56 protein-coding genes and 2 riboswitches (1 of these 58 running past the window's edge) are annotated in these 57,671 nt (G+C 48.4%); of the genes, 30 read left to right on the top strand and 26 right to left on the bottom strand.

Annotated features, from left to right (window positions below):
* Positions 1–988, top strand: partial view of a DUF5924 family protein gene (locus B2Q61_RS11375; RefSeq protein ID WP_290616090.1) — the 3' portion only. Its footprint begins 71 nt before the window's first position; the window shows 988 of its 1,059 coding nt (coding positions 72–1,059); the start codon falls outside the window, past its left edge; the stop codon is at positions 986–988.
* A 126-nt stretch (positions 989–1,114) separates the two neighbouring features.
* Here the strand turns inward: B2Q61_RS11375 and B2Q61_RS11370 are convergent, their stop codons facing one another.
* From B2Q61_RS11370 to dapA, 15 genes are all read right to left on the bottom strand, one after another.
* Positions 1,115–1,306 carry a CsbD family protein gene (locus B2Q61_RS11370; RefSeq protein WP_290616092.1) on the bottom strand — a complete coding sequence of 64 codons (192 nt, stop codon included), beginning with the start codon at positions 1,304–1,306 and terminating at the stop codon, positions 1,115–1,117.
* Positions 1,307–1,551: 245 nt separating this feature from the next.
* Positions 1,552–2,796, bottom strand: a complete 1,245-nt coding sequence (locus B2Q61_RS11365) for an SAM-dependent methyltransferase (protein ID WP_290616093.1) — start codon at positions 2,794–2,796, stop codon at positions 1,552–1,554.
* 2 nt (positions 2,797–2,798) lie between these two features.
* The gene (locus B2Q61_RS11360; RefSeq protein WP_290616095.1) at positions 2,799–3,551 is read right to left on the bottom strand and encodes a DUF1365 domain-containing protein; all 753 of its coding nucleotides are present in this window, start codon (positions 3,549–3,551) and stop codon (positions 2,799–2,801) included.
* A complete protein-coding gene (locus B2Q61_RS11355) occupies positions 3,551–4,807 on the bottom strand; it encodes an NAD(P)/FAD-dependent oxidoreductase (protein ID WP_290616097.1) in 1,257 nt (418 codons plus the stop codon). Before B2Q61_RS11355 ends, B2Q61_RS11360 begins: the two co-directional genes overlap by 1 nt.
* Before the next feature lie 14 nt (positions 4,808–4,821).
* Positions 4,822–5,262, bottom strand: coding sequence for a nuclear transport factor 2 family protein (locus B2Q61_RS11350; RefSeq protein ID WP_290616099.1), 441 nt, complete (start codon positions 5,260–5,262; stop codon positions 4,822–4,824).
* Positions 5,255–6,703, bottom strand: a complete 1,449-nt coding sequence (gene phrB / locus B2Q61_RS11345) for a deoxyribodipyrimidine photo-lyase (protein ID WP_290616101.1) — start codon at positions 6,701–6,703, stop codon at positions 5,255–5,257. Before phrB ends, B2Q61_RS11350 begins: the two co-directional genes overlap by 8 nt.
* A 1-nt stretch (position 6,704) precedes the next feature.
* Positions 6,705–7,646 carry a YbgA family protein gene (locus B2Q61_RS11340; RefSeq protein ID WP_290616103.1) on the bottom strand — a complete coding sequence of 314 codons (942 nt, stop codon included), beginning with the start codon at positions 7,644–7,646 and terminating at the stop codon, positions 6,705–6,707.
* A gap of 267 nt (positions 7,647–7,913) precedes the next feature.
* Positions 7,914–8,210: an integration host factor subunit alpha gene (gene ihfA / locus B2Q61_RS11335; RefSeq protein ID WP_290616105.1), complete on the bottom strand. Its 297-nt coding sequence runs from the start codon at positions 8,208–8,210 to the stop codon at positions 7,914–7,916.
* Positions 8,211–8,212: 2 nt separating this feature from the next.
* Entirely contained in the window at positions 8,213–10,600 is a 2,388-nt protein-coding gene (pheT, locus tag B2Q61_RS11330) for a phenylalanine--tRNA ligase subunit beta (protein ID WP_290616107.1), read from the bottom strand.
* Between the two features lie 16 nt (positions 10,601–10,616).
* Entirely contained in the window at positions 10,617–11,597 is a 981-nt protein-coding gene (gene pheS / locus B2Q61_RS11325; protein ID WP_290616109.1) for a phenylalanine--tRNA ligase subunit alpha, read from the bottom strand.
* A gap of 119 nt (positions 11,598–11,716) precedes the next feature.
* On the bottom strand, positions 11,717–12,412 hold the full coding sequence (gene hda, locus B2Q61_RS11320) for a DnaA regulatory inactivator Hda (protein ID WP_290616111.1): 696 nt from the start codon (positions 12,410–12,412) through the stop codon (positions 11,717–11,719).
* A complete protein-coding gene (locus B2Q61_RS11315; RefSeq protein ID WP_290616113.1) occupies positions 12,413–13,528 on the bottom strand; it encodes a DUF2066 domain-containing protein in 1,116 nt (371 codons plus the stop codon).
* Between the two features lie 83 nt (positions 13,529–13,611).
* Entirely contained in the window at positions 13,612–14,328 is a 717-nt protein-coding gene (gene purC / locus B2Q61_RS11310; RefSeq protein WP_349678787.1) for a phosphoribosylaminoimidazolesuccinocarboxamide synthase, read from the bottom strand.
* Between the two features lie 86 nt (positions 14,329–14,414).
* Positions 14,415–15,479, bottom strand: a complete 1,065-nt coding sequence (gene bamC, locus B2Q61_RS11305) for an outer membrane protein assembly factor BamC (RefSeq protein WP_290616115.1) — start codon at positions 15,477–15,479, stop codon at positions 14,415–14,417.
* Between the two features lie 82 nt (positions 15,480–15,561).
* Positions 15,562–16,443: a 4-hydroxy-tetrahydrodipicolinate synthase gene (gene dapA / locus B2Q61_RS11300; RefSeq protein WP_290616203.1), complete on the bottom strand. Its 882-nt coding sequence runs from the start codon at positions 16,441–16,443 to the stop codon at positions 15,562–15,564.
* A 170-nt stretch (positions 16,444–16,613) separates the two neighbouring features.
* Between dapA and B2Q61_RS11295 the strand changes: the two genes are divergently transcribed.
* The 4 genes from B2Q61_RS11295 to B2Q61_RS11280 all read left to right on the top strand — a co-directional run bounded on the left by B2Q61_RS11295 (position 16,614) and on the right by B2Q61_RS11280 (position 20,936).
* Positions 16,614–17,135, top strand: a complete 522-nt coding sequence (locus B2Q61_RS11295; protein ID WP_290616117.1) for a glycine cleavage system protein R — start codon at positions 16,614–16,616, stop codon at positions 17,133–17,135.
* A 57-nt stretch (positions 17,136–17,192) separates the two neighbouring features.
* Positions 17,193–17,666: a thioredoxin-dependent thiol peroxidase gene (gene bcp, locus B2Q61_RS11290; RefSeq protein WP_290616119.1), complete on the top strand. Its 474-nt coding sequence runs from the start codon at positions 17,193–17,195 to the stop codon at positions 17,664–17,666.
* 116 nt (positions 17,667–17,782) lie between these two features.
* The gene (locus tag B2Q61_RS11285; RefSeq protein WP_290616121.1) at positions 17,783–18,904 is read left to right on the top strand and encodes a PQQ-dependent sugar dehydrogenase; all 1,122 of its coding nucleotides are present in this window, start codon (positions 17,783–17,785) and stop codon (positions 18,902–18,904) included.
* 13 nt (positions 18,905–18,917) lie between these two features.
* Positions 18,918–20,936, top strand: coding sequence for a TonB-dependent receptor family protein (locus tag B2Q61_RS11280; protein WP_290616123.1), 2,019 nt, complete (start codon positions 18,918–18,920; stop codon positions 20,934–20,936).
* A gap of 95 nt (positions 20,937–21,031) precedes the next feature.
* On the opposite strand, the gene B2Q61_RS11275 is transcribed toward B2Q61_RS11280, so the two are convergent.
* Entirely contained in the window at positions 21,032–21,565 is a 534-nt protein-coding gene (locus B2Q61_RS11275) for a DUF421 domain-containing protein (protein ID WP_290616125.1), read from the bottom strand.
* A gap of 27 nt (positions 21,566–21,592) precedes the next feature.
* On the bottom strand, positions 21,593–22,678 hold the full coding sequence (locus tag B2Q61_RS11270; protein WP_290616127.1) for an AI-2E family transporter: 1,086 nt from the start codon (positions 22,676–22,678) through the stop codon (positions 21,593–21,595).
* A 242-nt stretch (positions 22,679–22,920) separates the two neighbouring features.
* On the opposite strand from B2Q61_RS11270, the gene B2Q61_RS11265 reads away from it, so the two are divergent.
* From B2Q61_RS11265 to B2Q61_RS11250, 4 genes are read left to right on the top strand one after another with little or no spacing between them, the layout of a single operon-like run.
* Positions 22,921–24,369, top strand: a complete 1,449-nt coding sequence (locus B2Q61_RS11265) for a M48 family metalloprotease (RefSeq protein ID WP_290616129.1) — start codon at positions 22,921–22,923, stop codon at positions 24,367–24,369.
* 60 nt (positions 24,370–24,429) lie between these two features.
* Positions 24,430–24,774, top strand: coding sequence for an arsenate reductase (glutaredoxin) (gene arsC / locus B2Q61_RS11260; protein ID WP_290616131.1), 345 nt, complete (start codon positions 24,430–24,432; stop codon positions 24,772–24,774).
* The gene (wrbA, locus tag B2Q61_RS11255; RefSeq protein ID WP_290616133.1) at positions 24,774–25,358 is read left to right on the top strand and encodes an NAD(P)H:quinone oxidoreductase; all 585 of its coding nucleotides are present in this window, start codon (positions 24,774–24,776) and stop codon (positions 25,356–25,358) included. The genes arsC and wrbA overlap by 1 nt, the downstream gene beginning before the upstream one ends.
* Positions 25,358–25,798: a DUF2069 domain-containing protein gene (locus B2Q61_RS11250; RefSeq protein WP_290616135.1), complete on the top strand. Its 441-nt coding sequence runs from the start codon at positions 25,358–25,360 to the stop codon at positions 25,796–25,798. The genes wrbA and B2Q61_RS11250 overlap by 1 nt, the downstream gene beginning before the upstream one ends.
* A gap of 12 nt (positions 25,799–25,810) precedes the next feature.
* Here B2Q61_RS11250 and B2Q61_RS11245 read toward each other — a convergent pair whose 3' ends face one another.
* Positions 25,811–26,575 (bottom strand): substrate-binding periplasmic protein, encoded by a 765-nt coding sequence (locus B2Q61_RS11245; RefSeq protein ID WP_290616136.1) that lies wholly within the window; start codon positions 26,573–26,575, stop codon positions 25,811–25,813.
* A gap of 169 nt (positions 26,576–26,744) precedes the next feature.
* Between B2Q61_RS11245 and B2Q61_RS11240 the strand changes: the two genes are divergently transcribed.
* The gene (locus B2Q61_RS11240) at positions 26,745–27,326 is read left to right on the top strand and encodes an LON peptidase substrate-binding domain-containing protein (protein WP_290616138.1); all 582 of its coding nucleotides are present in this window, start codon (positions 26,745–26,747) and stop codon (positions 27,324–27,326) included.
* Positions 27,327–27,366: 40 nt separating this feature from the next.
* Here the strand turns inward: B2Q61_RS11240 and queE are convergent, their stop codons facing one another.
* On the bottom strand, positions 27,367–28,035 hold the full coding sequence (gene queE, locus B2Q61_RS11235; RefSeq protein ID WP_290616140.1) for a 7-carboxy-7-deazaguanine synthase QueE: 669 nt from the start codon (positions 28,033–28,035) through the stop codon (positions 27,367–27,369).
* Between the two features lie 96 nt (positions 28,036–28,131).
* On the opposite strand from queE, the gene queC reads away from it, so the two are divergent.
* A complete protein-coding gene (gene queC, locus B2Q61_RS11230) occupies positions 28,132–28,788 on the top strand; it encodes a 7-cyano-7-deazaguanine synthase QueC (RefSeq protein WP_290616142.1) in 657 nt (218 codons plus the stop codon).
* Between the two features lie 54 nt (positions 28,789–28,842).
* Here queC and lysC read toward each other — a convergent pair whose 3' ends face one another.
* The gene (gene lysC, locus B2Q61_RS11225) at positions 28,843–30,192 is read right to left on the bottom strand and encodes a lysine-sensitive aspartokinase 3 (RefSeq protein WP_290616144.1); all 1,350 of its coding nucleotides are present in this window, start codon (positions 30,190–30,192) and stop codon (positions 28,843–28,845) included.
* Positions 30,193–30,285: 93 nt separating this feature from the next.
* A riboswitch (Lysine riboswitch) is annotated at positions 30,286–30,459 on the bottom strand.
* Positions 30,460–30,623: 164 nt separating this feature from the next.
* A complete protein-coding gene (locus B2Q61_RS11220) occupies positions 30,624–30,896 on the bottom strand; it encodes a DUF3081 family protein (RefSeq protein WP_290616146.1) in 273 nt (90 codons plus the stop codon).
* 118 nt (positions 30,897–31,014) lie between these two features.
* Here B2Q61_RS11220 and B2Q61_RS11215 point away from each other — a divergent pair, with 118 nt between their 5' ends.
* From B2Q61_RS11215 to B2Q61_RS11175, 9 genes are all read left to right on the top strand, one after another.
* On the top strand, positions 31,015–31,611 hold the full coding sequence (locus B2Q61_RS11215) for a hypothetical protein (RefSeq protein ID WP_290616148.1): 597 nt from the start codon (positions 31,015–31,017) through the stop codon (positions 31,609–31,611).
* 49 nt (positions 31,612–31,660) lie between these two features.
* Positions 31,661–33,358, top strand: coding sequence for a M28 family metallopeptidase (locus B2Q61_RS11210; protein WP_290616150.1), 1,698 nt, complete (start codon positions 31,661–31,663; stop codon positions 33,356–33,358).
* Between the two features lie 179 nt (positions 33,359–33,537).
* A complete protein-coding gene (locus B2Q61_RS11205) occupies positions 33,538–36,195 on the top strand; it encodes a YdbH domain-containing protein (protein WP_290616152.1) in 2,658 nt (885 codons plus the stop codon).
* Positions 36,192–36,380: a YnbE family lipoprotein gene (locus tag B2Q61_RS11200; RefSeq protein ID WP_290616154.1), complete on the top strand. Its 189-nt coding sequence runs from the start codon at positions 36,192–36,194 to the stop codon at positions 36,378–36,380. The genes B2Q61_RS11205 and B2Q61_RS11200 overlap by 4 nt, the downstream gene beginning before the upstream one ends.
* A 10-nt stretch (positions 36,381–36,390) precedes the next feature.
* Entirely contained in the window at positions 36,391–36,768 is a 378-nt protein-coding gene (locus tag B2Q61_RS11195; RefSeq protein ID WP_290616156.1) for a YdbL family protein, read from the top strand.
* Positions 36,769–36,892: 124 nt separating this feature from the next.
* A complete protein-coding gene (locus B2Q61_RS11190; protein ID WP_290616158.1) occupies positions 36,893–38,578 on the top strand; it encodes a carbon starvation CstA family protein in 1,686 nt (561 codons plus the stop codon).
* Positions 38,575–38,847: a cory-CC-star protein gene (locus tag B2Q61_RS11185; protein WP_290616160.1), complete on the top strand. Its 273-nt coding sequence runs from the start codon at positions 38,575–38,577 to the stop codon at positions 38,845–38,847. The genes B2Q61_RS11190 and B2Q61_RS11185 overlap by 4 nt, the downstream gene beginning before the upstream one ends.
* Positions 38,838–39,842 carry an ArsA family ATPase gene (locus tag B2Q61_RS11180; protein ID WP_290616162.1) on the top strand — a complete coding sequence of 335 codons (1,005 nt, stop codon included), beginning with the start codon at positions 38,838–38,840 and terminating at the stop codon, positions 39,840–39,842. The genes B2Q61_RS11185 and B2Q61_RS11180 overlap by 10 nt, the downstream gene beginning before the upstream one ends.
* Before the next feature lie 56 nt (positions 39,843–39,898).
* Positions 39,899–40,243, top strand: coding sequence for a hypothetical protein (locus B2Q61_RS11175; protein ID WP_290616164.1), 345 nt, complete (start codon positions 39,899–39,901; stop codon positions 40,241–40,243).
* Positions 40,244–40,247: 4 nt separating this feature from the next.
* On the opposite strand, the gene B2Q61_RS11170 is transcribed toward B2Q61_RS11175, so the two are convergent.
* On the bottom strand, positions 40,248–41,204 hold the full coding sequence (locus tag B2Q61_RS11170) for a DUF3667 domain-containing protein (protein ID WP_290616166.1): 957 nt from the start codon (positions 41,202–41,204) through the stop codon (positions 40,248–40,250).
* A 213-nt stretch (positions 41,205–41,417) separates the two neighbouring features.
* Here B2Q61_RS11170 and B2Q61_RS11165 point away from each other — a divergent pair, with 213 nt between their 5' ends.
* Genes B2Q61_RS11165 through B2Q61_RS11140 form a run of 6 tightly spaced genes read left to right on the top strand, consistent with a single transcriptional unit; the run spans position 41,418 to position 48,722 of the window.
* On the top strand, positions 41,418–42,689 hold the full coding sequence (locus B2Q61_RS11165) for an efflux RND transporter periplasmic adaptor subunit (protein WP_290616168.1): 1,272 nt from the start codon (positions 41,418–41,420) through the stop codon (positions 42,687–42,689).
* 59 nt (positions 42,690–42,748) lie between these two features.
* Positions 42,749–43,474: an ABC transporter ATP-binding protein gene (locus B2Q61_RS11160; protein ID WP_290616170.1), complete on the top strand. Its 726-nt coding sequence runs from the start codon at positions 42,749–42,751 to the stop codon at positions 43,472–43,474.
* Between the two features lies 1 nt (position 43,475).
* The gene (locus B2Q61_RS11155; RefSeq protein WP_290616172.1) at positions 43,476–44,783 is read left to right on the top strand and encodes an ABC transporter permease; all 1,308 of its coding nucleotides are present in this window, start codon (positions 43,476–43,478) and stop codon (positions 44,781–44,783) included.
* An 11-nt stretch (positions 44,784–44,794) separates the two neighbouring features.
* Positions 44,795–45,979: an FtsX-like permease family protein gene (locus B2Q61_RS11150; RefSeq protein ID WP_290616174.1), complete on the top strand. Its 1,185-nt coding sequence runs from the start codon at positions 44,795–44,797 to the stop codon at positions 45,977–45,979.
* 3 nt (positions 45,980–45,982) lie between these two features.
* Positions 45,983–47,308, top strand: a complete 1,326-nt coding sequence (locus B2Q61_RS11145; RefSeq protein WP_290616176.1) for a sigma-54-dependent transcriptional regulator — start codon at positions 45,983–45,985, stop codon at positions 47,306–47,308.
* Entirely contained in the window at positions 47,289–48,722 is a 1,434-nt protein-coding gene (locus tag B2Q61_RS11140; protein WP_290616178.1) for a sensor histidine kinase, read from the top strand. Before B2Q61_RS11145 ends, B2Q61_RS11140 begins: the two co-directional genes overlap by 20 nt.
* On the opposite strand, the gene B2Q61_RS11135 is transcribed toward B2Q61_RS11140, so the two are convergent.
* Positions 48,697–49,023, bottom strand: a complete 327-nt coding sequence (locus B2Q61_RS11135) for a DUF1840 domain-containing protein (protein ID WP_290616180.1) — start codon at positions 49,021–49,023, stop codon at positions 48,697–48,699. The two genes, B2Q61_RS11140 and B2Q61_RS11135, sit on opposite strands and share 26 nt — an antisense overlap.
* A gap of 114 nt (positions 49,024–49,137) precedes the next feature.
* Here B2Q61_RS11135 and glpK point away from each other — a divergent pair, with 114 nt between their 5' ends.
* The 3 genes from glpK (at position 49,138) to B2Q61_RS11120 (ending at position 51,990) form a co-directional block, all read left to right on the top strand.
* Positions 49,138–50,640, top strand: coding sequence for a glycerol kinase GlpK (gene glpK / locus B2Q61_RS11130; protein ID WP_290616182.1), 1,503 nt, complete (start codon positions 49,138–49,140; stop codon positions 50,638–50,640).
* Positions 50,641–50,694: 54 nt separating this feature from the next.
* Complete coding sequence (gene pcp, locus B2Q61_RS11125; RefSeq protein WP_290616184.1) at positions 50,695–51,330, top strand: pyroglutamyl-peptidase I; 636 nt, start codon at positions 50,695–50,697, stop codon at positions 51,328–51,330.
* A gap of 89 nt (positions 51,331–51,419) precedes the next feature.
* Positions 51,420–51,505, top strand: a riboswitch (cyclic di-GMP riboswitch).
* Positions 51,506–51,618: 113 nt separating this feature from the next.
* Entirely contained in the window at positions 51,619–51,990 is a 372-nt protein-coding gene (locus B2Q61_RS11120; protein ID WP_290616186.1) for a DUF3718 domain-containing protein, read from the top strand.
* A gap of 61 nt (positions 51,991–52,051) precedes the next feature.
* Here B2Q61_RS11120 and B2Q61_RS11115 read toward each other — a convergent pair whose 3' ends face one another.
* Together B2Q61_RS11115 and B2Q61_RS11110 are read right to left on the bottom strand one after the other, a co-directional pair.
* The gene (locus B2Q61_RS11115) at positions 52,052–53,602 is read right to left on the bottom strand and encodes a cation:proton antiporter (protein WP_290616188.1); all 1,551 of its coding nucleotides are present in this window, start codon (positions 53,600–53,602) and stop codon (positions 52,052–52,054) included.
* A gap of 185 nt (positions 53,603–53,787) precedes the next feature.
* A complete protein-coding gene (locus B2Q61_RS11110) occupies positions 53,788–54,048 on the bottom strand; it encodes a DUF1289 domain-containing protein (RefSeq protein WP_290616190.1) in 261 nt (86 codons plus the stop codon).
* 123 nt (positions 54,049–54,171) lie between these two features.
* On the opposite strand from B2Q61_RS11110, the gene B2Q61_RS11105 reads away from it, so the two are divergent.
* Positions 54,172–57,345 carry an amidohydrolase family protein gene (locus B2Q61_RS11105; RefSeq protein WP_290616192.1) on the top strand — a complete coding sequence of 1,058 codons (3,174 nt, stop codon included), beginning with the start codon at positions 54,172–54,174 and terminating at the stop codon, positions 57,343–57,345.
* Positions 57,346–57,486: 141 nt separating this feature from the next.
* On the opposite strand, the gene B2Q61_RS11100 is transcribed toward B2Q61_RS11105, so the two are convergent.
* Positions 57,487–57,671: hypothetical protein (locus B2Q61_RS11100; RefSeq protein WP_290616195.1), on the bottom strand; the 185-nt coding region annotated here is incomplete at its 5' end.

Genomic DNA, 57,671 nt, shown 5'->3' with positions numbered 1-57,671 from the left:
GTTCCAGCGCCACTCGGGATTAATGGCAGTATTAGCCTTTGTTTCGGGGATAGCCAGCTATGTACTGATAGATCGCAAAGAGTCGGTAGCCCAGTTTATTGCAGCATTTATGCTGGTGAGCTGGCTGGTGCTGGTTGCAGATAGTTGGCTAAGAACTACCTTAAAACAGCGTTTTGGCTGGAGCTTGTCACCGATATTGGTGCGCTTTCTAACCCAGTTAGTGCATCAGGAAAGCTTATTTTTTGCATTACCTTTCTTTTTGGCAGTAACCAACTGGGATCATGGTCAGGCGGTATTTACCAGCGTCCTGTTGTTGTGTGCATTAATATCGATTATCGACCCGCTGTATTACAAACACTTAGCCACCCGATATGCTTTATTTGTCGCTTATCACACCTTGGCATTATTTGTGGTTTTGCTGGTGGTTCTCCCTTTATTGCTGCAACTGACTACCCAGCAGAGCCTGATTGCTGCAATTATAGCAGCATTGGTGTTCAGCTTACCCAGTCTGGACCGGATTTTACCTCCCGCTCGCTGGTGGCGCTTACCACTATTGCTGTTGATGCTGGCTGTGATGGCCATCGTATTATGGCAGATACGAAGCTGGATCCCTCCAGCTGGCATGCGCCTGTCTGACATTACAATTTCGCATCATGTTGACACCGCACAACGCAGCGCAGGAATAAATATTTCAACCCTTGACGTGACAGAACTGGACCGGGGATTATTCGCGTGGACAGCGGTCAGTGCACCACGTGGGCTAAGAGAGAAAATACATCATGTCTGGTTACTAAACGGAAAAGAAGTTGACCGTATTGTACTTGATATAAGAGGCGGCCGGGAAGCAGGCTACCGTGCCTGGAGCCATAAAATGGTGTTTCCGCCCTATCCTGCTGGAAAGTGGCAGGTTCAGGTGGTAACAGAATCCGATAGATTAATTGGTCTGACCCGTTTTACCGTAACCGACACGAGTTACGAAGATAAGTAGTAAGATGGCCAGCCAGTAACATGAAAAGTCCGCTGGCGGTGCCTAAAAACAGCTCGGCAACATATTGAAACGATTAGCGTAAAAAAAGGGCCTTACGGCCCTTATCATTAATCTGCGTCGTCGATGCTAATCTTTAAGTCTGTTAAATTCTTGCTCAGCCTGATCCCGGCTCATACCGTAACGCTCTTGCATTTTACCGCAAAACTTTTCAAAATTACCTTCGACTTGATCAACATCATCATCAGTCAACTTGCCCCATTTCTCTTGAACAGAGCCTTTCATCTGACGCCATTTACCTTCTGCAATATCACTATTCATAATCGGTCTCCATTGGATCATTAAATAAAAAGCCTTGCCGCAGGGGTTCAGTGTAATCTCATACTACGGCAACAACATTCTTAATGTTGCAACGGTCATACCAACTAGATAAAAAAATTATCATGCTGAAATTAATGGATATATTGATAAACAGAAATTCAAAATTAACTTAAAATTAAAATATAAAGAACAATTTACCGGTCAGTCTGAAAAAATTGCAGGCTGACCGGGCAATATCCTGTACCTTACCAACTACTACGATTATCTGGTTTTGACAACACCATATGGACGGCGCTGGTAGCGCGCTCCAAAAATCCGCCTTCGCAATAGCACAGATAAAAATGCCATAATCTGATAAAGTTATCGTCGTAGCCTAATTGGTGCACCGCATCACGATGATGCATAAAATTATCGCACCACAACTTCAGTGTTTTAGCGTAATCAAAGCCAATATCCTGAACCTGACGGATCACTAAATCTGTTTTGCTGCTGACTGCAGTGGCCATTCTGCCAATAGAAGGTAAACATCCCCCGGGAAATACATAGCGTTTTATAAAATCAACTTCACGAACATACTGTTTATAGCGTTGATCAACGATTGTAATTGCCTGCAATACCATTAAGCCATCTGGCTTAAGGAGACTGGCACATTTCTGAAAATATTCATCCAGATAATCGTCACCCACTGCTTCAATCATTTCAATTGACACTAATTTATCGTAGTGCCCGGACAAATCACGATAATCTTCAAACAGCAGAGTTATTTTATCTTCTAGTCCCAGGGCTGCTACTTTTTCTTTAGCGTAAGCCAGTTGTTCGGCGGAAATGGTGGTAGTGGTTACTTTACACCCATAGTGTTGAGCGGCATAAATTGCCATACCGCCCCAACCAGTACCAATTTCAATTAAATGATCAGTGGGTTTTAACTGTAACTTATCACAAATCTGTTTCAGCTTATGTTGCTGAGCATCAGCTAAATCTGCCATTTCTGTCGGAAATACCGCACTCGAATACATCATGCTGTCATCGAGGAACAGCTGATACATTTCATTGCCAAGGTCATAATGTGCCGCAATATTCTTTTTTGCCTGCTGTTTTGAATTGCTATTCTGCCAGTTTAACGCTTTTAAAAATGGCCGGCTTAATCTTGCCCAGGTTGAGTCCATTTTATCCAGCAGAACTAAGTTTCTTCCGAAAATTCGTACTAATGCCGTCAGATTGTCACAGCGCCAATATCCCTGAATATATGCTTCGCCACCACCAACAGAGCCTGCCAGTACTAACTTCTGATAGAAGGCAGGATCCAATACGGTAAGGGTCACTTTCAAATCACTGCCAATCTCACCGAGCTGGAATCGTTGCTCGCCCTCAACAAGGGTAATATCCCCGTGCTTCAACTGTCCTAAAAATGATAAGGTGAATTTCCGGCAAAGCCGGTCAAACCAGCCCAAATTTGTAAAAACCGCCTGGTCGGTAAGCGATAGACTCATAACTACTTTTCCCTGGATTTTGGATGTTGATGCAGCGGTACCCGCTTCAAATAAAGTTTTAATGCCTGCCAATATATGCGCCACACAACCTGTACGTTTTGCCACGGATGGCGGATCAAGATCCGACGACGGTTAGCCTTAGTCAGGCTGAAGCGCTTTAGTTTGACCCAGGCACTGAACACTGACTGCTGCTCTCTAACGTTAGTGATACTACAATATAACTCGCTGGCAGGTGCCGGTATTTGCCAGCGGTATTGCATATCCATAGGGTTAAAAGGCGATACATGAAATGCTTTATCATGCTGATAAAAACCAGGATTACTATTTTCGCCGATAATCGTTTGCAAATAATAATGCCGTTCATTCCAGGGGGTATTGCTCACCTCGGCCAATAAATAGCAAAACGCCCCGTCGCTATCGTAACAATAGTACAGTGTTATCGGACTAAAATAATAACCCCAGTTGGCCAGTGGGGTCAGTAAATAAACGTTAGCTATTGGCTTTTCACCGCCCAACTCACGTACTTTATGCTGGACAGCGAGCGACAACTGATTATCACCCGACAAATAGTCACGACGCCGATAACTGATAGCACCGAAAGCTTCATAGTTGATACCAATAGGTGATAAACCTTCTGGCGATAATCCATCACAATCAAGCCAATAAGCGTTATAAGAATAACTGAAACCATGAGGTTTCGGAATAAAGCGTTTATGGCCGACCGTACCGCAGTACACCGCATGCCCCGCTTGCATTAGTAACTGACTCCAAACATTTCAGCAACATCAACCGCGCTTCTGGCACCGTCTTCATGAAAACCGTTATACCAGTAGGCGCCACAATAAAAACTATGGTTTTGCCCATTGATCACGTTGCGCTGTAACTGCGCTGCCATGGTCATCATGTTGTATACCGGATGAGCGTAATGAAACGTTCTAAGGATCTTATCTTTATCAATAGCAGCAGAATTATTAAGCGTAACGCAAAAGGTGACTGGCGCATCCAGACGCTGCAATATGTTCATATTGTACGTCAAGGTAGCGCGTTCACGCTCTGGCGCATCTAAATTGTAATTCCATGAAGCCCAGGCGCTACGTCGTTTTGGCAATAAAGTTGTGTCTGTATGCAGTACCACTTCATTTTGCTGATAAGCGATAGCCCCCAGAATTGCCTGCTCATCCGAAGTGGCTGCCTGTCCAAGCAGAGCCAATGCCTGATCACTATGACAAGCAAAAACGACCTTGTCGAACTGTTCCTGCTGACCGTTGGCGAAATTCAGAGTAACACCTTGCTCATTCCGGCCAACGGACAAAATGTGTTGTGATAATCTCAGGTTAGCAGTACCGAGCCTGGCAAGCAGCGCCTCGACATAGCGCTTCGAGCCACCCTTGATCACCGCCCACTGTGGCCTGTCAGTGATATTCAGTAAGCCATGATTATTAAAAAAACGCAGAAAGAATCTAACCGGGAAGGATGGCATTTCAGTTAAACCAGCAGACCAGATAGCTGCCCCCATCGGTAATAAATAGTTGTCCCGCATACCACTGCCAAACTTATACTTGAGTAAAAACTCACCCAGTTTTAAATCAAGATCAGGATGATTTTCAGCAACCAATTGCTTGCCCAACTTATTAAAACGGACGATATCACGGAGCATTCGCCAGAACGAGGGGCGAAAAATATTACGTTTCTGGGCGAACATACTGCTGATTGTGTTACCGTTGTACTCTAGATTCTGTTGCGAATTCTTTACCGAAAAGCTCATTTCAGTATCAAGCTTCTCTACCGCTAAGTCTCTAATAAACTTATTAAATACCGGATAAGTCCAATTGTTAAATACTATAAAACCGGTATCAATAGCATAAGACTTACCTGCCACTTCTACATCAACAGTAGCAGTGTGGCCCCCCAGATAATCATTTGCCTCAAACAGGGTGACATCGTGTTTTTGCTTTAATAAATACCAGCTGAGCATACCAGAAATGCCCCCGCCAATTACTGCTATACGCATTCACGCTTCCTTAATCAGGCTTTTGCCATTTTTTGTTTTACTACAGAAGTTGCCCAACCAAGTATAGGTAGATGTTGGTAAACAAGTTCGGTCAGATCATAATAATCGCGGTGATACCAAATGTGCTGCCCCCGCCAGCGAAGCTCAGTACAGCCATGAACCTTAACAGGTTTACCTTTACCGATCGCCGGATGAGACAACGTCATAATCCAGCTTAGAAAACTCAATTGCTCACCCTCAGTCTGACTTATTGCATCGAATTTACAATAGGTTAGCCGCTGATACGCGTGAGAAAAATACTCGGTTAGCTGCTGACGCCCCTCTAGCTGATGAACCGGATCAATAAAAGTCACATCCTGTGCATACAGTTCGTCAAGCTGGTTTAAACCATCATGCGATAACCCATTATAAAAATTTAAAAAACGTGCCAATTTACTTTCAGTACATTCATTCATCTGATTTTTTAACCTCAGTAAACAGGGCAAGGGTTATTTTTCGGGCTTCGCTATGATCAACTATCGCTGGCCAGTAACTACCAGGGGTCGCTTTTTTATGCGGCCAGTGAATTTCTTTATTATTGAGGTGTGCCAGCTCTGGCATAAAATGGCGGATAAACTCGCCTTGCGGGTCAAAACGTTCGCTTTGCGTAACTGGATTAAAAATCCGGAAATAAGGCGCGGCATCAGTACCGGTTGACGCTGCCCATTGCCAGCCACCGTTATTTGCTGCAAATTCGCCATCAATTAATGTCGACATAAAATATTGCTCACCCCAGCGCCAGTCTATCTGCAAATCTTTGACCAGGAAGCTGGCGGTGATCATTCGCAGTCGGTTGTGCATCCATCCGGTTTGATTAAGCTGCCGCATCGCTGCATCGACCAGGGGGTACCCGGTTTTACCATCACACCAGGCGTTGAACAATTTTTTGCTATTACGCCACTTGATGTTCGCAGTATCGGTTTGAAATGGTTTATGCTTGATCAGATCTGGATACGCAACCAGAATATGTTTATAAAAATCACGCCAGACAAGCTCCGATAACCAGACACTGGCACCGCTTTTCTCCTGTTCAAGTACTTGCCCAGCTTCCATTTGTAGACGATTAACGCATTGCTGGGCCGAGACCACACCACACGCCAGATAAGCAGATAATCCTGATGTACCTTTTTCTGCCGGTACATCCCTGGTTTTCTGATAATCATCAACATGCTGCTGACAAAACGAGCGCATATTATCCAGCACTTGTTGCTCAGCCACAGGCCAGTCTGCAGAGCTATCATCTCCGGTAGCCATAGCCGGCAACCCCAACTGCTCAATCAGATCGTCTGTCGCAAATTCTGAAGTACTTTTTACCCTGGGATAACAATGAACGCCCTGCTCCTGCAGCCTGGCAAGCCAATTACGTTTAAACGGTGTGAATACTTTATAAGTATCCCCGCTTTGCGTCAGAATACTACCAGGTGGCATAACACATAGTCGGTCATACCAAGTCACGTCCACACCCACTCCCTGTAATTGCTCCGTTATTTTTTTATCCCGTTGCTGCTCTCTTAGCTCGTATTCGGTCTGACCATACAACGCCACCATACCCGCGCGCGCTATAGTGGCGAAAATTCCTTCACAATCCTGATAAGTATCTGCTTCCAACGCCAGTAACGGTATACCTTGCTGGGCCAACTCACGTTGCATTTGTTTAACCCGGCGCCGGATAAAGTCTTGCTTAATAAGCGCCATATTGTGCTGCTGCCATGTGGAAGCCGTGGCAATATAAATGGCAACTACAGCACTGTTGTCATTTTCAGCTGCATTCTTGCAGGCATGATACAGAGACGCGTTATCAAACGACCTGAGATCGTTGCGTAACCAGACAATATGTAATGAGGTCGATTTAGCCATATCAGGCTCGCAATCCAAGTTGTTCAGGATAAGGGTTAAGATAACGCTGAGCAGCAACATACCGGTTAGGATATTGCCGTAAATGATGACTTAGTAAGGTAAGTGGAGCCATCAAAGGTAAAAATCCCTGGCGATAGCGATGAATTACATCAGTCAGTTCACCTTTCTCAGTGCTACTCAGAGATTTTTTAAAAAAACCTTGCAGGTGTTGCAACACATTAGCGTGCTGTTTACGACTGGCAATATTTTTCAGCGCCTGCATTAAATCATTCAGGTAACGTTCCGCTAAATGCGCCGGATTAAATAAAGTTGCGCTGGCTACCAAACGACCCAGCTCGCGGTAAGCTACCGGACTATGCGCCATCACTAAAAACTTATAACGGCTATGAAAATCCACCAATTTGGCGACATTGAAACCGTCCTGCATTTGTTGCTGATAATCATGGCAGGCAAATATCCGGGTGATAAAATTTTCGCGCAGTGCTGGATCAAGCAAACGGCCATCTTCCTCTACCGGCAACCAAGGATAACGCTGCATAAGTTGCTGAGTAAAAATACCGGTCCCGATTTTACCCAATTGCTGGCCGGCGTCATCGTAAACCCTGACCCGCTCCATACCACAACTTGGTGATTTAGCACACACCACGTAGCCACTTAAAGTGGACAATGTCGGCAGCAGTTTTTCAGTGTAATCCAGCATTTTCGCAGTATGATCAATGGCATTGTCACGGCTTTGTACCAACTTTATTTGCTGTTTTTGATCACGTTGCAAACGGATCGCCGGCCTGGGTATACCTAGCCCTATGGCCGTCTCGGGGCAAATTGCGACAAATTTAACCAGCGTATTCAGTTGCTGCAGGCAAAAACTTGATGCTTTATGCCCGCCATCAAATCGCACAGGTTCGCCCAGCACGCAGGCACTAATACCTATTTTAATAGTCATTGTTATTAACTCTTAACATACAGTTTCAACTCTACATTGTCGCTAAATAAATAAACACGGTAGTGAACTCTTTTCTTTACAAGTAAAGCGGAGAAGCGGATCAGTTTGTAGTATTTTTTTGACAAAAAAAAACGATAACGACCCGGCAGGTAGTTATCGTTTTTTTATCGAGAACAACTCTTAATAGCTTTTACAGGCAATACAATACTACTTAGCCCGCTAACCAGTAACCTGCACCAAGCTTGCTGAACGCTTGTGAGACTGAAATCAGGCTTTGCTGGTACCCGTTTCAACCCTGGCCTTTAGCTTCTGCCCTGGTCGGAATGTGACGACACAACGGGCAGAGATCGGAATATCTTCACCCGTTTTGGGGTTGCGCCCCGGCCGTTCATTTTTCACCCGCAAGTCAAAGTTACCAAAGCCAGATAACTTTACTTGTTCACCCGCTTCCAGCGCGGTACGGATTTCTTCAAAAAAAGCTTCTACGATCAACTTAGCGTCACGTTTGCTAACGCCAAATTTGGTAAACAAACGTTCTGCTAAATCAGCTTTGGTAAGCGCCATTCTTAATCCCTCAACGTTGCGTCGAATTCGTCTTTAAGCACGCCAACTACTTGATTTACAACAACTTGGATATCTCTATCCTCAAGCGTGCGTGTTTTGTCCTGCAAGGTCAGTGCGATAGCAAGTGATTTATAACCGTCTGCTACACCCTGTCCGGTATATACGTCAAACAATTTTAGGTCAACCAATTGATTTACGCCAACTTTTTTTATACTAGCAGTAATATCAGCAAAACGCACATCCGTTTTCACTACCACCGCCAGGTCTCGTCGGTTGGTTGGGTATTTAGATAAGTCTTCTGCTTCAACAATAGCACGTTGCCCAAACGCTGCCAGCTCCAGTTCAAACAGATAGGCTTTACCTTTAATTCCTAGTTTACGTTCAGCTTCCGGATGCAATGCCCCCAGATAACCAACCGTTTTACCAGCCCTGCTGATGTGAGCCGTCTGCCCCGGATGCAAGGCACTGTGCTCACCACTGCCAAATATAAATTCACTTGCAGCTGAGGTCATGCTAAGCAATGCTTCAACATCACCTTTTACATCGTAAAAATCTGCCGGGCGCTCATCAATTGCCCAGTGCTCATTACTCAATGAGCCAACGACAACACCACCAATTACTTCAACCTGACGAACGCCGCCAGCAGCCGCGGCATCGGGTATAAACTTAAGGCCGTACTCAAAGAAACGCAGACGTGTTTGTTGTCGGTTTTGATTATGCTGCACAGCCTGGATTAAGCCGGGCCACAAATTTAGCCGCATCGCCGACATATCGGCAGAGATCGGATTCGGCAACACTAAAGCGTGCTGGCCAGGAAATAAAATATGCTGCACTTTAGGATCCACGAAGCTATAGGTAATCGCCTCCTGATAGCCGCGATCAGCTAACAGCTCTCGCATGCGTTGAATATTCAACTCAGCCTCACTGAACCTGCGCATGCTTAACGCCGCTTGCGGCGCAACATTGGGAATATTGTTGTAGCCGTATACCCGGGCAATCTCTTCAATCAAATCTTCACCGATCTGAATGTCGAACCGGTAACCCGGCACCGTTACATCCCAGCCCATGGCAGTTTCACTGACCGTTAAGCCCAGACGGGTCAGAATATCGCTTACTTCCGTTTTGGCTATTGGATGGCCCAACAGACGAAGCAATTTTGCTTCTGTCAGACTTATCTCAGCAGTTTTTGGTAAGTGCTCTGCAGAAACGGCTTCAACAACCGGACCTGCTTCACCCCCTACTATCTGCAACAGTAAAGTTGTTGCACGCTCGATAGCGGTGCGTTGCAACTGTGGATCGACACCGCGTTCATAGCGGTGGGACGCGTCAGTATGCAATCCATATTGGCGGGCCTTGCCGGCAATTGCCAGCGGTGAGAAAAAGGCACTTTCCAGAAAAATATGGCTGGTTTTCGTGGTAACGCCGCTTTGCAAACCGCCGAAGATACCTGCCATGGCTAAGGCTTTTTCATTATCTGCAATCAGCAGGGTGTTTGCTTTTAGTTCAATTTCAGTTTCATCAAGCAATACTAGCTTCTCGCCATCGCGAGCAAAACGCACCTCAATATCACCCGCCAGCTCATCTAAGTCGAAGGCGTGCATCGGATGGCCTAACTCAAGTAGTACATAGTTAGTCACATCGACTACCGGATCGATACTGCGTACACCACAGCGGCGTAATTTTTCAGTCAACCACAACGGGCTGCGCCGGCTCAGATCAACATTTTTTATAACCCGGCCCAGATAACGCGGACAAGCTCCCGGTGCCGACAGTTTAATGGCTTTTTGCTCGGAAATTGTTGGCTCTACTGCAGCCATCTCAGGCTGACATACTGACAGCTTATTTAGCACTCCAACTTCGCGGGCCAGCCCCTTAATACCCAGACAGTCAGCCCGGTTTGGCGTTAAATCCACTTCTATTGTATGGTCATCCAGTTCCAGATATTGCCGGATATCAATACCTACCGGTGCATCTGCCGGCAATTCCATAATACCGTCAGAATCATCTGCCATACCCAGCTCAGAGAATGAGCACAACATGCCATGTGATGGCTGACCGCGCAGCTTGGCCTTTTTAATCACGAAATCGCCGGGCAATACCGCACCAACCTTTGCTACGGCAACTTTTAAACCTTTGCGGCAGTTTTTCGCACCACAAACGATATCCAGCAATTCTGGCTGGCCGATATTTACCTGCGTGATCTGTAACTTATCAGCATCGGGATGCGGACCACAGGCCACCACTTCACCGACCACCACACCGCTAAATACACCGGCAACCGGCGCTATACCATCCACTTCCAGGCCAGCCATCGACAGTTGTTCAGATAAGGTTGCAGTATCAATCGCCGGATTAACCCACTGCCGTAACCACATTTCACTAAATTTCATACTTGGAATACTCCGCTTATCTGAACTGCTTTAAAAAGCGTAAATCGTTTTCGAAAAAGGATCTGAGATCGGTCACGCCATAACGCAGCATCGTCAGCCGCTCTACACCCATACCAAAGGCGAAGCCACTGTAGATTTCAGGGTCAATGCCTACTGAGCGCAACACATTAGGATGCACCATGCCACAGCCCAATACTTCCAGCCACTTACCATTTTTGCCCATCACATCCACTTCAGCCGATGGCTCGGTAAAAGGAAAGAACGATGGCCTGAACCGTACCTGTAAATCTTCCTCGAAAAAATTCTGCAAAAAGTCATGCAAAATGCCTTTGAGCTCAGTAAAACTGACATTTTTGTCGACCATTAACCCTTCAACCTGGTGAAACATCGGCGTATGAGTTTGATCGTAATCGTTACGATATACCCGCCCTGGCGAAATAATCCGCAGCGGTGGCTGCTGTTGTTCCATAGTGCGGATTTGGACGCCTGAGGTCTGGGTACGCAGCATCAGTTTCGGATTGAAATAAAAGGTATCGTGATCAGCCCGCGCCGGATGGTGCTCAGGAATATTTAACGCATCAAAATTGTGAAAATCATCTTCGATTTCAGGGCCATGTTTAACCGCGAAACCTAACTCAGTAAAAAAGCTTTCAATCCGGACAATAGTGCGGGTAACAGGGTGCAGGCCACCATCATCAAGCTTACGTCCTGGCAGGGTCACATCAATTTGTTCCTGAGCCAGTTTTGCTGCTAACTGCGCCTGTTGCAATTGATCCCGCTTTTGATTCAGCGCATCCTGCACCTGCTGTTTAAGTTCATTGATTTGCTGACCAGCCAGTTTGCGCTGTTCAGGGTCCATTGCACCTAGGGATTTCAGCAGCTCAGTGATACTGCCTTTTTTCCCCATGAAGGTTACCCTAACCTCTTCCAGTGCCGCTATGTCTGGGGCAGCAGCAACAGCTTGCAGTGCATTGTCTAATATTGCAGTCAGATTCATCTTTGTCCTCAAAGCAGCCAAGATCGTCAGTAAGATTAAAACCGCTAATGATACACCAAAATGGCAGCTAACAGGCAGTAGCAAAGCGGCTTTTTTCCGCAAAAATAGGACTTAAGTTGCTAAATGAGAATAGATTTAACGAAGGGGATAGTTAATTTACGCTGATGGACAATAGATGCCTTATCCAGTTGATCCAGGATCGCCACCAATGACCGAATATCCCGCTCATAGCGGTTGAGTAAAAAACGGGCTACATCGTCGCCCAACTCCATACCACGCTGATGGGCTTTCTGTTTTAACAGTTTCTGTTTATCGTCGTCAGTAAGCAATCGTAATTGTAAGCTCTGACAGGCGTGAAGTCGGGAAACCAGATCAGCCAGTTTAAAACCCAGTTCAGAGGGCGTCTGATTTGCCACGATAATTAGCGCTTTGCCTTGTTCAACCATCCGGTTGTATAAATCGAATATTGCGATCTGCCAGCTAAGATCATCAGCAATCGCCTGGATATTGTCCAGACAAACCACATCCAGCTGCTCTAAATTATCGAGCAAACGCGGACTTAACTGCTGATAATCCTGTAACGCCAGCAACTGACTGGTTAAGCCGTGCTCCTGAGCAAAAATACAGGAGGCATAAAGTAAATGAGACTTACCACTACCACTGGCACCAAACAGATACAACGGCGGCTGACCGGCAGGTTGCTGCAAATAGCGCTTTACCACACTTACCGCTTCGGTCTGGCCTGCAGCATAAAAACTATCTAATGTTTCATCATCTGGCAGCGTCACTGCCAGGGTGTATTGCAATGGTTGCATTTAACGTCTGATAAACATGTATCTGGTATCGGCCCGCGATTCCAGGTTTAATTCGACAGCAGGCTGTGACCGTTCAGTCATACCTGTCACCATGCTCTGTGTCGTCGGCGATAATATTAACGCCGGCTCCCATTGCAGAATCCGGGTTAACTGCAAAAGATCAATTTGTAAATTAACCGCGAACCGAGCTTCATTTGCCGAGTATTCGCTTAACGTTACCGATGCGACACCAAGCACGCGGTTTAATAACGTCTCTACCGCCACCACATCAGCCAGGCTTTGCAAGTTAGTGACCGCCAGATGATAAGTGTTCGGCTCAGCCTGCAACACAACAGCCTGCTCTGCCGCCAATTCGCCCGTTAACGTTGCACTGAATTCACGCACCAGATCTGAACGTTCAGCTGCGGTAATTTCATTGCGAACTATCCGGGTCTGATTTGTGCCAGGCACCGGACTTTGCCGCTGCCAGCTCAGCCGCATCAGCTTCTCTCCATCCTCGCTTACATCATCAAGCGCCAGGGTCATTATCATGTCTGGGCGATATCGGTTACTAGCGTGCCCGATAGCTTGCCAGAATCCCGCCCAAACATCGGTTTCAGTCAACACCATCAGATCATCCATATCATAAAGCGGTAATGTGACCGGAATACCATGTTCAACCAGACTTTGCCGCAGCAACTGCACCAATTCATTATCTGGCTGGCGCAAAAAAAATCGGTTACCTGCTTGCTGCTGGACAATCCAGACCAATATTTCAGGACGATGCGCCCCCCAGATAGCAATACCCTGTTGTTGCAATAACACATTAATCAATTTGGCATCAAGCAACACTTTTAAACGGCTGGTGCCATTCGAACGGACAGATTCAAATTGTTTAACATACTTACCGGCATTGTCCAGTTCATTGGCAATCGCCGGGTAGGCTGACAGGTCAGTCATTCCGGTTAAACGGGTGATGACCTGAGTGAGGGCATTACTCTGCCACTGACGCTGGGATTGATCTGCACTGACATCGGCAACATATAAGTTGCTAACTTCAACAGCAGATGCGAGATTACTGCACAGCATAAATAGCGTTGCCAGCAACAACTTAACCGCTTGCGTCCGTAATGCCATCTGAACTCCTCAATTATTGGTTAGCGACCTTATTATGATGGTATAACGCAACAAAGCCACCTTTCGGTGGCTTTGTTGCAGACTTAACCTAAGTTCACACCGAGCCGGTTAGCGACTTCCTCGTATGCCTCAACGACACCACCAAGCCCCTGACGGAACCTGTCTTTATCCAGCTTTTTACGGGTTGCCTTGTCCCACAGACGACAGCCATCTGGCGAAAACTCGTCGCCAAGTACTACCTGGCCGTTAAATATGCCAAACTCTAATTTAAAATCAACTAACAGCATCCCGGCATCGGCAAACAACGTCTGCAGCACATCGTTTGCTTTAAATGTTAAACGTTTCATTTCGGCTAATTGCTCGGCGGTTGCCCAGCCAAACGAAGTTGCCAGAGACTCATTTACCATAGGGTCATGCAATGCATCGTTCTTTAAAAACAACTCAAACGTGGCGGGCGTCAGCGCAATGCCTTCAGTTACGCCTAAACGACGAACCAGCGAGCCAGCGGCATAATTACGGACCACGCATTCAACCGGAATCATCGCCAGTTTTTTCACCAGAACTTCATCATCTGAGAGCAAGGCTTCAACCTGTGTTGGTATACCTGCCTGCTCCAGCTTTTGCATAATAAAAAAGTTAAATTTGTTATTTATCATGCCTTTGCGATCAAGCTGCTCAATACGCTCACCATCAAAAGCTGAGGTATCGTTGCGAAAGTGAAGGATGAGTAAGTTGTCATCAGTCGTGTTGTATACTGTTTTTGCCTTACCGCGGTACAATTCTGTCGTTTTTTGAACCATTATTCACTCCAATCGCCTGGCGAAAAAATCAGGCGAAAGTATAAAGATCTTTATGCTATTGGCAAATGACTTTTTATGCCTGTGCCTTAAAGTTCCACTTTTGCTGCTCTGATTGCAGCAACAAAAGGATCATAGGCTGCAGCGATAGTGTCAGCCGACAATGATTGGCCATCTTTGCTCAGCAGGTTTATCACCGTGCCCGCGTCACTGCGCTGCAATACAATCTGATAATCGTTATCGGCAATAGGTAAAACTGGCGGTGGTTCTCTGCCCATCAAAGATGACCACATACCACGACTCGGCTTTTTGTAACTGACATAGTACGTGTATACCGAGCGATTAATATCATTAATAGTGAAATTAAGCTGTTCAAACACCGGCTCTAACTGCGACCAGGTAACATCAATGGATTGCGTTGTAATAAATGCCGGTTCACCTGCTTTATTTAAGCCAGGCTCAAGCCCCACTTCCTGTACCCGATCCCGGTTTGCAATAGCTGTTTCTATTTCAGCCACTGAAATCTGGTTAATCAGTCCATTTAACAACATCACCTCATTATCACGTGCAGCAGCTTTACTTAACTCCGCCTGCTTATCAAAATACCGGTGTTCCAGCAAGTTAACTGAGACAATTGCAGTTCTGCCATGTGGCTTCGGATCAATGCTTATCGCATACCGTGCTTCATCTAACTGCTTGGCATCTTGCCAAAACCAGAATCCTTCTGTCCGGAAACGCTTGATCCAATCGGTTTCAAAACTGAGATCCTGACTATCCGTTGCCATGAGTTCAATATTTTGGGCCGCAAAATAGTCACGTATTTCGGTTTGTAAAAAGGGTAGCAACTCACCAGTTAAATCGTTGCGTTCGAACATTACCCGGGCCCGCTTTTCAGCTTCATCCGTTATCCTGCTACTGGTAGCGGTTGCTAACACTAATACCGGTGACTTATCGGCTACCTCGCCTGTAGCACCGTTAATTTGCGGAATATCATATTTACCCGGCTGACGCGGCGTTGACAGATCGGCAGGAATATCCAGATTAACGTGTTGCCGTTGCGCACGAGTATCGGGTTCGTCCTTAAATACAGAACAGCCACTTAGCAATACAGCGCTCAGCGACAATGTGATACAACTTTTTTTCCAATAATGCACCTGTACTACTCCTGAAAGGTATTTCCATAAACCCGGTATATTTTGCCAGATTAACTAAATAAACTAATAAAAAAACCAGACATTAAAGCTGCAGGCCAGCCTGTCGCAATGCCTGTTCGATTGTGTCGTGATGAATTGGTTCCAGCTGTGTCAGCGGCAACCGCATAAAATCTGAATCAATTAATGCCATTCGCTGCAATGCCCATTTTGTTGGAATGGGATTAGATTCAATAAATAACTTATGATGCAAACCCTGGAGCATATTGTCCAGTGTCCGAGCCTCTTCAGTTCGTCCTGTCCGGACCAGACTGCATAAACGCGCTAACAACGCAGGAACAACGTTTGCGGTAACCGAAATCACCCCATGGCCTCCGGCCTGCATAAAATCAAGGCTGGTGGCGTCGTCACCACTTAACAACGCAAACCCGGCACCACAGTGTTGCTGTAATTCAGCCAGCCGGGTTAGTGAGCCGGTCGCTTCTTTAATGCCGACTATATTATCGGTCATCGCCAGTTCGGCAACAGTTTCAGGCAGCAGATCTACCCCGGTGCGGCCTGGCACGTTATATAACAACAAGGGTTTAGCCGTCGCTGCTGCCACCTGTTTAAAATGTGCCAGTAAGCCTTTTTGCATGGGTTTATTGTAAAAAGGGGTTACTGTCAAAAAGCCATCAATCGCCAGTTTGTCAAGTTGCCGGGTCCGCAAAACTCCCTCAGCAGTAGCGTTAGTGCCATTACCCGCTAACACCGGAATTTGGCCACTTACCTGACTCGCCACCCTGCCAATTATCTCAAGCTGCTCAGTAAAACTAATGGTAGCGGCTTCTGCTGTGGTGCCCATAATAACCAGGCCATCCGTTCCTTGCTGCAAGTGAAAACTTACCAGCTGTTCCAGCCCTTTATAATCAATTTCACCATCCGGCAGCATAGGGGTTACTAAGGCAACAAAACTTCCACTGAACATCACAGTCACGGGCTCCACAACAGACAAGGGCAAGAACAAGGCGCCCTATGTTAAAGAGTGCGGCAGACAAACACAAGACGCCAACCCGATAATGCTAATAGTTCGTCTAAAGGGCTTATGATAGACTTAACACCTTATTCAGTATCGCTATATGTTCTGAACGGAGTTTTATGTCTCAGCAACTTGTAATTACAGCTATCGGGACTGACCGCACGGGCATTGTCAGTAAACTGGCCCGGCTGGTAACTGACTACAACGCCAATATAATCGACAGCCGAATGGCGGTTTTTGGTAACGAATTTACTTTTATTATGCTGATACAGGGCGACCAGGCTGCGATTAGCAAAATCGAGTATCTGATCCCAGCCCTGGGATTAGAACTTGATCTGACCACAATGACCAAGCGTACTACTGCCCGGCCACGAACACAGGTTGTCGCTCACTATATACTGGATTATTCAGGGCCAGACCGGGTTGGTACACTAGGTGCAATAACCGGGCTGCTTGCCAGCCACAATATTTATATCGGCTCTTTGCAATCGGCTACTGTCGTTGACAGTGACAATACAGTGCAATTACACAGCCAGATAACGGTGGAAATACCTGAGGGTATCAACCCTTCAGATATCGAATCTGAAGTGATGGCATTGTTAGGTCAACTTAATCTCAGTGGCGCTTTCGTGATGAGATAAGCGAACGAGCACCAAAACGTCATCCTCGGGCAATAACATGTTGAATAAGGAGTTATCATGCAAACATTAACCACTGGCCAGCAAGCCCCTGACTTTACCCTGCCAGACCAACGCAACCAACTAGTCAGCCTGAGCAAACTGCTGCAGCAAAGCAAGGTACTTGTTTATTTTTACCCTAAAGCGATGACGCCGGGCTGTACCGTTCAGGCATGTGCGCTGCGAGACAATCAGGCTTCGCTAGCTGAACTTGGTGTGCAAGTCGTCGGTATCAGTACCGACGCCCCTGCCAGGTTGGCAAAGTTCGTTGAGCGCGACCAACTTAACTTCACTCTGCTAGGCGATGAGGATCATCAGGTTGCAGAACAATTTGGTGTTTGGGGTACCAAAAAATTTATGGGTAAAGTGTATGACGGCTTACACCGGTTAAGCTTTCTGATTAATCAGGATGGCACTATCGAACATGTATTTGATAAGTTTAAAACCAAAGACCATCATCAGGTTGTTCTGGACTATCTTAAACACCGGCAATAACACCAGTAATTCAGTCAGAAAGCGACATTAGTCGTATCGGCTGGCTATTCTGACCTGTCTGACTGCCATTTGCTGATACAGCAGGTAGGATTATAACTATTTTAAATGGAGATGCTATGAAAAAGCTGACCAAATTACTGTGCGCAAGCACTGTGCTATTGGCTTTTAACACCTTAGGCCAGACGCAGACGACCGAAATTAAAACCGAAAAGGTCACGCTGCAAGTTGAAACAATAGCCACAGGCCTGGAACATCCCTGGGGACTGGCCTTTTTAGCTGACGGTAAAATGTTGGTTACTGAGCGCGCCGGCCGTTTGCGCTATGTAAACGCCGACGGTAGCCTGAGTGAACCAATCGCCGGACTACCGGATATTACTGTCGCGGGTCAGGGCGGTTTACTTGATGTGGTTCTTCACCCCCAATTTGCAGATAACAACCAGATTTTCTTTAGCTTCAACCAACCTGGTGAAAATGGCAGCAGCACGGCTGTGGCCAGCGCCACCCTCACTGGCAATACTCTTAGCCAGGTGCAGGTAGTTTTCAGTGCTCAACCTAAAATTGAAAGTCGCCATCATTTTGGTGGCCGTTTAGTCTTTGCCGCTAACGGTGACCTGTTTATTACCCTGGGAGATCGAGGCAGCCGCCGCGACGATGCGCAAACATCAGATACTCATCACGGTAAAGTCGTCCGGATTCAAACTGACGGCAGCCCGTCAACTTTGAATCCTTATCTGCAGCAGGAAAATGCCCTTGCTGATATCTGGTCTTATGGCCACCGGAATATTCAGGGTGCAGCCTTGCATCCGCAAACGCAACAGCTCTGGACCCATGAACACGGCCCACAAGGCGGCGATGAAATAAATATCACCCGGGCTGACGTTAATTACGGCTGGCCGGTGATTACCTACGGTGAAGAATATGGCGGTGGTAAGATTGGTAAAACCGAGCAAGCAGAAATGGCGCAGCCGTTGCACTACTGGGTACCTTCAATTGCGCCAAGTGGCATGACATTTTATAGCGCCGATTTGATTAAACCCTGGCAACAAGACCTGCTGGTGGGATCATTGAAGTTCGGTCAGCTTGTCCGGCTGGAATTAACGGGTGAAACGGTTAGTCATGAGGAGCGCATCATGATAGGTCAGCGGATCCGCGATGTAAGGCAAGGGCCTGAGGGTGCTGTTTATTTGTTGACCGATCAGAAAGACGGTCAGATTTTACGTATCACTCCAAAAAAATAACAGGATATCTGCTTTGTATTTTTTTAAACCTTTAACTACCGCCAGTTTACTGGCGGTAGTGCTTAATGCTCCAGTTATTTATGCTAATGAGCCGGTCGAAATTATCGTAGTTACCGCCACCAGTGCCAGCCAGAATTGGCTACAAAGCCCGGCTACAGTCGATATAACCTGGCCAGAACAGTCAGGTTTACTGTTCGACAGTGCTCAGTTATTGCAGGGAATTGCCGGCCTGCAGGCAGATAGCAGAGCTAATTTTGCGCAGGATACCCGGCTGAGTGTTCGGGGCTTCGGTAGCCGAAGTCCTTTTGGGATCAGAGGCATATATCTGCAACAGGATGGCATTCCGCTCAGCGCCCCTGACGGCCAGGGCCAGTTAGCCAGTGTCTTGCTTGATAACGTTCAGAGTATCGAAGTATTGCGTGGTCCGTTGGCGCTGCTTTACGGAAATGGCGCAGGTGCGGTTATTTCGTTAACCAGCCGCCAGCCAGACCAAAACACCCTGGCAACCAGTATTGCCGTCAGTGAACAGCATCAACAACAACAGGTTAACCTCGGCGTTGTAGACGAAAAGCAAAGCCTGCAGCTTGCATTAAAACAATTCAAGACCGATGGTTACCGGCCCCACTCGCGAGCAGCAAAAGATCAGCTGCAATTTAATTGGCACCGGCAATTAGCCAGCACCCTGCAACTCCACGTGCGTTATGACTGGTCATACGATCCTTACCTGCAAGACCCGCTTAGTTTAAGCCCGGACCAGTGGCAGGAGAATCCCAAACAAACCCTTGCTGGTGCAGAGGTTTTTGATACAGAAAAAACAGTAAAACAGCGCCAGGCTAGTGTCAGTTTAACGGACGACGGCAGTAACCCTTTTCAAATCGCGTTATGGCAGGGCCAGCGCGATATCAACCAGCGCCTGCCTTTTCCGGGGTCGGCCATTACATCCTCTGGCGGCGAAGTTCTGTTAAATCGGCAATACCATGGCATAAAGGGTCAGTACCAGTTGATCCTGGCCGATAAAGTTAACGCGGTTATTGGCGGCAGTGCGGTGCAGACTGACGATCGACGCTTTGGATTTATCAACGACTTTGGGCAACGGGGCGATCTGCGCCGGGACGAGGATAATCAGGCCAGAAATATTGACGGCTTTATCCGGTTAAACTATCAACCGAGTGCCGCAGTTAACTGGCACGGCGGCTGGCGCTATACCGATTTGGCATACCAGATCACAGATTACTTTACCGAAGGTGAAAACCCGGATGATAGTGGACATCGCAATTATTATCAGCAAGCCTATGCTATAGGGGTAAACTGGCAGATAAACCAGCAACTGGCCTGGTTTGTCAGTGCAGGTAAAGGTTTTGAAACCCCTACCCTTGCCGAGCTGGCATACAGCCCTGCCGGTGGCATAAATCTGCAACTGGCCGCGAGCACTAATCAGCAATGGGAAACGGGCCTTAAATGGCAAAATAGCCAGCAGCGCGCCAGTTTAAGTCTGTTTACTATTGCAACGGACAATGAAATTATTGCTCAGAATAGCGAAGGGGGACGCACCAGTTTTGCTAACGTCAGTAAAACAAGCAGATTAGGCCTGGAGTGGCAATGGCATTATCAACTTTCAGCGCAGTGGCGCTCTGAGCTGTCTGGTCACATGTTACACGCCGAGTTTGACGAGGGGCTAAGGGCTGATAAGCAGTTACCCGGGGTTGCAGCGGCAGAAGTACATTGGCAATGGCGCTACACTCCCCTGCTCGCGATACCGTTGCAAGTAACCTTGCAAGGCCACTATCGAAGCAAAGTATACACCGACGATTACAACAGCGATGCGGCACCGGCTGCAATTTATTTCAATGCCGGTGTTAACAGTCAGCAGCAATACCAGCAATGGCAGTTTACGCAGTGGCTCAGCCTGAACAATATTACCGACAAACAATATGTTGGTGCGGTAGTCGTTAATCAAGCAAATGGGCGTTCTTTTGAACCCGCCGCAGGCCGTGAATTAGCCGCCGGCATTACCATCAGTTATCGCTGGTAATAATCTGTGCTGTTTTGCGGTCAGGCCGGTTTTTTCCGGTTATAAAAAAGCGAAGCAGCAACAACAAACCTATACTTTGCAGCCGTGTCGCCGGGTTATTTACCCAACCCGGCCGCATTTTTAAGCCCTTGCAAACTTGATTCTCTGGCACCACCGCCTTCGTCCAGCACACTAAAAGAACCATCCGTTTCCAACACTACTGCTTTGACTTTCGTCAAATCATCTAGTCCTGCCGCTCTGACCGCAGCGGTTACTTCATCTTTGGTTACTCTGCTTTGTTTCATTGCAACAGTCAGATAATGCCCATGAAAAAATAATAGCGTTGGCTCACCAGTAACCAGCTTTCTAAACCAAGCTGCGCGAACACTCGACCAGGTTACAGCAAACTGCATCCCGATTAGCAATGCCAATGCCAGTGTTCCTTCAGCAAGGGTAACGTTTTTATTGAGCAGAATAGTAGCCAATGTTGAACCGAGTGACACTGTGACAACAAGATCAAACGCATTCATCTTTGCCAGCGTACGCTGCCCTGAAACTCTTAATAATACCAGTAAACTTAAATAGGCCAGGATCCCAATTACCACGGTTCGCTGTAATGTCTGCCAATTATCAAAAAATAAGGATTCCAAATATTCACTCCTGATAATTTTCACATATCATTGCAGAGACTCAGCGTCAGCCTCCGGCTGCGGATGAACCCTGCTCGACCAGGCTTTAATGGTCGCTTTAACTAATGAGGCCAGCGGAATCGCGAAGAAGATGCCCCAAAAACCAAATAAGCCGCCGAAAAACAGCACGGCGATAATGATGAAAACCGGATTAAGATCAACCACCTCGGAAAACAATAACGGCACCAGCACATTGCCATCTAACGCCTGAATAATGCCGTAGGCCAGCATCAGATAGCCAAATTCGGCAGTCAGCCCCCATTGAAACAAGGCAACCAGGGCAATGGGCAATGTCACTAATGCCGCACCAATATAGGGTACCAGCACCGAGAAGCCAACACACACGGCAAGTAATAAAGCATAGTTCAGACCAAACAATGTGAACACAACAAAGCTGACCGCGCCGACAATCAGTATCTCCAGAATTTTACCCCGGATATAATTCATGATCTGACCGTTCATTTCGTTCCAGACCTGACTAATCAGCTTGCGTTCAGTAGGCAACAGTTCAACAAAGCTTGCGCTTAACGATGCTTTATCTTTAAGCATAAAAAATACCATTACCGGCACCAATACCAGGTAGATGAGCACCGCCACCACATCAAATATCGACGCTAATGACAGTGACAGGATTTCCCGGCTGAAGGTCATTAACCGCTCATCCGCGGTTTGGATCATTAAGTAAATTTGTTCAGCACTGATAATACCCGGAAATAACTCTGGCAGCTCTAGCAGGTAGGTTTTACCGGAAGCTATCATACTGGGCAAGTCTTTAGCCAGATTTCGCCCCTGTGCCCAGGCCGCCGGAATAATTGACATAACAATCAGAGTTATAACCGAAATAAACGTTACCACCACAACGGTTGTACTGATGGTCCGACTGCAACCCAGACGGCTCAAGCGCGCGACCGGCCACTCCAGCAAATAGGCAAACGCAATTGCCACTAATACCGGCCCCAGCATGCCACTTAACCAGTAGATCGCCAGAAACCCTAAAAACAATGTTAAAAACAGCGTCACGACCTGAGGATCTGAAAACTTATTGGCATACCACTTCTTTAACCAATCGAGCATAGTGCCACTCCAACCCTTTGCGTGCAAAAACAACTTATTGGCTCAGTATAACTAACTTAGAACAATTTTTGTGGCTTATCTGTCAGACAGACAGCCGAATATGCTAGATTACCCCGGCTTTCGGGTAAGCATGTCGATTGCGCAATAATACTGCAGTCAGTCGCTTACTATTGAACTAAAACTTCAGTTAACAGACCAATTATGCAGTTAACGCCATCAACTGACACTAAAATCGGGGCAGTATGTCATATCAAGCGGTCCAGCAATTTATTATAGGGTGCATCGCCAGTGTAAGCCTGCTGATGGGCTCCGCTATAGCACAATCAGGTTTGCCTGATATTGGCGGTAATGCGTTTTCGACCATCACACCTGAAAAAGAAAAGCAGCTGGGCGATGTGCTGATGCGGCAAACCCGTGGCAGCTTACCGATGGTTTATGATCCTTTGCTTGACGAATATATAAATGATCTGGGCAATCGGTTGGTTGCCCGGGCCAACGATGTTAAATTTCCGTTTAAGTTTTATTGGGTTAACAATAAAAATATCAATGCCTTCGCGACATTAGGCGGTAATATTGCCTCACATACCGGTACCCTGGCAGTTTCAGAATCTGAAAGCGAATTTGCCTCAGTGATGTCCCATGAAATTGCCCATGTTACACAACGTCATATTGCCCGTTTTGTTGAAGCACAAAATCAGCGCGCGCCGGTGTCGTTGGCCGGTATGTTGGGCGCGATAGTGCTGGCGACGGTGAATCCGGAGGCTGGCATGGCAGCCATGATGGCAACGCAAGGTGCGGCCCAGCAGAGCGCAATAAATTTTACTCGAGGCAATGAGCAGGAAGCAGACCGGATAGGCATGAAAATCCTGGCCGATTCGGGTTTTGACCCCTACGCTGTACCCGAGTTTTTTTATAAACTTACCCAGCAAAACCGCTTCGTTAACCAACAATTAGCCTTTTTACAGACCCACCCTTTATCACAAGCCAGGGTTAGCGATACTCGCTTGCGGGCAGAGCAGTTTGAAAAACGTTATGTCCCTGACAGCCAGGACTACATTCTGGCGAAAGCACGGGTATTAGCCCGATATCAGTATCCGGCTAAAGAGACGATAGGTATATTTGAACAACGTTTAAGTCAGCCCGGGGGCAACACCAAAGCCAATTTGTACGGTTTGGCGTTGGCTAAACTCGACAACAGTCTGTTTGTTGAAGCTCAGAAAATTATCGAAGAATTACTGCAGCAAGAGCCACACAATTTGTATTACGTGGACGCTTATACCGATATTTTGCTCGGCCAGAATCAATTTAACAAAGCGCTGGAGATGCTCGAACAAGAATACCTGCTCAGACCCAACAATCAGGTTGTCACCCTAAATTACGCCAATGCGGCGATAAAGGCCGGTAGCTATCGGCTGGCCATTCATCTGCTTCGTAATTTAGTGTATTACAAGAGCGACAATATTCTCGCTTACGATTTATTATCAGATGCTTATAAAAAATTAGAGGATTATCCGAAATATTACGAGGCTCAGGCTGATCTGTATTACCAATTAGCCAATTATCCTAAGGCGATAGATGATCTGAATGAAGCCCTTAATCATATTGGTGAAAAATCCCGGCTTGAAAACAGACGGGTTGAAGCAAAAAAACAACAATTTCAAGCCGAGTTTGACCGGTTAAAGCAAATGTAAGCGGGGCAGCCACTAAACCTGTTAAAATTTGAAATGATTTAGTTAGTTAATGGAAAAATTATGATTACGATTTACCACAACCCACGCTGTTCAAAAAGCCGAGAAGCGTTAGCGTTGTTGCAGAAAAATGGTGCTGATTTTACAATAATTGAGTATCTCAAAACACCACCGACCGCAGCCGAATTAGCAGCAATCCTAATCAAGCTGAATATTCCTGCCCGACAGTTGCTGCGCGACAAAGAGGAAGAATATCGTAGTTTGCAACTGAATAATCTTGCATTAAGCGAACAGCAATTAATTAACACCATGGTTGAGCATCCAAAATTAATAGAACGGCCAATTGTTATTAATGGTGAGCACGCAGCTATTGGTCGCCCGCTTAGCAACGTAAGCGCTATTCTCTGATGAGCGCTCAGGTTCTGGTAATGTACTACTCAAAGCATGGTAGCGTGGTAGCCCTGGCTGAAAAAGTAGCCATTGGCATCGCTCAGGCGGGAGCTACTGCCGTTATCCGCAGTATCGCCGGATTTGACAAGGAGCAGGCAAGTCGACATCCATCAGTAACGCTCGCTGATCTTAGCCAGTGTGACGGCTTAGCTTTTGGCAGTCCTGTGCGATTTGGTAATATGGCGGCTGAAGCCAAAGCTTTCTGGGACACGACCAGCAGTATCTGGCTCAAAGGTGAGTTAATTAACAAAGCGGCCGGCGTTTTTACGTCATCGGGCAGTATGCATGGCGGCAATGAAGCGAATTTATTGAGTATGATGTTACCACTGCTTCACCATGGCATGGTATTAATGGGTATTCCTTACGCTGAACCGGAATTGCACAACACCCAGACCGGTGGCACCCCCTATGGCCCTACTCATATAAGCGGGTTGCAAGGTGATACCAAACTTAGTGTTGACGAACAACGGTTGGCCGTTGCTTTTGGTAAGCGTTTGGCACAACTTAGTATGTCTTTAAAATCTGCAGGATTTGACAAATAATGAATGAACATGCTGAAGTTGCGATGGCTCCGCGGACTAAAACCTACCTGGCTCTGGCCCGATTCGGCTATTGGGGCTTATGGCTGCTGATTCCAATATGGCTAATCTGGCTTTCCCCTGCTACCTATGGCAGCGCGAATCAGTTAACCGGTAATAAATTGATCAGCACGGCCTTATTGTGGCTGCCGTTATGGCTACCGATGTATGGCATTATCAAAGGCAAAGCCTACACCTTTGCCTGGGCTAACTTTATCGTGATGATTTACTTTTTACACAGTTTAACTAACTTATGGGTCAGTACCGGGCTATATCAGTTATTAGCGCTTATTGAACTCTTGTTGGCATCAATAATGTTTATAGGCTGCACCTACTATGCTCGCCATCGTGGTATAGAACTCGGTTTGAAAATTCCCAGACTAAAAGACGACCCGCGACAGTAGGCTTCTGAAAAACTATTCTGTTGTTTCGCCTTTATAGCGCCGTAATTGCTGGTCGATAAACTGGTTCTCTACTAAGGTGTGCAAGCCGCGTAACAGGTTTGCTGCACGCTGCGGATTAAATCTGCTAATAGCGCAGTATACTGATGGCGGTGACGACCAGAGTGGATCGGCTGCAAAGTTACCCATCCCACCATTTGTCATAAAAAAATAGTAAGATAAATCGACACTCATTACCGCATCTAGTCGTCCCTGTTCCAGTCGCTTCAGATTACGTTCTAAGGTATGAGCATCGTCACGGATAACATCACCTAATGCGAATACCTGTGCAAGTTCGGGATAGGTAAAACCAAGTGTGGTCCCCACCCGTTTGCCAACCAGATCAGGCAAGGCAATAATGGGTGAGCTGTCGGCGCGGCGAATCAATAATTGCCGGGTTGCAAACAGTGGCGGGCTCCAGTGATACAGTGCGGGCTCTGCTACCCAATCCGGATTCAAAAAACAAGCCACATCAGCCTGCCCGTTGACTAACCAGCTTTCTATTCTGGCTCTGGGTAAAGTAAGATACTGTATATCAAGCTTACTTAGTATTGCCAAAGCGTCCAGAATATCTTTACTTAAGCCTGAACTTAACCTGCCTGTCTCATCAAAAATGGCGTAGGGTGGCATATTGGAGTCACTCACCACCGCTCGCAGTACCTGTAGCTCACTGGCAACCGCACTCCATGCTTGCAAGAGCAATAAAGACGAACTGATACCTTGGCGCAGGTTTAATCGCATAAATGCCTTGAGCGCCGCTCAGGGTAATGACTGTAGTTTTAAATTTATCATGTAATACCAAAATAGCCAGTGCGCGGCTTCTGAGAAATATTAGGTCGATGCCGATCTGATAAAGAGCGCTGGCCGTATTGTTAACATAATCAGAAACAGAGCGATAGTGAAGTGCAGTATGAGTAAACAATTGGCATTATTTCCATTGAGCAGTTTTATTTTACCCGGTGGCAAACTAAAGCTACGGGTATTCGAAAAACGCTATATCAGACTGGTTAAAGAGGCCGGACTGGCAAAACGTAGTTTCGCAATGGCATTGCTTAACCCATTTGCGAGCCAACATCATCGTGACCGGATCTTACCGCTGGCAACCGAAGCGGTGATTGATGATTTTGAACAACTTGCAGATGGCTTACTGGGAATTACGGTAAGGGGAGTAAGCCGGGTTGAAATTACTGATCGCTGGCAGGAAGAAGATAAGTTAAACGTTGCTACGGTGACCGAATTAAATAGCTGGCCGGAAATCCGTCTTAGCCAGCGCTTTCCTGATTTAGCCCGTTCATTTTTGCAATTGCTGGCAGAATATCCTCAGTTGCAGCAACTTTATCCGGAGCCAGAGCTTGATAACGCAAGCTGGCTTGCATCGCGCTGGCTGGAGCTGATGCCCATGCAACCGGGATTAAAACAAAAACTATCAGCAGAGTACGACCCGTTAATATGCCTGGAAGGTCTGCAAAACTGGCTTGATCACAACGCCTGATCGTTTCGCTAAACCCGCTGGCCTCTATGCGTCCGGGCCACTACTCAATACCCAGATATTTATGTACCTGAACACTCAAACGCCAGTTATGCTTTTTACAATAGGCAATAGCTAACGCGGTCGCCTTAGCCTGTTGGCTAATTGGTTGTAAATAAATTAATTTGCTACCGATGTCCGTTTGCTTTAGCAACTGCAACAGCTGTTCAATGTGTTTGTCCATTGCCACCGGGTGTTTTATTTCATTGGCCCGGTCCAGTGCACTTTGTAATACTTTATAGCCGCCTTTCATATTTACTTTCGGTGATACCGTTACCCAGCTTTTAGAGGGAACCAAAATCTCAAATGTGCCGCTGGTTTCAATCTGGGTCTGATACCCCACCGCATGTAATGTATCGCAAAGTGGATTTAAATCGTACATACAGGGCTCTCCCCCGGTGATTACCACATGCTTGGCCTGGTAACCGTTTTCCTGAAACAACGCCAGCAATTGCTCAGCAGTAAACGTTGACCACTGTTCAGTCTCAGCTGATTTTGCCATCAATGTCTGAGGAGCAACCTGCAAATCAGGGTTAACAGTCCAGGTATGTTTGGTATCACACCAGGCACAACCAACGGGACAGCCCTGCAGCCGGACAAAAATAGCTGGTGCACCGGTAAAGCTGCCTTCGCCCTGAATGGTTTCAAATATTTCGTTAACCTTATACAACAAGCCGTGGTTTCCTTAATGCCAAGCAGGTGATCTGACCGCAATGTTCAAGTACAATGCGCGGCCACTTTGCCCGCTATTATACAGAGAGAGACAGTAATGAGCCAAAAAGTTGTGGTTATTTATTCAGGTGGTATGGATTCCTTTACCGTATTACAGAAAGCAGTCGCTGCTGGCCACGACGTATATGCCTTGTCATTTAACTATGGTCAGCGCCATGTTAAAGAGTTGATATGCGCGGCTAACGTCTGTAAAGAACTGAATATTAAGCATAAGATAGTCGATATTTCAGCAATAAATCAGTTAATCGCTGGCTCGTCACTGACCAGTGACATCGACGTACCTGAAGGTCACTATGCAGCCGACAATATGAAATCAACCATAGTACCGAACCGCAATATGATTCTGTTATCGTTAGCAGTAGGATATGCCGACTCTATTGGCGCCCGCGCCGTACATTACGGTGCCCATTCCGGTGATCACTTCATTTACCCGGATTGCCGGCCGGAGTTTGTCCAGAAAATGAATGACGTCTGCCAGATTGCTAATTATCAGCCAGTCGATATTGTCAGCCCGTATTTATATCAGACCAAAATTGAAATTCTGGCCGACGGCCTTGCCATGGGTCTGGACTACAGCAAAACCTGGACCTGCTACAACGGTCGCGATAAAGCCTGCGGTAAATGTGGTTCATGCCAGGAACGCTTAGAGGCGTTTAAGCTGAATAACGCCAGCGATCCGCTGCCATATGAATAACGTTTGCGCACCCGCCGGGCTCTGAGATAAAAGAGCCCGGCTTGCTAGTGCTGATCAGCCGCTGAATAAGCTGGAGTGCAATTGTTTTACTACGCCTGGCGCATCGGCATCCTGGACTAAAAAGCACAAATTGTGCTTAGACGCACCATGGCAGATCAACCGCATATTAATCCGCTCCAGCGTCTTAAACAGCTCACCGGTAATACCTTTGCTACTGTGCAAATGGTTACCAATAACCGCCACCAGACTTAAGCCCTGCTCTACCACCACTTCACAAAATGCTCTGAGCTCCAAAAGCGCCGGCTCTACCGCATGGCTGAAGGCGCTGGTCATGCCGCCTTCATCCAACGTTAACGCGACACTGATTTCTGAAGTGGTCACTAAATCAACAGAGATTTGATGCCGGCTTAAAATATCAAATACCCGGGCTAAAAAACCGGCAGCATGCAGCATATCCGGGCTTTTTACCGTAATCAGGGTTTGTGATTTACGTAAAGCAATGGCGCGGTAAGGTGGTCGCTGTTTTACTTCTTTAGCAATCCAGGTGCCACCAGCTTCAGGTTCACGGCTAGAGCCGACAAACACCCCGATATTGCGCCGCATCGCCGGAATCAGCGTGGCCGGATGCAGCACTTTCGCGCCAAAGGTTGCCATTTCAGCCGCTTCATCAAAGCTGATTTCGCCAATGCAGCGCGCCTGATCGGTTAGCCGTGGATCAGTGGTGAAAATACCGACCACATCGGTCCATATTTGTACGGTATCAGCCTGTAACGCCTCTGCCAGTAAGGCCGCGCTATAATCTGAGCCACCTCGACCCAGTGTGGTGGTTTGCTCAAACTCGTCCTGACCGATAAAGCCCTGGGTCACAATCCGCTGCTCGGCGATTAATGGCTGCAAATGCACTTGTGCCAGCTCTGCAATCTGTTTTACCTGCGGCTCGGCCCGGCCAAACCGGCTATCGGTGCGCATTATCCTTCGAATATCAAAACAATGGGCAGCGGCGCCGCGCTCGCGCAAAACCTGACTGAATAGCGCCGAGCTTAAACGCTCACCGAATGACTGAATCAGATCTTTATGAGCACTGCTATACACCGCACCGCCATTTTCAATCAGCGCTTTTAGCTCGCCAAGCAATAACTCAATCGCCTCTGCCACCTGCTCTGGCTGGCTCAGGCGGTTAAGTACGGCTAAAGTAATGGCTTCAATACCGGCATAAGCGTCATAACGCTCGGTAACACTGGTGGTTTTGGTAATATCGACTAACAGGTTGGTAACGCCGGAACTGGCACTGACCACCACAACCCGGATGGCGTTGTTAGTCAGAATAATATCGGCACAACGGCCCATCGCTTCAAAGTCAGCGACACTGGTGCCACCGAATTTGGCAATAATAAGATTGGACAAGGGTGTCTCTCCTTACAAATAAAATAAGCAGAGCATGGCTTTTGCTAATTGCAGCAAAACGGAAATGAATACAGACCGTTGCTATCGATAACAAAGGCCAGAAGCTCTCCACCAAACAAACAGGTGACAGTCGGCAGGATTCAGCCTGCCCAACCGAAAGCACACACGCTATATTGTGCACTTTCTCGGCGTTAATCCCCCTGGCCCGCGCTGCGAAGTATAGTCTTCTGTCACGGGTTACCTGGTTAACGCGCCTCTTCTGGTCTATCAGATATGATTGACGGCGGCTACTTTACCTTGTCAGCCGCCAGATAGCAATAGCCTTGTAGCCGTCTATCAGCTTGGCGCACGTCTACCGATTTTCCATCGGTTATTTTGCGCCGCATCATAACAGCTATAACTGAATACTGCCTTAGTAAGGATAACTTTAATTAACTGTAATGGTTGTTAATATGCTTAATCAGCTCAATAAAAGCATCCATATCTTTTTCATTCTGGGCATCACTGTGCCACTTATGATGAAAGCCCAGGGTAAGTTGCACTTTCGCTGTCTGAAAATACACTTCATAACCATCAAAACCCTGGCTGACAGTCAGCCCGTCCAGGGTAAAACCGGCACCGTGGTCGGTATCAACCGGTTTACCATGCTTTTCTACTTTGGCGTAGACATTTAAAAGTAATTTACCATCCAGTTCATTATGCATAATCAGTCCGTTTTAACGCTGTGGTCGGGGATGCTGTTTAGCATAGCAGCTAAAAGCCATTGGTTTGATGAGATTACGCAATGCAGGTATAGTATGGTTGTCTTATTAGGAGAAAAAAATGCAAAAGACCCTGATTGCTGCCTTGCTGTTAGTCAGCCTGGGCGCAAGCGCCAATATTGTTCAGGACGCACCGCTGGTTTCTATCGCAAGCCATGATGCTTTTTTTAATCAGTTAAAAGCGCTGTGCGGCAAAGCTTTCGCCGGCAATATTGCGGTCGATAATCCACCGGCCCCAGGCTTTGAGGGTGCGCTGATTATGCATGTCAGAAAATGCACCGACCAGCAACTGCACATTCCGTTTCACGTGGCCGACGATCATTCCCGTACCTGGATTATCAGCAAAACCGGCTCTGGCCTTACCCTGAAGCATGACCATCGAAATGCCGATGGCAGCCATGATGAGCAAACCATGTATGGCGGCCAGACACTCGATGCAGGCTGGGCTAACGTCCAGTCGTTTCCCGCCGATCAGTATTCAAAAGAGCTGTTCAGCGCCCGCGGTATTCCGCAGTCTAATACCAATATCTGGCAAATGTTTATCTACCCGGAAAAATTCAGCTACCGGCTTATCCGGGAAGGCCGGGAATTCCGGGTTGATTTTGACCTGACCCAACCAGTCGCGTTACCGCCAACCCCCTGGGGCTATGCTGACTAAAAACTGTCACTCTTATAATTATAAATAACCTTCAATAACTGGAGCCACTATGAAAACGTCTGTAAAGTTTTCACCACTTGTTATGATCCTGGCAGGCGCACTGACCCTTAGCGCCTGCTCTAAAGAACCGGCAGTGCCTGCCAGCGACAGCCAGGTTAACCCTGAACCAACTGCTGAACTGGTCGATACTGAATTTAACCCACGGTTGGGCGAATATATTAAAACCCTGGCCTCGGATGAATTTCAGGGCCGCGCGCCAGCAACCAAAGGTGAAGAACTCACCGTCGCCTATCTGGAACAAAATTTTAAACGGATTGGCTTAAAGCCAATAGACGGCGACAGTTACAAGCAACCGGTATCGCTGGTGCAAATCGATCCGAAACAAGTATCGGATATGACCTTAACCGGTGAAAACCTGCCACAAAGCTTTAAATACCGGGATGAAATGATTGCCTGGACCACCCGGGTTACCGAGCAGGTATCGGTAGAAGACAGCGAGATGGTATTTGTTGGCTACGGCATTGTAGCCCCCGAGTACAACTGGAATGATTACGAAGGCCTGGATGTAAAAGGTAAAACCGTGGTGATGTTTGTTAATGATCCCGGTTATGCTACTCAGGATCCGGAACTGTTTAATGGCAATGCCATGACCTACTATGGCCGCTGGACCTACAAATTCGAGGAAGCAGCCCGCCAGGGTGCGGCGATGGCCCTGATTATTCACGAAACCGCACCGGCCAGTTATGGCTGGGGAGTAGTAGCCCATGGTTCACCAATTAAATTTGACCTGGTTAATGAGAACAAAAACATGGACCGGGCCAAAGTCGAAGGCTGGTTAACCACTGAGTCTGCTGAAAAACTGTTCGCCAATGCGGGCACTGATTTAGCCACCATGCATAAAAAGGCGTTGGATCCCAATTTTAGCCCGGTAGCGCTGAATGCCAAAGCATCGGTTACCGTTAACAATAATCTGCGTGAACTGACCTCAAGTAATGTGGTTGGTTATATTGAAGGCAGTAAATATCCCGACGAATACGTACTGTATATGGCGCACTGGGATCACCTGGGCATGGATTTTTCCAACCCGGACAATAAAGTGTTTAATGGCGCTCAGGACAATGCCAGTGGCACCGGCGCGGTGATTGCATTGGCCGAACATTTTGCTAAACAGCCGCAACCCGAACGTTCTATTGCTTTTGTATTGGTAACGGCAGAAGAACGGGGCTTACTGGGCTCAGCCTGGTATGCCGCCAACCCGGTATTTCCACTGGAAAAAACCGTTGCTGCCGTTAATATGGATGTAATGAACATGTATGGCCCGATGAAAGACATGGTTATTGTTGGTTTGGGCAATACCGAAGTAGAGCAAATTCTGGTGAAGTATACCCAGCAGCAAGGCCGCTACGCGGTGCAAGAGCCAAATCCGGAAGCGGGTATTGCCTATCGCTCTGATCACTTTAATCTGTCGAAAAAAGGCGTACCTATTTTATATGCAAAGGGCGGCAATGACCACTATCAGCACGGTGCTGAATGGGGCGCAGCGCAGCGCGCTGAATATAACCGCTGCTGCTATCATAAGGTAGGAGACGAATGGCGTGCCGATTTTGACCTTCGCGGCGCTCAGCAGGATTTGTTTCTGTATTACCGGGTAGGTAACGAACTGGCAAACAGCCGGCAGTGGCCAAACTGGTATCAAGGTAACGAATTCAGAGCTATTCGTGATGCTTCTGCTGCAGCTCGGCAGTAAAGCACCGCTAACTGAATAGCAACTCAGATAAGGGCAGCCCGCGGGCTGCCTTTTTTTTCAACGCGTTTAGCGGCAAAGAGCAAACTTGCTAATTCAGAACTTATTCAGGTAGGCTAAACTACAGTAACATTTATTGTTGGCAGTTAATAACTTAGCTGATGGGTGCCATTGGACAACCTATGAAACGTTTTTTAAAAGCACTGCTGATTTTCGCAATTGGGTTACCGCTACTCGCTGCCGCGGGCTACTGGTATTTACAGCAACAAATTGCCCAGGCCGGTATTAACAATTTGCAGCTGGATTTTAGCAGAGTAACGCTGCGTAGCGCGTCATTGGCCAGTGTCCGTTTTCAACTGCAGCAAAATGGTGCCCTGCATCAGATAGACTTGCAAAACGTCGAGCTGAACTGGCAATGGCCGGCTGCATTTAAACCGGCTTTGCAACACATCAGCTTTGGCCCCGCTGACATAACACTTGACCACTCCGTTGCGTCCTCCACCCCGGCGACAGACAACGCGTTAACGCTGCCCGCCACCTGGCAGCTGCCAGACTGGTTGCCAAAACATATTCAGCTAACCGATACCCTGCTGCACTTGCCCTGCCCTACAGGGCAATGTCAGCTGCGGGTAAACGGCTATCTGAGTTATTTTGCAGATCTGCAGCATACACCGCAGGAGCTAATACAGGACACGATGCAGCCTGACACCGCTTATTGGCAAAGCCAGCTGACTGTCAGGCCACAGCTGCAGGCAGCGAGCGCAGTACAGGATAGTGATTCAGCTATTAGCAATTTCTTAATCGATGCCCGATATCAGCCAGCACCAGAGCCCGAATTGCAATTGACCTTACAGCAGGAAAACCAGATTGGTCTGAGTATCAGGCAGCAACTTAACCCGGCAAGCGGGCAGGCAATAACTGAAATTGTAGTAGCGCTCTCACCACCATCATCTGCCAACCAGACAGTGTTGCAACAATGGGGGGTTAACCTGCCAGCAGCCTGGCTGACACAGTTTCAGCAACCGGTGCAGCTTTACAGCAAATTACATTGGCAATTACCGGCTGATGGCGATCTCAGCACCTTATTAAGCAGCCATGATATAGAGGCGACGCTTATTGCCCGTGCGCCCGATCCGTTTTACCTGCCAGCGTTTGGTTTGATTCAGGGCGAGCTTAATGGTGAGCTGCGTCTGAAGAACCAGCTTGTTGAGCGTTGGCAATTTAATGCCGCAGGCCGGCTGTCTGAGCTGGAAATGTCAGCGACCCTAAGCGAATACGGCTTGAGATTGAGTCCGCTGCAATTTACCGTCAGTGCCAATGCCGCTGAGCCGCTTAATCTGACCGCCCTGCCTTTGCAGCTGCAGTTAAGTAGCGACGGCGACAGCCGTTTTACCCTGGACAGCGAGCTTACTGTTGATCTCAGTGGCAGTCCGGCGTTCAGGCTTGAAAAGGCGGACTTCAGCGCCAATATTGCCCGCCTGGAGTTAGCAAACAAGGCGGTAACAGTGACATCGCTTGCCGTAGAAACCCAGCTTAGTGGTCATTGGCAGGCTGACAGCTGGCAGTTTCAGCTCTCTGATAACAGCAGCCTCAGTGGCGGCTTTAGCAGCGACACCTTCTCTGCACGCGACTTTAGATTATTGCTGCAAAACAGTCAGTTCAATGGCGATGAAACCGGCCTGACCGCTTTTAGCAGCAAACTGGATCTAAACGTCAATACACTTAGTGTTCCGGCCCTGCCTAGCCAGAACTGGCAATGGCAGGGCCTGCTCAGGGGTAAACCGGCGCAATTAACTATTGAAGACGGCCAGCTTAGTAATGATGCCGGTATCACGCTGGCACACCAACTGACATATCAGCCTGCAACCAGCAGGCTGACAGGACAATGGCAGCTGGCTGAAGTATTTTTACTGGCCGGCAACCCGCTGACAAAAACCATCAGTGACTGGCCTGAACTTCTGACATTAAACCGGGGCAAACTCAGCGCCAGTGGCCGTGTATTGCTGGATAATAACCAGTTAACTGGCAGTAGTCAGTTGCAGCTGGGAGATGTGGGCGGCATTTACGATCGCAGTCTGTTTGCCGGTTTAAATGCCACTGTTGATGTCACAGTTAACCCTAATACCCTGCAACTTAATTCCGATAACTTACGGCTTAACCGCTTAAATCATGGTATTGAGATGGGGCCGCTGAATATCAGCGCTGCAGTCGAGCTGCCGCTCGCGGCACCGGAACAGCTAAGCGTTAATATACGTCAGGCAGAATTACAGTTAATGCAAGGTAAAGTCACTGCCAATCAGCAGCAACTGGATTTCAGCAAGTCAGAAAACCAGCTTATTCTGGAACTTCACCAGATTGACTTAGCCAGCCTGCTGCAGCAGCACCCCTCCAGTGACTTAACAGGCAACGGCAAACTCTCTGGCAAAGTCCCCGTTGCGATCAATGCCAAAGGAATAAGTGTTAGCGATGGCAATATTGCTGCTGAGGCACCGGGTGGCCGTCTGCAATATCAGTCAGCGAGCGCAGGTGCTATGGCGAAAACTAACAGCAACATGAAGCTGGTGTTTGATGCGCTGGAGAACTTTCAGTACACCGTGCTTAGTAGCACAATCACTTATGACACCAGTGGTAAACTCAACCTCGGCTTAAAATTGCAGGGCAGCAATCCAAATCTGCAGCAAGGCCGTGCCATTAATTTAAATGTCAACCTGGAAGAGGATTTACCCGCCCTGATTACCAGTCTGCAGTTAACCAACAAATTAAATGAAGTTATCACTAAACGGGTACAAAAATATCTTAAACAACAACAGGCGGCTGCCGCCAACGGAGAGAAGCCATGAGACGATTAGCCACAGTGCTGGCAACAGCAAGCTTACTATTGCTAGCGTGTACGCCAAAAGTTCAGGTAGAGCTACCTAACGAGCCAATAAATATTAATCTGAACGTCAAAATTCAGCATGAAATTTATATTAAGGTAGATAAACAACTTGATGACTTATTCAGTGAAAACAGTGGCTTATTTTAAGGAAACAGCAATGAAACACATAATTAGCAATACCAAAAAACGATTTGGCAAAACCCGCCTGCTGCTTGTCGGCTTGGTGTTTGCAGCAAGCTTGCCGGTAATGGCGATGAACTTACAACAAGCCATGGCCGCATTAAGTCAGGCTAAAGTTCAGGGCCTGGTGGGCGAGCAACCTAATGGTTATCTGGGCGTAGTCGAAAGCTCTGCAGATGCCGAAGCGGTGGTAAAACTGATTAACGATGCCAGGCGGGCAGAATACGTCAGAATGGCAAAGCAAAATGATATTGCGGTAGCCGATGTCGAAGCTATCGCTGGTCAGAAAGCCATTGAACGAACCGCCAGCGGCCATTTCATTCTGATCGATGGCAAGTGGCTGCAGAAGCGTTAGTCTGAGCCTGATGCAACACAAGCTTAGCCCCTGCTAAGCTTGTGTTAGACTTTGGTCGCATGCCGATCCTACCTTCACTAATGTACTATGCTTAGCAGTCTTAGGTCTGGTCAGAGGGTGTTGAATGAATGCGATATTTTTGATGTTGATGGGGCTTGGCGCCATGGCGCTGGGCTATTTCGTCTACTCTAAGTTTATCTGCGAGAAAATATTTAAAGTCAGCCCGCATTTTCGCACACCAGCCCATGAAATGCAGGATGGTATCGATTACGTTCCTACCAATAAATATATTTTATGGGGCCATCATTTTACCTCTGTTGCAGGTGCAGCACCGATAATTGGCCCCGCTATCGCGGTGATCTGGGGCTGGGTACCCGCATTTTTGTGGGTAGTATTTGGCACTATCTTTTTCGCTGGTGTGCACGATGCAGGTGCCATCTGGGCCAGTGCCCGCAACAAAGCGAAATCGATAGGTTCATTAACAGGCGACATTGTCGGTAACCGTGCCCGCAGCATCTTTATGATCGTGATTTTCCTGGTGCTGCTGATGGTTAATGCCGTATTCGCAGTGGTGATTGCCGGTCAGTTAATTAACTTTCCCAGTGCCACTCTCCCGGTCTGGGGTGCCATAGTCGTTGCCCTGATTATTGGCCAGTTGATCTACCGCAAACTGATTAATCTGCTAATGGTCACCATCATTGGCGTGGTTGCGCTCTATGCGATGATTTATGCAGGCCCGATGTTACCACTGGCCCTGCCTGAAACACTGGGTCCACTGAGTGATAACCAAAGCTGGATTATTATTTTATTTGGTTATGCCGCCATCGCCTCATTACTGCCGGTTTGGATGTTACTGCAACCGCGTGACTATATTAACGGTATTCAACTGTTTATCGGTTTAATTCTGTTATATGGCGCCGTGCTAATTTCCGGCCCGGAGTTAGTGGCTCCAGCCTTTAATACTGATTTGCCAGAAAACACCCCGTCAATGATCCCATTGCTATTCGTCACCATTGCCTGCGGTGCCATTTCCGGCTTTCATGGTTTAGTTTCCAGTGGTACCACTTCCAAACAACTGGACAAAGAGCCCGATGTTCGTTTTGTTGGCTATTTTGGTGCCGTCGGTGAGGGCTCCCTGGCCTTAGCCGCTATTATTGCGGCTACCGCGGGCTTTGCGTCTCTGGCTGACTGGCAGGCTATCTACCACAGTTTTGGTCAAGGTGGCGTCTCAGCCTTTATTAATGGCGGCGCCAATATTCTGCAGCAAGGCGTTGGCCTGGATACGGTGCTGGCGCAAACCCTGTTAACGGTAATGGTAGTATTATTTGCCGGCACCACCATGGATACCGGTCTGCGACTGCAACGTTATATTTTTCAGGAGTGGGGCCATATTTATAATATTGGCTGGATGCAAAAAGCGGCGCCGGCAACCATGCTGGCAGTAGCAACCTGTTTATTATTGGCGTTTGGTGCTGGCGGTGATGGCTCGGGTGGTATGTTAATCTGGCCTCTGTTTGGTACCACAAACCAGCTGCTGGCGGGTTTAACGTTATTGGTTATTACCGTTATGCTGGTTAAAAAACGCCGGCCTATGTGGTACACCCTGGGACCATTAGTGTTCTTGTTGGTGATGACCACCCTGGCTTTGCTAACGCAGTTAAAAAGCTTTTACGACAAGGGTGATTGGTTTTTGTTTACCCTGGATTTAGTGGTGCTGGCAGCGGCAATTCTGGTATCTCTGGAATGCACTTCGACGCTAACAAAACAAATTAAAGCCAATAAAGCCAGTCCGGCAACAGATGAAACATGAAGCTAAATAGCATAAAGGCCTGGCTGCGCCAGGCCAGTTTTTACGCCGAGGAAGCCTACAACGCGCCCTATCGCAGCGCTATCGCCCGGGCAAAGCGCGAGCAGGATGATTTATTTATGTTGCTGATTTTTTCAGAAATGATGGGCGTGCCTAACCCGGCCAGTTATTACACATTGGAATTGCAACCGGTTCTGATGGAACGGTTTCACGACTGGCATACCCGGATGGGCATGGAGCACTCACCGCTGGATAATATTAAATGTTGTTAACCGATAAACGCTTGCTATTGGTGGGTGGTAAAGGCGGGGTTGGTAAAACCACCACGTCTTCCGCGCTGGCACTATTGGCTACAAGCCGTGGTAAAAAGGTATTACTGGTATCAACCGATCCCGCGCATAGCCTGAGCGATGCCTTTAACCGACCGATTGGCGATACCATCACCCGCTTAGCCCCTGATCTGGATGCGTTGGAGTTAGATCCTGATCGCGAAGTAGCCCGGCATTTAGCCAACGTCAGTGCGCAGCTGAAACGCTTTACCCGGCCAGAAATGTACAGCGAAATAGAACGGCAAATGCGTTTAACCGCCCAGTCGCCAGGCGCGCAGGAAGCAGCGATGCTGGAGCGAATGGCGAATGTCATTGAACAGGGCTTAACAGATTACGATTTAGTCATTTTCGACACGGCTCCCACCGGCCATACTTTGCGTTTACTCAGCCTGCCTGAGGCCATGGCGGCCTGGACTCAGGGCCTGCTTAATGCCAATAAACGCTCAGAAAAGCTGGCCGACGTTTTGGGTCACTTAACGCCCAAAGCCGGCCGCGACGTGGCTAACCCGCTGGCAGACCCTAACGAGCATGCCACTGCCGGTATGAATCAGCGCAATAAAGCCATTACCAAAACCTTGTTAGCCCGCCAACGTTTATTACAGCGCACCCGCGAGATCTTAACCGATAGCCAGCGAAGCGCTCTGCTATTTGTACTGACCCCGGAAAAGCTGCCAATTCTGGAAACCAGCCGTGCCGTACAAAGCCTGATGCAGGAAAAGCTGCCACTGGCAGGTCTGGTGGTAAACCGTATTTTGCCAGACCACGCTGATGGTGATTTTCTGGCGGCACGTCGCAGCCAGGAAAAGCAGCATTTGGCGCAGATAGCGCAAGATTTTGCCAGCCTGCCTCACTATAAAGTGGCGTTACAAGCGACCGATATTCAGGGACTCACGGCATTGCAGCAGATGGCGAGTTTACTAAACGAGGCAGGTTTATAGCTGATTTTAAACCTGAAGTCGGCTATGGTAACGTTTTTAACAACAGGTTTATTTGCATGAAGACCCGCTATCTGCTGCTCACCTTATACTTTAGCTGCTGTGGCTGCAGTCTGGCTGCATATGGCGCCAAAGCGCCACAAGTAGCGGAGCCAAATCAGAGCGCTTTTAAAAATGCCATCCTGGACAGCTATTTGCAACGTTGTGTTGAGGTGCTTAACGGCAAAGGTTATAGCAGCGACGCCATTAAAGCCGAATGCAAATGTGAGCTGGAGCAGATAGATCAGCACTTTACTGTTTTTGAGCAAATGCTTGCGGCTGATCAAACCGCCAACCCGCAGCAGATTAATGCGTTAAAAAAACAATTACTGCAGTGCAAGAATAAGCCGCAAACCACGCAGTAACAGGCTAAGCCCAAAGAATACTCAGCACAACAAGGCTTAACATAGCGCTGATAACCAGCACGGTATAAACTGTGCTGGTTAACCAGAACTTCAACAGTGTTTTGCCCCAGCTTTGTTGATAGTATTTTTTCTGACAAAGCAGCAAGTACAGCGGGATCCACCAAAAAATGGCGGTTTCCAGCCCGGCCAAAACCAATCCCGTCGCCAGCCAGTTCCAGCCTATGCTCTGTTGAAGCAAGTCAATAGCCAGATAAACAACTAACATTTGCAGAATAAAAGTATGGCTATGCAACGCGACAATCAGGTGCTCCATATAATATCGATTGGAGCGGATATACAGCAGTTTCAGCAGCAGGGCAAAAATGGGCAGCAACAGAAACATCATTTGCGGTGCCAGACTGAAAAACTTATTTATCGCCAGTTTGGGGTTAGCAAGGATGGTATCCAGTTTGGCACTAAACTCTTGTTCTGCTTCATCAGACAAAAAAGAGACCCGGACACCGGGCTTAGCTGCTTCAGGTGTCGTCTGTGGTTGAGTTTGCGCTATCTCATTATTCAGCTCAGCTGCTAAGTCCGTCAGGTTTTTACTATCTGGTATCGCATTGTCAGTGGCCATTACCACCACATTGTCTGGCCCTTTGGTAATAGGCGGGGTTTCCGGCACCAGCCTGGCAAAAATCAGAAAAGCAATAATCGACGTAAACAGATAGAGTCTTAGCGGCGGTACATAAGGCACCCGGTGACCGGCAACATACCGAAGGCTTAGAAAGCCCGGCCGGAACCATAGCGGTATCAAGGTTTGCCAGAGCCGGGTATCCCAGTTACTGAACTCGCCGAAAAATTCCGTCACCACGCCACTGACATTACGGATGTAGCTTTTTTTCTCCTGACCACACTGATGGCAAAAATCGCCATGTAACGTGTTGTGACAATTATCACAGGTCTGTGCTGGGGTATCCATCCTGAGCTTACCTCATGTTTTCCGACTTGGTTGATTCTACGTTAAGCATTTGTTTTAGCAACAGTTGTCCGCATTAATGTCGCGGACACTTTTTCTGTCCGCGGACACAGTAAAAATCACTCCCATTCATTTTTCCATATAAATATCAATCACTTAAATATTGGCATTAAAGCTGCTATATCGTTGCAGCAAGTATGACTATAAAGGCCGATTATGATCCAGGGTACCGAACAACAAGATACTATTATGCAGCGCCCCGTTAAAAGCAGACTGCGCCGTTTTTTGCCGGCAGTCGCCGTGGCAACCCTTGCCATTATCCTGATCCTGGCGCTGTTTCAGACCTTAGCAGATAACAATGCCAGTATCGTGGTAGCGCGCAATCAGCTGCAGTTTGCCATGGTACAACGTGGTGATTTAGTACGGGATATCGCGGTCCAGGGCCGGATTGTTGCCGCTAACGCCCCTACCCTGTACAGCCAGGAAACCGGCCAGGTGCAATTATTCAAACAGCCCGGCGAAGCGGTAAATCAGGGCGATCTGGTCGCTACGATTACCAGCCCGGCGCTGCAAAATGATTTACAGCAGCAGCAGGCGGTGCTCTCCGGTATGACATCAGAAGCAGAGCGCGCGGTACTGAGCGCCCGCGAACAACAACTGGATATAGAGCAGGTAATGAATACCGCCCAGGTTAATTTACTGGCGGCGCGTCGCGAATTACAGCGGGCTACCCAGTCAATTGAAATGGGCGTTATCCGGGCGCTGGACTTTGATATTGCCAAAGACAACCTGACCAAAGCAGAGCTTGAGTTTGATCATGCCAAACGTAAAGTTGAGCTGGCCCGCGATAAACTGGCGTTTGAGCAAAGCTCGCGGGCGCAGGATATTCACCGCCAGCAACTGGTGGTAAATGAACTGGAGCGCAAAGTGGCGGCGCTGAATATTACCGCCCCGGTAACCGGACAGTTAGGTAACTGGCTGGTAGAGCAACAAAGCCATGTACTGCCTGGCCAGGCGTTATTAACCGTGATTGATTTAAGTCAGTATGAAGCCGAACTGGCCGTACCGGAAAGTTATGCCCGTGATTTGCTACCCAACCAGCAAGTCGAGATTGTGATAGCAAACCAGCAACTTAATGGCGTGATCAGCTATATCGCACCGGAAGTTCGCAATAATCAGGTCAGTGCCCGGGTGCGCTTCGACCAGGCCGATAGTCTGGCCCTGCGCCAGAGCCAGCGCCTGACCGCCCGGGTGATCCTGGAGCATAAAACCGATGTGCTGAAAATTGCCCGCGGCGACTTTGTCAGCTCCGGCGGTGGTCGCCAGGCTTATCAGGTACTCGACAATCAGGCCGTGCGCAAAAACGTCGAGCTGGGTGTCCTGTCTGTGCAGTGGGTGGAGATCTTAAGCGGTGCCACTGAAGGCGAGCAATGGGTGATCTCAAACTTAACTGATTTTAAAGATCAGAGCCGGGTACACCTGAATTAACCACCCGGCTGCCGATCAGCACAGTATCTAAACTCAATTTAATTAAACAGGGATTAAAAATGATAACGCTAACCAACTTAAGCAAAATTTTCCGCACCGAACTGATTGAAACTCATGCGCTGCGCGATATTAACCTGCAGGTAAATGAAGGTGAATTTGCCGCACTGACCGGCCCATCGGGCTCAGGCAAATCAACGCTGTTAAATATTCTGGGCACCCTGGAAAACTTTGACAGCGGTGATTATCAGCTGGATGGCAAGTCGGTAAAGGGCTTGTCTGATGCGGCCCTGTCGCGCCTGCGCAATGAAAAAATCGGCTTTATATTTCAGAGTTTTAACCTGATTAAAGATTTCAGCATTTATGACAATATTGAACTGCCGTTACGCTACCGTGGTTTAAAAGCAAGCGCACGTAAACAACGGATTGAGCAGGCACTGGAACTGGTCGGCCTGCATGCCCGGCGTGATTATCTGCCCGGTCAGTTATCGGGTGGTCAGCAGCAGCGGGTGGCGATTGCCCGGGCCATTGCCGGTGAGCCGCGCATTCTGCTGGCTGATGAACCTACCGGTAACCTCGATTCATTAATGGCGCGGCAGGTTATGGAGCTGCTGGAGCAAATTAACCAGCGCGGCTGCACCATTTTAATGGTGACGCACGATCCGGAGCAGGCCCGCCGGGCCGGTCGGCATATTCAGATCATTGATGGCCAGTTACATGACAGCACGCTTTATCAGCCACTGGCCCCCCAGATTGTCCGGCCGCAGGCCGTGGCACAGGGAGCCTGAGATGGATAATCTATTACATAGCTTTAGCCTGGCGGTTCGCAATATTAAACGTGCACCGCTGCCCTATTTGCTGACCATTTTAATTTTAAGTCTGGGGCTTGGCATGTTTTTCTCCAATGCCACCCTGTATTACTGGCTGAACCACGATCCGCTGCCGCATAAAAGCCATAGCCTGTTTCATCCGCAGATAAACGCCACGCTGCAACCCTGTGATACCTGTACTTCACCTACCAGAGTGCTGAGTTATCAGGATGTCAAAAAACTCAGTAGCAGTGGCATTCCTTCAGCTCAGGCAGCGATGTTTCAATCAGCCGGTTATGCCCGCCTGCCGGGTAAGGCCGACCAGAGCCCAACCCCGGTTAGGCTGCGGGTGACCCAGCGGGATTTTTTCAGCCTGTTCGACGTCCCTTTTTTACATGGGCAGCGCTGGGCCGATAATACCGCCAGACGTGAGCTGATCCTCAGCAAAGCGACTGCCGAGCGGTTTTTTGGCCGAAGTAATGTGCTGGGTGAAACGCTGCAGTTGGGCAATGAATTATTCACGATAAGCGGTGTTTTACAGGAGTGGGACATGTTGCCAAGGTTGTACGATGTCGCCAATGGCCTGGCCAGTAGTCAGTCAGCCGATATCTATCTGCCGTGGGAAACAGCCTATGACCTGGGGATCAAATCTAATACCACTACCATGTCGCGGGATAGCCGTGATTACAGTGAAAACTTTGCCGTTAATGGCCGTGAAGGCGATTTTTATCAGGCGCAGTTCTGGGTGCAGCTCGACTCGCCTGAGCAGGTAGCCGCTTATCAGCAATTTATGCAGCAGTTAGTGCAAAGTGAAAAAGAAGCCGGCCGTCATCCCCGCCCCGAAGCTAACCGGTTGACTAATATCCTGGATATTACGGAGCACTTTAATGCCCGTAACCGCCAGCTGGATGCATTTGCGCTGGTATCACTGCTGTTTTTACTGGTCTGTTTGTTTAACGCCAGTCATTTATCTCTAAACCGTTACCTTGCCAGCCAGTATGAGTTTGGTTTGCGCCGGGCACTTGGCTGCAGCCGCGGTCAGTTACAGCAACTTATTCTGGCCGATGTCGCTGTCAGTGCCTGCCTGGCACTGGTGCTGTCACTGGCGGTGGCAGCTGCCGCCATGACATTAATTGCCAGCCTGCTACCCGCAACCCGCAATCTGACCAGCTGGAACCCGGTTATGGTAATAACAATGGCTGGCACCGCATTAACTGCCTGCTATCTGGTAACTTTATACCCAGCCCTTCGCGCCTCCTTTGGCAGCTTAAACCGTCAGCTGAAATAACGGAAATGATCATGAGCATATCCTTACTGTTTAAATCTTTGCTGCAACGTAAAGTCATCACTGCCTTGCTGCTGGTGCAGTTAACCCTGACCCTGGCACTGTTAAGTAATAGTGTACTGCTTAGTACCCAGGCTTATCAGCTGAGTAATCAGCCGACCGGCCTGCAACTGGACTCAACGCTCGCAATTGAACTTAAACCGACTGATGACAACCTGATTGTGCATCCGGCACTGGGCGAACTTATCCAGCGTCAGCTCGCTGCGCTAAAACAGATCGCCGGTGTCCGTTATGCGGCTTTCAGCAACCAGACACCACTCATATTTGGTGGCACCAATGGCAATGTTTATATTGAAGGCAAAGAAGACACTACTAATGTTGATATGGTGCCCTATAACTTTGCCGAAGCAGAATTGTTCGATACGTTGCAAATGACCCTGTTACATGGCCGCTGGTTATCTGCCGAAGATAAAAACACCGATAACGTAGTAATAACCGACAAATTGGCTAAACAACTATTCAGCGAAAGCCATCTGGCCATCGGCCAGCAAACAAATGGCGGCACCATAGTCGGGGTGGTCGCCGATATCATGTACCAGCGTTTTGCCAGTGATCAGTATTACGGCCTGTTTTTTAACCGCGATTTAAACCGGGCCGACTATGGTTACCGCTTGCTGTTGCAGGTAGACGCTAAGGCGGTAGACGCCGTGCGCCAGCAAATTAACAGCAGCCTGCGCCAGGTTGAACCGGAAATTGATATTCAGCAGGTGGTGAGCTTGCGCCAGCTGCATCGGGATTATTTCGAGCAGGAACGTGGTCTGGCTATTTTACTGTCGGTATTAAGTGGCCTGATGCTGGTTGTTGCGATGATTTCAGCATACAGCCATGCGCTGTTCCACGGAGTACAGCAGCAAAATGAAATTGGGGTTAAACGTGCGCTGGGGGCCAGTAAACAGCGGATCCTGCTGGAGGTACTCAGCGAAAGCTGGCTGACAACCGGCATGGGCGCGGCAGTTGGCTTACTGGCCAGCTATCTGTTGCAACAGCAACTGGCCACCGTGATTTCGTTACCTGCGTTGCCGCTCTGGCTGCCGCTTTGTGGTGCGTTGATGCTTCTGCTTTGTGTCACCATTGCAACATGGTATCCTGCGGCGATTGCTACCCGGGTCTCTCCGGCCACTGCCACTAAAGCGTTATAAACTATGCTTAAAATATTGGTAATTGACGATAACCAGCCGATCTGTCAGGCCCTGCAAACCTTGTTTTCGCTGCAGGGCTATCAGGTATTTTGCGCCAGCGAACCGGCGCTGGCCTGGCAGAAACTGGCCAGCAATGACATTGATTTAGTGCTGCAGGATATGAACTTCAGTGCCGGTGAGATGCATGGCGATCAGGGCAAAACGCTGTTTTATCAGTTACGTCAGCACTATCCTGATCTGCCAATTGTATTAATGACCGCCTGGACTCAGCTGGATATGGTGGTGGAACTGGTAAAAGCCGGCGCCACCGATTATATCGCTAAGCCCTGGGATGACCAGCGCCTGTTGCTGACGGTGGCCAATGCCCTGAAGTTAAAACAGCTTGCTGTGCAGCAGCAACGGCTCGAGCGCGAACGCCAGGCCGCGTTTGCCGGCAAAGAGCTATGCAACATGGTATTTGCCAGCAGTAAAATGCAGCAACTACTGCAAATGACCCTGCAACTGGCTCCGGCCAATGCCGCCGTGTTGATCACCGGCCCCAATGGCGCCGGCAAAGAAGGCATTGCCAATGTGCTGCATGCCAATTCACCACGCAAAAATAAGCCATTTATCAAAGTAAACATGGGTGCCCTGCCAGGCGACTTAATGGAAGCCGAGTTATTTGGTGCTGAGGCCGGAGCCTACAGTGGTGCCAGTAAAACCCGGATAGGTCGTTTCGAAGCCGCAGATGGCGGCACCCTGTTTCTGGATGAAATTGGTAATTTGTCGCTGGCCGGCCAGGCCAAACTGCTGCGGGTGTTGCAAACCGGTGAATTTGAACGTTTAGGCTCCAGTCAGACCCGCCACACTGATGTCAGAGTCATCAGCGCTACTAATAGCGATTTAACCGCGGCAATCAGCCGGGGTGAGTTTCGCCAGGATTTGTACTACCGGGTCAACGTCGTGCAACTGCAAATACCGGCGCTGTGCGAGCGGCCGGAAGATATTCCGGTGCTGGCCCGTTATTTTCTGGCCGGTAAAAAAACGCTTAGCCGCGCTGCCGGGCAGCAGCTGCAAAGTTATAGCTGGCCGGGTAATGTGCGGGAGTTACAAAACGTCTGTCAGCGGGCGCTGCTGCTAAGTAGCAATGCTGAAATTCAAGCCGATGAGCTGGGCCTGCCTGATAACCCCATCACAGCAAAACGTTCGCTGGACGACATCGACCGGCTCCAATTAGAGCAGGCGTTATTGCAGGCTGGCGGTGTGGTATCGCGGGCAGCAAAACAGCTGGGGATCAGCCGTCAGGCGCTGTATCGCCGTATGGAGTTTTATGGCATCGCAACCCCATGAAGTGATACCTGAACCAGCGCCTGAACCAGTGTCTGAATCAGGGCAGGAACCACTGCTCTCGCGCGGTACGCTGCGGTTATCCAGTCGCGGCCGTCTGGCATTGTGTTGTTTGTTGCTAACCGCACTGGCCCTGGCTGCGCTGGCCCAATTTTATACGTTAAATATACGGTACAGTGCGGCAGTTATCGCTACAGGCGCCGGGCTGTGGCTGCTGCTTAGCTGGGCCATTGCGCCACTGCGCCGGGAAATTCTGGCACTTAATCTGCACGCCCAGAACTTGCAGGATGGCAGTTTTAATACCAGCGCCAATCAGCTTAATGTTAACGAGCTTAAACCACTGGCAAACCGCTTAACCAGCATGTCGGCGCAACTGCGTACCGAGCGCGCCAGTCTTTATCAGCGGGAATTGTTGCTCGATACGGTACTGCAAAGCAGCCCGACTGCTTTTATTCTGACCAACCATACTGATACGGTGTTAATGGCTAATCCGGCTGCCTGCCAGCTGCTGCATCAGGGTAAAAAATTTAATGGCAGTAAATTATTCAGCCTTAGTAACCTTAACCCGCAGCTACATCAGGCAATGGCAGCTAAGCAACAGGGGTTACTCCGGCTCGATAGTAGTGTCCAGTCGGTCTGGCATTTATCGGTAAGCCAGTTTCAGTTAAACCAGCAACAACACTGGTTATATTTGCTTAAACCGCTTACCCGGGAAATTCAGCGCGAAGAGCTTAACGCCTGGAAAAAACTACTGCGGGTTATTGGCCATGAATTAAATAATACCCTGGCGCCGTTATCGTCGCTGGCTTTCTCCGGCAAGCAAATTGCTGAGCGACAACAGCAAGCCGACTTATCTCAGTTGTTTGACACCATTAGCGAACGTTGCCTCCATTTAAACCAATTTGTCCAGGCTTACATTAATTTTGCTAAATTACCGCCGCCACAACTCACCAACGTAAACTGGCCGCGCTTAGTTAATCAGTTACAGGATCAGTTTGAGTTTGAACTACTCGGCGACTTACCCAGGCGCGACTGGCTGGCCGACTCGCAGCAACTGGCCCAACTGATGTTAAATTTATTAAAAAACGCCCACGAAAGTGGTTCTGCGCCAGACCATATCAGCTTGCGTTTTTTTGAGCTGGCCAGTGAGTTACAGTTGCAAGTCAGCGATGGTGGCGGTGGTATTGCCCAGCAATTACTCGATCAGGTACTGATACCCTTTTACAGCAGTAAACCGCAAGGTTCAGGCATTGGCCTGACCTTATGCCGGGATATTGCCGAAGCCCACGGCGGCAGTATCAGCTTACGCAACAGCACCGTAGTGGCAGGCAGCCCCGCGGTCAGTGGCCTGGAAGTAACCGTGCATCTGCCTGCTGTTACTGACCAGGAAACTATTGCCACATCAGTCCGACATTAGCCTGCTGGGCTTTATGCAACAGTTTTAGTAACGGCTGTGCCCTTTGCTTTAAACTAACCTTCTGTGGCTTGTCGTCTTCATCCTGCTGCGTTTTTCCGGTGCCTGTTTGATTATCACTGGCCACTTCATCATCATCCAGCTCTGCCAGTGCTTGCTGTAACCGGGTTAATGCTGCAGGCACATCATCAGCAAACATGGCGCTCGGTACCTTGTTGTCCCGGCCCATCATTTTCAGCAGCTGCAAGCCAACATTGGTATGGTAATCAACATCTCTGCTGGCTTTGCTTTTAAAGGTAACCATAGTATTGCTCCGTTAATAATATTGCACTGTTATTAATAGTATTGAGCTGTTAATAGTAATAATCCGTTATTTGCTGCTACTCTGACACCAAGCATAACCTACTTTTTTTATTTTATGGCAAACAACACCAACTCTGACTACATTCTGGCAATTGATCAGGGCACCACGTCCAGCCGGGCCGTTATTTTTAACCGGCAAATGCAAACCGTGGCCACTGCACGGCAGGAACTGGCACTAAGTTATCCGGACTCTGGCTGGGTTGAGCAGGACCCGGAACACATCTGGCAAAGCGTACTAGATTGTATTACCCAGGCGCTTGCCAGTGCAGGTTTAACGGCTGCTGATATTGCCGCCATTGCCATCAGCAACCAGCGGGAAACCACTATTGTCTGGGATAGGGAAACCGGCCAGCCGATAGCCAATGCCATTGTCTGGCAGGACCGTCGCACTGCCCCTTATTGCCGCCAGTTACAACAGCAAGGAGCCGAGGCCACAATAAGTGAAAAAACCGGGTTGCGGGCCGACCCGTATTTTTCGGCCAGTAAAATTAACTGGTTGCTGGATAATATTCCGGATGCCCGCAGCAAAGCCAATGCAGGACAACTTTGCTTTGGCACCGTAGACAGCTTTATTTTAGCGCGGCTAACGGCGGGCAAAGCGCATGCAACTGACGCCAGCAATGCCAGCCGCACGGCACTTTACAATCTGAGCAGTCAGAACTGGGATCCGGAATTACTGCAATTGTTTGCTATTCCCGCCAGTATGTTGCCTGAAATCAGAGACAGTGCCGGCTTGTTTGGCATCAGTTCAGTCGCAGTGCTCGGTGCAGCAATTCCGGTGATGGCGATGCTGGGCGATCAGCAGGCGGCTTTACTGGGTCAGGCCTGTATTAGCCCGGGTATGTTAAAAAGTACCTATGGCACCGGCTGTTTTGCCATGGTCAATACCGGGTCCACGATTATCCGCAGCAATAACCAGCTGCTATCTACCCTGGCCTGGCAACTGAATGGCAAAGCTACTTATGCGCTTGAAGGCAGTATTTTTATGGCCGGCGCTACCGTGCAGTGGCTGCGCGATAAACTGGGGATTATTAACCAGGCCAGTGATACTGAGCCGCTGGCAGCGCAGAGCCATTATCAGCAATCTGAATTACTGATCCCGGCCTTTACCGGCCTTGGCGCACCTTACTGGCAGCCTGAAGCAAAAGCCGCGCTGTTCGGCATGACCCGGGACACCGGCAAAGTACAATTAGCGACGGCGGCGCTTTGCGCAGTAGCCTACCAGAGTGCTGATTTACTGAATGCGATGCACCAGGATGGTATTGACGTTGCGCAGCTGCGGGTCGATGGCGGCATGACGGCTAACAGCTGGTTTTTACAGGCCCTGGCCGATTTATGCCAGCAACAGGTGCAGCGCTGTAACACCACTGATGCCACAGTATTGGGTGTCGGCTTTTTAGCCGCGGTCAGCCTCGGGTATTTTGAAGACATCTCCGCCATCAGCCAGCTGTGGCAGGCTGATCAGCAGTATAAGCCGCAAATGAGTGGTAGCGAGCAAGCACAGTTATACACGCGCTGGCAAACAGCAGTTGCTGCAGTGCTGAGCCAGCAGCTATAGTAGTAGCTAAATAACAGTAATAACTAAACAATACTGATAACAGAGGTAATAAAGATGGCAAAGGTATTGATCACCGGCTTCGAGCCCTTTGCCGGCGAAACACTGAATCCGTCATGGCAGGTAGCCAGTGCCCTGCACGGCTGGCAATTAGATAACGAGGTCACAGTACACGCGGTAAAACTGCCCTGCGTATTTAAGCAAAGTCTGCTTACCCTGGAGCAAGCCGTTAATCAGTTACAGCCCGTGGTGGTGATTATGCTTGGCCTGGCAGCCGGCTGCAGCCAGCTTATGCTGGAGAAAATCGCCAGCAATTTTATTGATGCCGCAATTGCCGATAACGCTGGTCAGCAACCCCGTAATGCCCTGACCGCCTCGCATGGCCCTGCAGCTTACTTTAGTAATCTGCCCCTGAACGCCATGATCCGCGCCCTGCATTTACAACATATTCCGGCCCAACTGTCATTGTCTGCCGGCAGTTATGTTTGTAACCATAGCTTTTACGGCCTGATGCACCTGATTAAAAATCAATACGCCAGTATCAAAGGCGGATTTATTCATTTGCCTTATTTGCCTGAGCAGGTACTAAGTAAGCCTGGCACCGCCAGTATGGCGCTGGCAACGCAGGTAGAAGCACTGAAAATTTGTATTGAAGTGAGTTTGCAGCAACAAGCTGATCAGCTAATTGCCTGATAAATTTTGTCAGGTTGCTGAGTTTTAAAACGGAAAAAAATTTTTAAATTAAACGCTTGCATAAATTTTAAGCATTCCTTATGATGCGCGCATTCGAAAGGCAAGTCATCTGAAAAGATGATCACGCAAAGCTTCAGGTCTAACGGGGAAACCCTATGATAGCTGGGCTGCCGTCGCAAAAATGCGATGTTTTATTCTGTTTCGTCCAGAGTTAAACGCAGACCTTTCGTGTACCGCAACCCAGGTTGCTAACAATGATCGTCAACTGACTCAATTCGGAGCTTGAATATGAAAACCAAAATTATCGCTTTAGCCGCTGTTATCGCTGCCACCTCTTTTGTAAGCACTCCTGTTGTCGCCAACGATCAATTAGCTATGTCTATTTGCTCCTATGTTGCAGCAGATAGTCGTAACAACCTGCGTAAAGTTTTAAGTGACAACCGGATCCGTCTGTCAGCGGTGTATAACGGTGTGATATGTGATGGTTTACCATTAGTGCGTCATGCCATTAAACACAACGCCAATGAAACGGCTGAGTTTATGATTAAGCAACTACCAGGTAGTGTGGTTGCTGCCTCTGGTGATGCTGAGTGGGCACAAAGCAACGGCTTTGCTGCATCACCTGTTATTAACGCCATTAAAGAGCGTAGCGCCAGCTAAACTGCGTCGTAAAATTTATCAGTTTCCCCATAAAGGCGCCTTATCGGCGCCTTTATCTTTGTCAGACTTTGCTGCTAAAACACTGTTGTTTGACGTGTTCGGCAATCCCCACTCCGGCTTCAGACATCGTTAAATAGGTCTCATCAGCTCCAGCGGCAATAATATTACGGGCCTCGTCATTGTGCATACTGTGAGAAACAATAAAGCCATTAAAACCCGACGCCCGCAACTTTTTAGCGGCAATAACCTTAGCTTCTACGTCATTCATGCTGAGGATCACCGCTTGTACATTGCCGTAGTCCAGCCCTTGCCAGAACACCTGATCTTCAGCATCAGCATAAAAGATATTGATCCCCTGTTGTTGATGGTCAGCAACCTTTGCCGGATCGGAATCCATGGCAATAATTTTTCTGCTGGCTTTCAGATAATTATAGGCTGAGGTACCCGTGCGCCCCATACCCATAATAAGCACATCAGCATCGCCTAATGACACTGGCTGCTCATCCGGATGATGAATATTGCGCTCTAACTTCAGCAACCGATTACATAAACGCTCGTATAGTGGATGGGCTAAGCGATTTAATGGCGCCGAAATAACAAATGAGATGGCCACGGTTAATGCTAGCGGTACCAGCCATTCGGGTAACACCACACTTGCCACAATTAAACCGAACTCACTGTAATTAGTCAGGCTCAGGCTGGCAAGAAAGGCACTGCGGGCACGGAGCTTAAATAGCACCAATAACAAGAAAAACAAGATGGCCTTAAGTGGCAATATAAGGGTCATTACCCCGGCAAATAGCCAGGCATTGGCATCCGGCAAGCCATCGATTCCAATTTGTAAGAAGAAACCCACCAGAAAAAACTCTTTGATACTCCACAGCGATTTTGACAACTCGCCGGCTCGCGGATGTTTTGCCAGCATTGCCCCAAATACCAAAGCGCCAAGTTCAGAGCTTAATCCCACCAGCTCAAAGCCCTGTCCGCCCGCTACCAGCGCCAGCAATAAACCAAACAGGATCAGCAGATCTTCATGACCGCTGGCATCCAGCAATTTAAACAACAGGGGCCGAAGCAGAGGTAACGCAAACACCAGCAGGGCCCAGGCCGACGGCACCGTGCCGCTGGCCAGGCTCATGACCAGTAGTGCCAGTAAATCCTGAACAATAAGAATACCAATTGCTACCCGGCCGTGAAATGCCCGTAGTTCCCGCTTACTCTCCAGTACCTTGGCCGCCAGCACCGTACTGGAAAACGCTAAGGCTATGGCCAGCATCAATGCCTGATACCAGCTAACCTCAAAGATAAATAGGACAGCTGGCAGGGTCAGCAAAATCGATAAGCCAAAATGCAAGGTGCCGCCACCCAGCACCTCCGCTTTTGCCAGGCTGCGCACGTTTAATTTTAAACCGACGGTAAACAGTAGCAGCAGAACGCCAAGATGCGCCACATGGTGAATAATCGACGGTCCATCCGCCGGCAGGTTCATTTCACTGGCAGTAGCGGAAATAACAAAACCTGCCAGCAGGTAGCCAATCAGTGGCGGCAACCCAATTAGTCGCACCAGTAAGCCCAGTGAAAATGCAAATCCTATCCAGACAGCTTCAAGCATCGTTATTCCTAATCTTGCCTATATTCATTATGATGATAACTAAATATCCGAAACCGTTGTTAATGTGGATCATCAATATCGGTTCTTCCTGGCGACGTTTAAACATCCTATTATTGGTCCTTTGCACCCACTCGTCGCAAGTACGGTGCCCCCCCATGGGTTAGCCAGCTGGCATAGTGTATCCTTTATTTTGCCCGAACCAGGGCTTTTGCCGCCTGCCACTCAGCCTGAGTAATAGCCGTTGTTGCTTCAGCAGTAACCGGCTGTTGCTCTGCTTTTGCCTTTCTCTGAGCAACCTTTTGTAATATAGCGTAATTTTCAGCGTCTGAACGCCTGTTCCAGTCAACAATTTCAGTGATGTGCCGATAACAGCCCACACATAACTTTTCACTGTTTAAGCGACAACAAGCGACACAAGGTGATTCTGGCGCAGGCAACCCGGACATATTCTATCGACTCCTTCAGCACTCTGGTCGTATTGAATGCAACCAGAGCTTAACTTTATCAGCGCTTTATGCCAATCTGGCACAGTACATAACTATAACGAAAACCGCCACGGGAACCTACCAATGACGAAACTTAAACCTTGTTTACTGGCGCTGGCTATTGCCAGTGTGACGCTGCAAGCCGACGAAAAAGCTCCAAGCTGGGATGTTAATGCACCACAAGGCCAGTTCGAAACTGTCGATATCAACGTGCAGCAAGGCAGTTGGATGAACATTACGGTTAGCCCGGACGGCAAAACGCTGGCGTTTGATTTATTAGGCGACATTTACACCATGCCCATTGCCGGTGGCAAAGCCACTGCCCTGACCAATGACATTGCCTGGAATATGCAGCCGGTATTCAGCCCGGATGGCAAGACCATTGCCTTTACCAGCGACCGCGACGGCGGCGATAATATCTGGCTAATGAATGCCGACGGCAGCGAGCCCCGTGCCGTGACCAATGAAACCTTTCGTTTGCTGAACAGCCCGGCCTGGAGCCCGGACGGCCAGTTTATCGTGGCACGCAAACACTTTACTGCCAGCCGCTCGCTGGGCGCCGGTGAAGTATGGCAATACCATGTTAGTGGCGGCAATGGCGTCATGCTAACCGAGCGGCAAAATGATCAGAAAGATTTAGGCGAACCTGCGTTTTCTACTGATGGCAAATATATCTATTTTTCCCAGGATGATACGCCAGGCAAAACCTTCCACTATAGTAAAGACTCAGAGTCTGGCATTTATGTCATTAAACGATTCGAGCGCGAAACCGGTAAAATTGAAGAGCTACTGGGGGGCGCCGGTGGTGCAATTCGTCCTACGCCCTCACCTGATGGTAAATATTTAGCTTATATCCGCCGGGTAGATTTTCAGAGCACCCTGTTTTTATATGATTTAGCCAGTGGCGAACATATTAAACTGTACGATGGCCTGGACCGCGACATGCAGGAAACCTGGGCCATTCATGGCGTATACCCTACCCTGAGCTGGACACCGGATAATAAAGACTTACTGTTCTGGGCCGGTGGTGACATAAAACGGCTGAATATTGCCAGTAAAAAAGTGGCTACCGTGCCGTTTGAGGTAAAAACCAGCAAACAGATCCAGACTGCGCTGCGGGTAAAACAGGATTTAGATAGCAGCGACGTTGACGTGAAAATGCTGCGTTTTGTCAAAGTATCTCCCAATGGCAAGCAGGCAGTATTTACCGCCCTGGGCCATTTGTATATCACAGACTTAAACGACCCGAAACCGCGCCGGCTAACCAAGCAAACGACCGATTTTGAATTTTATCCCGAGTTTTCCCGCGATGGTAAAGAGCTGGTTTATGTCAGCTGGAACGATCAAACTCAGGGCGCGGTTAACCTGCTGAACCTGCGGAACGGCCGGGTAACGAAACTGACCAGCGAACCGGGAAAATATATAGAGCCAACCTTAAGCCCGGATGGCAAAACCGTGGTATACCGTAAAATTGGTGCCGGGCGATTATTGCCAAGACAATGGTCACTCAATACCGGCCTGTATAAAATCAGCAGTCGCGGCGGTGACAGTGAACTGATCGCCCGCAATGGCTATGCGCCGATGTTCGGCAGCGACAATAGTAAGGTGTACGCCATGGATTTTGGCAGCTCACCCAGTTTTATCAGTATCGATTTACAAAAGCATAGTCAGAAAACCTTATATACCGCCAAATTTGGCACCGAATTTAAATTATCGCCCAACGGTAAGTATCTGGCATTTGCTGATCGGTTTAAAATATTTGTTACCCCCTTTATTGAACGGGGTAAGGCCATTGATATCAGCGGCAGCGATAAGCAACTGCCGGTAAAACAACTGTCAGTTCGTGCCGGTGAATATATCAGCTGGAGCGGTGACAGCCAGAATCTGTACTGGAGCCTGGGGCCTGAGTTATATCATGCCAGCATTAATGGCTTGTTCGAGCACAGTGCCAAAAGTGATGATTTTAAAGTAGAAAACGGCATTAATCTTGGCTTCAAATTTCCGGCAGATATTCCACGAGGCACAGTCGCCTTTGTTGGTGGTCAGGTGCTAAGCATGAAGGGCGATGAGGTCATTGCCGATGGCGTAGTTATTGTTGAAAATAATAAAATCAAAGCGGTAGGTAATCGTAGCGATGTCGCCGTACCAAGCAATGCCAAAGTATTTGATATTACGGGCAAAACCATCATGCCAGGGATATTCGACGCGCATGCCCATGGCAGTCAGGGTAATCAGCAAATTACCCCGCAGCAAAACTGGCAAAACTACGCCGGCTTAACCTTTGGTGTTACCAGTATTCACGACCCGTCAAATGACACCCGCGAAATTTTTGCCGCCAGTGAAATGCAGCAAGCCGGCCAGATTGTCGGGCCGCGTATTTTCTCAACCGGCACCATTTTATACGGTGCAGAGGGTGCCGGTTATACCTCGCATATTGATAGTCTGGATGACGCTAAATTTCATTTAGAACGTCTGCAAAAAGTCGGCGCGTTCAGTGTTAAAAGCTACAACCAGCCACGGCGGAACCAGCGCCAGCAGGTGGTGCAAGCTGCACGTGAACTGGGCATGATGGTGGTACCGGAAGGCGGCTCGTTAATGCAGCATAACTTAACAATGATTGTCGATGGCCACACCACCATTGAGCACGCACTGCCGGCAGCAAAAGTGTACGACGATATTAAACAACTGTGGCAGGCCAGCGGCACGGCTTATACCCCTACCCTTAACGTGGCCTATGGCGGTATCTGGGGCGAGAACTACTGGTACGACAAAACCGAGGTATGGAAACACCCGCGGTTAAGCCAGTATGTACCAATGGACGTATTAGCCCCGCGCAGTATGCGCCGGCCCACTGCGCCAGAGCACCATTACAACCATTTTGAAGTGGTAAAAACCGCTAAGCAATTACAGGATATCGGCGTAACTACCAATATCGGTGCCCATGGTCAGCGGGAAGGTTTAGGTGCCCACTGGGAAATCTGGATGTTTGCTCAGGGCGGTATGAGCCCGTTGGAAGCACTGAAAACCGCGACCATCAACCCCGCTAAAACCTTTGGTATGGACCATCAATTAGGCACTATTGAACCGGGTAAACTGGCAGATTTAATCGTTATCGATGGTAATCCGCTGGAGAATATCCGGGTAAGCGACAAGGTAATCTACACCATGGTAAATGGCCGCTTATTCGATGCCGCCAGTATGAATGAAATTGGCCTGCGTGAACGCAAGCGCCAGCCATTTGAGTTTGAACCAAAGTAACCGTTAGCAGCTAGCTATTAACAACAAAAGCCTCTGCTATGCAGAGGCTTTTTTATGCCTTATATTCTAGTGCGCCCCCCCCCCTGTTTTCTGCTCCTTTATTACTGATTAAATCAACAGTAAACCGCTCTGAGTTTTTTATCAGCAACTCGCGGGTTCTAATCCCGTATTTTGCAGAAGTAAAAATGTATACAAGAAAAAAACGCTTGATTTACATTCAGGTACAAGAATAGACTCAGGCAATAAAATAAACTCAAAGAAAATACCAGCAGCAACTTGCGGGCACAGATCCTTTGAATAAGCTGTTCTGTCTCGCCGGAAGCTCG

Source organism: Arsukibacterium sp. UBA5043 (genome assembly GCA_002415085.1).
Taxonomy (GTDB): Bacteria; Pseudomonadota; Gammaproteobacteria; order Enterobacterales; family Alteromonadaceae; genus Alishewanella.
The sequence above is the reverse complement of the archived record's forward strand: the minus strand, read 5'-3'. Positions and strand labels throughout refer to the sequence as shown.

Coding starts and splice junctions, on each gene's coding strand:
- B2Q61_RS11370 (WP_290616092.1), bottom strand. CDS start 1,306: ATGAATAGTGATATTGCAGAAGGTAAATGGCGTCAGATGAAAGGCTCT.
- B2Q61_RS11365 (WP_290616093.1), bottom strand. CDS start 2,796: ATGAGTCTATCGCTTACCGACCAGGCGGTTTTTACAAATTTGGGCTGG.
- B2Q61_RS11360 (WP_290616095.1), bottom strand. CDS start 3,551: ATGCAAGCGGGGCATGCGGTGTACTGCGGTACGGTCGGCCATAAACGC.
- B2Q61_RS11355 (WP_290616097.1), bottom strand. CDS start 4,807: ATGCGTATAGCAGTAATTGGCGGGGGCATTTCTGGTATGCTCAGCTGG.
- B2Q61_RS11350 (WP_290616099.1), bottom strand. CDS start 5,262: ATGAATGAATGTACTGAAAGTAAATTGGCACGTTTTTTAAATTTTTAT.
- phrB (WP_290616101.1), bottom strand. CDS start 6,703: ATGGCTAAATCGACCTCATTACATATTGTCTGGTTACGCAACGATCTC.
- B2Q61_RS11340 (WP_290616103.1), bottom strand. CDS start 7,646: ATGACTATTAAAATAGGTATTAGTGCCTGCGTGCTGGGCGAACCTGTG.
- ihfA (WP_290616105.1), bottom strand. CDS start 8,210: ATGGCGCTTACCAAAGCTGATTTAGCAGAACGTTTGTTTACCAAATTT.
- pheT (WP_290616107.1), bottom strand. CDS start 10,600: ATGAAATTTAGTGAAATGTGGTTACGGCAGTGGGTTAATCCGGCGATT.
- pheS (WP_290616109.1), bottom strand. CDS start 11,597: ATGAATCTGACTGCAATATTAGACAATGCACTGCAAGCTGTTGCTGCT.
- hda (WP_290616111.1), bottom strand. CDS start 12,412: ATGCAACCATTGCAATACACCCTGGCAGTGACGCTGCCAGATGATGAA.
- B2Q61_RS11315 (WP_290616113.1), bottom strand. CDS start 13,528: ATGGCATTACGGACGCAAGCGGTTAAGTTGTTGCTGGCAACGCTATTT.
- purC (WP_349678787.1), bottom strand. CDS start 14,328: ATGGTTCAAAAAACGACAGAATTGTACCGCGGTAAGGCAAAAACAGTA.
- dapA (WP_290616203.1), bottom strand. CDS start 16,443: ATGTTCAGTGGAAGTTTTGTTGCCTTAGTAACCCCTATGCTGCCGGAT.
- B2Q61_RS11295 (WP_290616117.1), top strand. CDS start 16,614: ATGTCTCAGCAACTTGTAATTACAGCTATCGGGACTGACCGCACGGGC.
- bcp (WP_290616119.1), top strand. CDS start 17,193: ATGCAAACATTAACCACTGGCCAGCAAGCCCCTGACTTTACCCTGCCA.
- B2Q61_RS11285 (WP_290616121.1), top strand. CDS start 17,783: ATGAAAAAGCTGACCAAATTACTGTGCGCAAGCACTGTGCTATTGGCT.
- B2Q61_RS11270 (WP_290616127.1), bottom strand. CDS start 22,678: ATGCTCGATTGGTTAAAGAAGTGGTATGCCAATAAGTTTTCAGATCCT.
- B2Q61_RS11265 (WP_290616129.1), top strand. CDS start 22,921: ATGTCATATCAAGCGGTCCAGCAATTTATTATAGGGTGCATCGCCAGT.
- arsC (WP_290616131.1), top strand. CDS start 24,430: ATGATTACGATTTACCACAACCCACGCTGTTCAAAAAGCCGAGAAGCG.
- wrbA (WP_290616133.1), top strand. CDS start 24,774: ATGAGCGCTCAGGTTCTGGTAATGTACTACTCAAAGCATGGTAGCGTG.
- B2Q61_RS11250 (WP_290616135.1), top strand. CDS start 25,358: ATGAATGAACATGCTGAAGTTGCGATGGCTCCGCGGACTAAAACCTAC.
- B2Q61_RS11245 (WP_290616136.1), bottom strand. CDS start 26,575: ATGCGATTAAACCTGCGCCAAGGTATCAGTTCGTCTTTATTGCTCTTG.
- B2Q61_RS11240 (WP_290616138.1), top strand. CDS start 26,745: ATGAGTAAACAATTGGCATTATTTCCATTGAGCAGTTTTATTTTACCC.
- queC (WP_290616142.1), top strand. CDS start 28,132: ATGAGCCAAAAAGTTGTGGTTATTTATTCAGGTGGTATGGATTCCTTT.
- B2Q61_RS11220 (WP_290616146.1), bottom strand. CDS start 30,896: ATGCATAATGAACTGGATGGTAAATTACTTTTAAATGTCTACGCCAAA.
- B2Q61_RS11215 (WP_290616148.1), top strand. CDS start 31,015: ATGCAAAAGACCCTGATTGCTGCCTTGCTGTTAGTCAGCCTGGGCGCA.
- B2Q61_RS11210 (WP_290616150.1), top strand. CDS start 31,661: ATGAAAACGTCTGTAAAGTTTTCACCACTTGTTATGATCCTGGCAGGC.
- B2Q61_RS11205 (WP_290616152.1), top strand. CDS start 33,538: ATGAAACGTTTTTTAAAAGCACTGCTGATTTTCGCAATTGGGTTACCG.
- B2Q61_RS11200 (WP_290616154.1), top strand. CDS start 36,192: ATGAGACGATTAGCCACAGTGCTGGCAACAGCAAGCTTACTATTGCTA.
- B2Q61_RS11195 (WP_290616156.1), top strand. CDS start 36,391: ATGAAACACATAATTAGCAATACCAAAAAACGATTTGGCAAAACCCGC.
- B2Q61_RS11190 (WP_290616158.1), top strand. CDS start 36,893: ATGAATGCGATATTTTTGATGTTGATGGGGCTTGGCGCCATGGCGCTG.
- B2Q61_RS11185 (WP_290616160.1), top strand. CDS start 38,575: ATGAAGCTAAATAGCATAAAGGCCTGGCTGCGCCAGGCCAGTTTTTAC.
- B2Q61_RS11180 (WP_290616162.1), top strand. CDS start 38,838: ATGTTGTTAACCGATAAACGCTTGCTATTGGTGGGTGGTAAAGGCGGG.
- B2Q61_RS11175 (WP_290616164.1), top strand. CDS start 39,899: ATGAAGACCCGCTATCTGCTGCTCACCTTATACTTTAGCTGCTGTGGC.
- B2Q61_RS11170 (WP_290616166.1), bottom strand. CDS start 41,204: ATGGATACCCCAGCACAGACCTGTGATAATTGTCACAACACGTTACAT.
- B2Q61_RS11165 (WP_290616168.1), top strand. CDS start 41,418: ATGATCCAGGGTACCGAACAACAAGATACTATTATGCAGCGCCCCGTT.
- B2Q61_RS11160 (WP_290616170.1), top strand. CDS start 42,749: ATGATAACGCTAACCAACTTAAGCAAAATTTTCCGCACCGAACTGATT.
- B2Q61_RS11155 (WP_290616172.1), top strand. CDS start 43,476: ATGGATAATCTATTACATAGCTTTAGCCTGGCGGTTCGCAATATTAAA.
- B2Q61_RS11150 (WP_290616174.1), top strand. CDS start 44,795: ATGAGCATATCCTTACTGTTTAAATCTTTGCTGCAACGTAAAGTCATC.
- B2Q61_RS11145 (WP_290616176.1), top strand. CDS start 45,983: ATGCTTAAAATATTGGTAATTGACGATAACCAGCCGATCTGTCAGGCC.
- B2Q61_RS11140 (WP_290616178.1), top strand. CDS start 47,289: ATGGCATCGCAACCCCATGAAGTGATACCTGAACCAGCGCCTGAACCA.
- B2Q61_RS11135 (WP_290616180.1), bottom strand. CDS start 49,023: ATGGTTACCTTTAAAAGCAAAGCCAGCAGAGATGTTGATTACCATACC.
- glpK (WP_290616182.1), top strand. CDS start 49,138: ATGGCAAACAACACCAACTCTGACTACATTCTGGCAATTGATCAGGGC.
- pcp (WP_290616184.1), top strand. CDS start 50,695: ATGGCAAAGGTATTGATCACCGGCTTCGAGCCCTTTGCCGGCGAAACA.
- B2Q61_RS11120 (WP_290616186.1), top strand. CDS start 51,619: ATGAAAACCAAAATTATCGCTTTAGCCGCTGTTATCGCTGCCACCTCT.
- B2Q61_RS11115 (WP_290616188.1), bottom strand. CDS start 53,602: ATGCTTGAAGCTGTCTGGATAGGATTTGCATTTTCACTGGGCTTACTG.
- B2Q61_RS11110 (WP_290616190.1), bottom strand. CDS start 54,048: ATGTCCGGGTTGCCTGCGCCAGAATCACCTTGTGTCGCTTGTTGTCGC.
- B2Q61_RS11105 (WP_290616192.1), top strand. CDS start 54,172: ATGACGAAACTTAAACCTTGTTTACTGGCGCTGGCTATTGCCAGTGTG.